Genomic DNA, 57,671 nt, shown 5'->3' on the forward strand with positions numbered 1-57,671 from the left:
TGGTCCGCTTTACGCTTATCCCCGGCCAGCATTACGACACGGTCGGGGTGGCGCCTCTCCTTGAACCGGCTGATTTTGGGGGACTTCTTGCCGACAAGGCGTTCGATGTCCACTGGATCGTGGACACCATACGCGCACAAGGGGCCTGCGTGGTCATTCCCCAGCGTCGGAACCGCCTCGACAGGCGACCCTTCGATGGAGCCCTGTTCAAGGCGCGCCATCTCATCGAGAACTTCTTCTGCAAGCTCAAGGAGTTCAAGCGCATCGCCATGCGAAGCGACAAGACCGACAGATCATTCGCAGCGATGATTTATCTCACCGCCGCAATCATCAATTCGCGTTAATTCCCAACAGACCCCAAAAAACTTCCTTATGATTACAGGATATTTTCCAGCGGGACCTATAAGGACTGAAGTTCAAACAGCCCGCGATAGATCCCGCCCTCACGCGTCATTAGGGCGTCGTGGGGGCCATCCTCGCACACCTGTCCGTGGCGGAAGACGATAATGCGGTCCAGTCCCATCACGGTGGACAGGCGGTGGGCGATGACCAGCACGGTGCGTCCGGCCATCAGCCGCTCCATCGCCTGCTGGACCAGTGTTTCAGACTGCGAATCAAGGCTGGATGTCGCCTCGTCCATGATGACGATGCGGGCATGGCTTAAAAACGCGCGGGCAATGGCGATGCGCTGGCGTTCCCCACCCGACAGCTTGACGCCGCGCTCGCCCACCATGGTGGCGTAACCGCGCGGCAGGCGGGCAATGAAGTCCGCCGCGTTGGCCTGCCGGGCCGCATGTTCGATTTCCGCCAGCGTGGCATCCGGCCGGCCATAGGCAATGTTTTCCGCCAGCGAACGGTGGAACAGCAATGGCTCCTGCGGCACGATGGCGATCTGCCCGCGCAGGCTGGACTGCGTGACAGTGGCGATATCCGTCCCGTCAATCATGATCCGTCCCCCCTGCACATCATACAGGCGCTGCAACAGCCGCGTCAGCGTGGTCTTGCCCGAACCCGACGGGCCGACAAGGGCCACCTTGCTGCCCGGCGCGATATCAAGGTTCAGGTCATCAAACAGCACCCTGCCATGCTGTCGTTCATAACCAAAGCGCACATGCTCGAAACGGATATGGCCCTGCGTCACCCGCAATGCCGCGGCGCCAGGGTGGTCGGCCACCGCGGGCTGCGTATGGAACAGGGTGACCAGTTCCTCCATTTCATTGACCGAACGCTGCACGACCGAGATCTGCTGGCCGATATCACGCAGATAGCCCTGGATCACGAACATCATCGTCAGCACATAGGCCACATCCCCCGGCCCCGCGCGGCCATGCATCCATAACAGCGCCACCCCCGCGATCAGCACCATGCGCATGATGAGGGCGGCAAGGTTCTGCAGATTGGCGCTGTCCGTCCCGCGCAGCCATGACCGCACCGTGCGCTGCCGCCAGCGGCCCGCCACCCATGCCAGCCGCGCATCCTCCCGCGATTCCGCGCCACATGCCTTCACCACCGCGTTGCATGTCACCGCATCGGACAGGGTCGCGCCCATGCGCGTGTCCCACGCATTCGCCAGGCGCGCGGAAGGCGCGACATAACGCAGCGTCAGCATGACCGACAGCGCCACCAGCGCTGCCGATCCCACCGCCAGCACCAGCCCCATCAGCGGCCAGTGAAACGCCAGCACGGCAGTCGTGGCGCACAGCACGATTCCCTCCGGCACCAGCATGAGAAGCAGCGTGTCCCCCAGCGTATCGACCGCCCCCATCCCGCGCGTGATGCGCCGCACGGTTGACCCGGCAAAGTTGGAAGCATGCCACTCACTGGAAAACCGCTGTACGCGGGCGAACACTTCCGTCACGATGCCGGTCATGACGCGCGATGTCAGGTGGGTAATGCCGATATAGGCCGTACGCCGCGCAATGATGCCGCCCGATCCCAGCACGGTCAGGCCGATCACATCCCATATGGCGCGGTGGACCGCCGTCCGACCCGCCGGATGGGACACGTCATTGACCAGCCAGCCCGCCACCAGCGGCATCATCACATCCGCCACGGTGGCCGCGGCGATCCCCGCCAGCGTCCACGCCAGAAAGCCGGGATGCGCGCGCCACCTGCGCCAGACAAAGCCCAGCACCGCGGAAAACTCATGTCGTCCCGATGCCGGGCGGGAGAAAAAGGATGCCATTGCCACCACGCCATGATGCAGGGAACCATGCGGCCATGCGTTCAGGGCACATGTACCACCGGGGCCGGAACGACTACCCTTCGCGGTTGCCATGCGCAAGGACAATGACCCCGCCGGATGGCGGGATGATTTACACTGCACCCCGCAACGCCGCACAATGTCCGACGATCCACCGCCTGCGATTACCAGATGACAACAGCCAAGACCCCGAAGAAACCCGCGCGTCGCGCCATGACGCTGGCGGAAGTGCGCGCCTTCATCACCCAGCTGGCCGCCGCCAACCCGAATGCCGAAAGCGAACTGGATTTCGTGGACGACTATACCCTGCTGGTTGCCGTGGTACTGTCGGCGCAGGCGACCGATGCCTCGGTCAACAGGGCGACAAAAGCGCTGTTCCGTGACGCCCCCACGCCACAGGCCATGGTGGAACTGGGGGAGGAAAAGGTCGGCGCACATATCCGCACCATCGGGCTGTGGCGGACCAAGGCGCGCAATGTCGTGGCCCTGTCGCAGCAGCTGCTTGCACGTTTTGACGGCAAGGTGCCCTATGACCGCGCGGCCCTTGAATCCCTGCCCGGCGTGGGCCGCAAGACGGCGAATGTGGTGATGAACGTGGCGTTTGGCGACAGCACCATGGCGGTCGATACCCACATATTCCGCATTGGCAACCGCACGGGCCTGGCGCCGGGGACAACCCCGCGCGCGGTGGAAGACCAGCTTGTCCGCCGCATTCCCGCCGACATGCTGCGCCCCGCGCATCACTGGCTGATCCTGCACGGGCGCTATGTCTGCAAGGCCCGCAAGCCCGAATGCTGGCGTTGTCCCGCCTTTGACCCGTGCCAGTACCGCATGAAGGACGACCTGCGTGCGGTGGGGCCGGATAAGGCGGCGTCTTCTGAAGCTTTTTGAAAAAAGCTTCACCAAAAACTTTCTTAGACAGAACCTGCCATCCGCCGAGCGAGGACGATGGCCCGCGTGTGACAGATATCGTGACCGTACAATGTGGTGCGGTCACGACAGCAAACGATGCTATTCCGCCTGGGCCATGGGCAGGTCAGGCACGCCCACCCCACCGGGCCGCATGACCCATGGCCGTGCCCCGCGCTCCTGCCGGTCAGACAGCGCCCTGATGCCGCCTGCACGGTCGGGATACAGGGCATAGGCCCCGTTGCGCCACATATCGAAACGCCCGATTACCATCACGCCGGGACATCCGCCCTGCCCCGACAGGTTCACAACCATGCGGGCGTCGCGGCATGACCTGCGACCCGGCCCCCGTGCGGAAAGCAGCAGCAGGATGTCCCCGTCCCGCTCCCGCACGCGACATGTGCCATCCCGGCAGGATAGCGGTCCCTGCCCCGCATCATCCGGCAGTACGCTGGCTTCCAGCCCCGTCACGCGCTGCCATTCCCGCAAAATGAACGGATCGGGGTGGCCGCCGGGACCGGTCAGCAGCACATGCCCGCTCACAACACCCGCCATGCGCGCATCCGACGACACCATCACCACCGGTTGCGCGCCCCACCATGGTGACAGCAGCGCCAGCGCAACCGGCACGGCCCCCAGCAGCCGACCCCGTCCACCCCACAGGCACAACCAGCACAACCCGGCAAAAAACAGCGCCAGCCCGCCATTGCCGATGGCCGGCACCCCAATACGCGCCACCGGCAGGCAGGCCACCTGCCGCGCCAGCCATGCCACCAATCCGATCCCCCACCCCATGGGAACCAGCGCCAGCTTTTCCCACCCCGGCGGCATCAGCACGAAGGACAGCAGCCCCCACGGCATGATCCATACCGACATGAGCGGCACGGCCAGCAGGTTGGCCAGCACGAACCACGGCTGCACCGTGCCAAAATGCGCCATGCCGACCGGAATGCAGGCACTGCCCGCCAGCACGCTGGCCAGCAGGGGATGGGCAAGCCGCCCGCCTATCCTGCGCCACCACGCCACGTCGTGCTCCCATGCCGACAGGTACGGACGCAGCGCGTCGAAACCGGCAATCAGCGCCATGACCGCCGCAGCCGACATCTGCAATGGCAGTTCGGCCACGTTTTCGGCGTTGAGGCACAGCAGGGCGGTCACGGCCACCGCCAGCGCCCGCATCGACACCACACGCCTGCCCACCATTAGCGCCACGACCGCAAGCCCCGCCATGAACAGGCTGCGCTGCGCCGGCAGGTGCGCGCCGGTAATGATGACATATCCCCCGCCGGCCAGCAGCGCGCAGACCGCCGCGATCTGCCGGCATGGCCAGAACAGCGCCGCGCGTTCGGACAGCGCCAGCCCCATGCGCACCCCCGCCATGACCAGTCCCATGACAATGGCAAGGTGCAGCCCGGCAACAGCCAGCAGGTGGGCCAGCCCCGCATCGGCAAAGGCGTCCCGCACGCCGGGTGCAATCGCCCCGTCCGCCCCCGCCAGCACGGTTGCCGCGATATCGCCGCGCACGCCCGGCAGGGCCGCGCGAATCCGCACGGCCACGGTCTGGCGCAGGCTGGCGATGCGGGCAGACAGGCCGGAGGGAGCATGGCCATGCCGGCATGTCACGTCATCCAGCGCGCGCGCATTCCCCGCACGCCCGTCAAACCATGCCCGGCGCTGGGCATCATAGCCCCCCGGCAGAGCGGGAAAGGCAGGGGGCGAAAGCATGACGCGCGCCAGCAGCGTATCACCGGGCGCGGGGACACACACGTCATCGGGCCGCAGCCGCAGCACCAGCACACGGCGCAGCGGTGGCATGCCGGTATTGATGCCATCAAGGAAGCGGACATCCGCCAGACGCACGCGCCATGTCGGCGTGCCATCGCGCAGGACCTGCGCGTCCGCATCCAGCACACGCCCCGTCAGATGCACCGCCCGGCGGGGCAGGTCGGGAAAGGGCGGCATGTGATGCGCCTGCACCCAGGCCACCAGCGCTCCCGCCGCAAATGCCCCCAGCACGCCGCAGCCGATGCGCACCGGCAGCCCCGTCCCCCATACCAGCCGCGCGGTGACGCACCCCGCAACCACCGCGGCGCCCCCCCATGCCCAGATGATCGATGGTTCCCATGACAACGTGAAATACAGCGCCATACCCGCCGCCAGCAGGACAGGCAGCCACAGCACGAACCGGGCATGCTGCCCCCACAGCCATGCACCGACACCCACACACATGCGTGACAGCCCCGCCCGGATGCGGTCGATATTCTGGCGCGGCAGGACAACCCCCGTCATGATCTGCACCCGTGCTGGCGGCCATGCCCATGCGTGGCCGGAATGCACACCCTAACGGCCCGGATGGCACACAGGCCAGACTGCCCCCTGTCAGCAGGGCGAAAACATGCTAAAGAACCGGCTCATGACTGTCCGTACCCGCTTCGCTCCCAGCCCCACCGGCCTGCTGCATATCGGCAACGCCCGTGCCGCCCTTTTCAATTTCCTCTATGCCCGCCACCACGGCGGCCAGTTCCTGCTCAGGATCGAGGATACCGACCGAGAACGCTCGACCCAGCAGGCGGTCGATGTGCTGTTCGACGGGCTGGCGTGGATGGATATCCACCCGGATGAAAAGCCGGTGTTCCAGTCCACACGTCAGGCACGCCATACCGAAGTGGCGCATGAACTGCTGGAAAAGGGTCTGGCCTACCGCTGCTACTGCACGGCAGATGAACTGAAGGAAATGCGCGAGAAGGCGATGGCCGAGGGCCGTCCCCCCCGCTACAACGGCATGTGGCGCGACCGCGATCCGTCCGAAGCCCCCGCCAACACCCCCTATACCATCCGCATCAAGGCCCCGCGTGAGGGTGAGACCACCATCCATGATCTGGTGCAGGGCGACGTGCGCGTGGCCAATGCCGAACTGGATGACATGATCATCCTGCGTGCCGATGGCACCCCGGTTTACCAGCTGGCCGTGGTGGTGGATGACCATGACATGGACATCACCCATGTCATCCGGGGCGATGACCACCTGACCAACACCTTCCGCCAGGCCATGATCTACCGCGCCATGGGCTGGGACCTGCCGCATTTCGCCCACCTGCCGCTGATCCACGGGCCGGACGGCGCCAAGCTGTCGAAGCGGCACGGCGCGCAGTCCGTGGTCGAATTCCGTGACATGGGCTACCTGCCCGAAGCGCTGGACAACTACCTGCTGCGCCTTGGCTGGGGCCATGGCGATGCCGAGATCCTGTCGCGCGAAGAACAGATCAGGCTGTTCGACCTTGACGGCGTGGGCCGTTCGCCCTCGCGCATGGATTACGCCAAGCTGCTGTACATCAACGGCGTATGGCTGCGTCAGGCCGATGACACGCGCCTGACCAATGACGTGATGGAACGCCTGGGCAAGATGGAAGGCGTTGATACTTCCGACGCCACGCGGGCAAAGGTACTGTCCCTTATGCCGGGGCTGAAGGAACGCGCGAAGACGCTGGTGGAACTGGCTGACAATGCCGCCTTCCTTGGCCGTTCGCTGCCGCTGTCGTTCAATGCGAAGGCTGAAAAGCTGCTGACGCCGGAAAACCGCGTCATGCTGGGCAGGCTGGCCGAAGCCCTGAAGGCGACCGGGCCGTTTACCAAAGAAAACATCGACGCGACCCTGCGCCAGTTTGCCGAAACGCATGAGATGAAGCTGGGCAAGGTGGCGCAGCCGCTGCGCGCAGCCGTGACCGGCAGCACCATGTCGCCCGGCATTGATGACACGCTGGCGGCCCTTGGCCGTGACGAAGTGCTGGCGCGCATCAACGCGGTTGCCGCCCATGAGTGAGCGCGGCAGCCATGGCAGCAATGTCTTCCTGACCCGGCCCGCGCGCCACCTGCTGGGGGTGCAGGGCATGCATCCCGGCCGGATCACGCCCATCCTTGATCTGGCGGAGCATTACGCCCTGCTCAACCGGTCGCGCAAAACCCCGCGCGACCTGCTGCGCGGCCGCACGCTGATCAACCTGTTTTTCGAGGACAGCACCCGTACCCGCACCTCGTTCGAGCTTGCGGGCAAGCGGCTGGGCGCGGATGTGGTGAACATGACGGTCGCCAGTTCCTCGGTCAACAAGGGGGAAACTCTGCTGGATACGGCAGCCACCCTGAACGCCATGCATACCGACCTGCTGGTGGTGCGTCATTCGCAGTCCGGCGCCCCTGCCCTGCTGGCGCAGAAGGTGCAGGCCAGCGTGGTCAATGCCGGTGACGGCACGCATGAACACCCGACACAGGCACTGCTGGACGCCCTGACCATCCGCCGGCACTTCGGCATGTTCGAAGGGCTGACCATCGCCATATGCGGGGATGTGAGCCATAGCCGTGTCGCACGCTCCAACATCCACCTGCTGACCGCCATGGGCTGCCAGGTGCGCGTGGTGGGGCCGCCGACACTGGTGCCTGGCGCGATCGGGGCGCTGGGGGTCAGCATCCACCACACGATGGAAGACGGGCTGCGCGGGGTGGACGTGGTGATGATGCTGCGTGTGCAGCGCGAGCGCATGAAGGGCACGCAGGTACCCAGCGCGCGCGAGTATTTCCGTTTCTACGGGCTGGATAACAGGCGTCTGGCGCTGGCGAAGCCGCATGCGCTGGTCATGCATCCCGGCCCGATGAACCGGGGCGTGGAAATCGACAGCCGTGTTGCCGATTCCGACCAGAGCGTGATCCGCGAACAGGTGGAAATGGGGGTTGCCGTGCGCATGGCGGTTCTGGACATCCTTGCGCGTGGGGGAGATGGCGCATGAAGCCGGTCCTGTTTGAAAACGTCCGCCTGATCGATCCCGCCAGCGGCCTTGACCGCCCCGGCCGCCTGCTGGTGCGCGACGGGGTGATTGCCGGCACCGACCTGCCGCAGGCCGAAGGCGCACCGGAAGGGGCCGATATCATTGACGGCGGCGGCCAGCTTGTCCTGTGTCCCGGCCTGGTGGACATGCGGGTGACAATTGGCGAACCCGGCTATGAATACCGTGAAACGGTACTGTCCGCCGCAAGGGCGGCAGTGACCGGTGGCATCACCACCATCGCCGTGCTGCCCAATACCAGCCCGACCATCGACAACCCCGCCCTTGCGCGCCTGCTGCGCGCGCGCGGCGTGGAAACGGGCATGATCGACATCCTGCCCTATGGCGCGCTGACACGGGAATGCGCGGGCACGGAAATGGCGGAAATCGGCCTGCTGGCCGAAGCGGGCGCCATTGCCTTTACCGATGGTCCCCATGCCATTGCCGACAGCCGGACCATGCGGCAGATGCTGACCTACGCGCGGGGCTTCGACGCGCTGATCGTCCAGCATCCCGAAGACCCGTCACTGTCGCGCGGCGGGTGCGCGACCGATGGCGAACTGGCGACCCGCCTTGGCCTGCCGGGCATCCCGGCGGCGGCCGAGGCCATCCTGATCGCGCGCGACCTCCGCCTTGCGCGCATGACGGGCGGGCGGCTGCATTTCGGCCATGTCTCCACCGCCGAGGGGCTGGACCTGATCCGCACGGCCAAGGCCGATGGCGTCAGGGTGACATGCGATACCGCGCCGCCCTATTTCGACCTGAATGAAACCGTGATCGGGGACTTCCGCACCTATGCCAAGCTGTCGCCACCGCTGCGCGCGGAAGCGGACCGGCAGGCCGTGTGCGCGGCACTGGCCGATGGCACGATCGACGCCATCGCATCCGACCACATGCCGTGCGACGCGGATGACAAGCGCCAGCCCTTTGCCGTGGCGTCCGCCGGGGGAACGGGACTGTGCACGCTGCTGGCCGTAACCCTGGCGCAGGTGCATGCAGGCAATATCGGCATGATGGACGCCCTGGGCCTGCTGACCCATCGCCCTGCCGCCGTGCTGCGCAGCGGGGCCGGAACGCTGGCCGCTGGCAGTCCCGCCGACCTGTGCCTGTTCAACCCCGATACGGGGTGGATCGTGCGGGCGGGCGAACTGCCGGGCAAGGCCCAGAATACGCCCTTTGACGGCCGCGCGCTGGAAGGCCACGTGCTGGGCACGTGGAAGAACGGACGACGCGTCTTCGGGGCCACCGCCGCATGATATACGGCATCCCCACCTATGACATGCCGCTCATGGCGGCGGTTGCGTTCCTGTCCTACCTGATCGGCAGCATTCCCTTCGGGCTGGTGCTGACGGCGCTGTCGGGCAATGGGGACATCCGCAAGATCGGGTCGGGCAATATCGGGGCCACCAACGTGCTGCGCACCGGGCGCAAGGGACTGGCGGCGGGCACGCTGGCGCTGGATGGCACGAAGGGGGCATTCGCGGTTTTCTGCGCTTTCGTGCTGTGCCCGTTCCATACACTGGCCGCCGAATCCCTTGCCGCCATCTTTGCCGTGGCGGGGCACTGCTTTCCCGTGTGGCTGAAATTCCGTGGTGGCAAGGGGGTCGCGACCGGGCTGGGCTGCATACTGGCGCTGATGCCGGGCGTCGGGCTGTGCTGCTGTGCGTTGTGGCTGATTTTTGCCAAGGTCACGCGCATTTCATCCGCGGGCGCGATCATTGCCTTTGCTGCCCTGCCGCTGCTCATGATCCGGCCGGGACGGATCGACTTTTCCTCCCCCGCCTATGTCGCGGGCTGCCTGATCGCGGCGATGATCCTGATCCGCCATCATGCCAACATCACCCGCCTGCTCAAGGGCACGGAACCAAGGATCGGCCAGAAAAGCGCATGAGCGTGCCCGATGCCGCCACGGTGCTGGCCTGCCTGCGGCTGGCGCGAACGGATGGCATCGGCCCGGTCAGCTACCGCCGCCTGGTCCGCACGCATGGCAGCGTGCATGCGGCGGTCGACATGCTTGAACGCGGGGCCACCCGCATAAGCCGCAGCGTGGGGCCGATATGCCCACGTGATGACGCGCTGCGCGAAATCGACCGCCTGCAGGCCATGGGCGCGCACCTGCTGGTGCATGGGCAGCCCGGCTATCCCCCCCTGCTGGGTCGCCTGCATGACGCGCCGCCGGTCTTGGGCGTTCTGGGTGATCCGGCACTGCTGGCGAATCGCATGGTGGGCATCGTGGGTGGGCGCAATGCGTCCTCGGGCGGGGTCCGCATGGCGGAAAGCCTTGCCGCCCTGCTGGCCGCCCAGGGCGTGGACACCGTATCGGGGCTGGCGCGCGGGATCGACGCCGCCGCCCATCGCGGCGCGATGACGGCTGGCCGCACGGTGGCGGCCATTGCGGGGGGACTGGACTGTCCCTATCCGCCTGAACATGCCGCCCTGCAGGACCAGATCGCACGCACTGGCGCGGTTGTGACCGAAGCCCCGCCGGGCACCGTGCCACAGGCGCGGCATTTCCCGCGCCGCAACCGGCTGATTGCGGGTCTGGGGCTGGGTTGCGTCGTGATCGAGGCGGCACTGCGTTCAGGCAGCCTGATTACCGCACGCATGGCGCTGGAGTATGACCGCACCATATTCGCCGTGCCCGGATCGCCACTGGACCCGCGCTGCCAAGGCAGCAACGACCTGTTGCGCCAGGGCGCGGTGCTGACGGAAAACGAACGTGATATCTTGCGTGAACTTCCTGAATTCATGGAAGAAACCACGTTGTTCCCCCTGCAGGCGCCGCCGTCTTCTTCCGCGGCGCATGGTCCTGTCCCGCGCCATGAATCCCGGCCACGGGCAATGCCCGCGCCGCCGCCTGCCCCACCACCAGCGGGGACGGGCGACCTGCATGAAATGATAGAGGGTTTTCTATCTTTCACACCATCGCCTGTTGACGATCTCGTACGGCGCTGCCAGTTCTCGACAGCAGCAGTCCTGACCGTCCTGTCGGAAATGGAGATTGCGGGCACGATCGAATTCCTTGCGGGGGATATGGTCGTGCGGCGTCCACCCCCTGCCTGACAGCCGGGATTATACAAGGTTTTAGAATCGTGATCCGGAGACAGAATGACTGACGTCGTGGTGGTCGAATCGCCAGCCAAGGCGAAAACGATCAATAAGTATCTGGGTGATAACTACACGGTTCTTGCCTCGTTCGGGCATGTACGTGACCTGCCGCCCAAGGATGGCAGCGTCAGGCCCGACGAAGGTTTTGCCATGGTATGGGAAACCGACGAGCGCGGCAGCCGCCAGATCGCGGCCATTGCCAAGGCGCTGCGTGGGGCAAAGCATCTCTACCTCGCCACTGACCCCGACCGTGAGGGCGAGGCCATTTCATGGCACGTACGCGCGATCCTGGAGGAAAAGAACCTCCTCAAGGGGATCGACGTGCAGCGCGTCACCTTCAATGAAATTACCAAAAGCGCCATCAAGACCGCGATGGCGCACCCGCGCGGGCTGGATTTCCCGCTGATCGAGGCATATCTCGCCCGCCGCGCGCTGGACTACCTCGTGGGGTTCACGCTGTCGCCGGTGCTGTGGCGCAAGCTGCCCGGATCACGCAGCGCAGGCCGCGTGCAGTCGGTCGCCCTGCGCCTGATCTGTGAGCGCGAGGCGGAGATCGAGGTCTTCAAGCCACGCGAATACTGGTCGGTCATCGCCCGCATGACCACGCCGGGCGGGGCCGCATTCTCCGCCCGGCTGACCCATCTGGACGGGCGCAAGCTGGACCAGTTCGACCTGAACAACGAAGCCCGCGCCATGGACGCCAAGGCGGCGGTGGAAGCTGGCGACTTCAGCGTTGAAAAGGTCGAGCGCCGCAAGGTCCGCCGCAACCCGCCGCCGCCCTTCACCACGTCGACCATGCAGCAGGAAGCGTCGCGCAAGCTGGGCATGGGCGCGCAGGTGGCCATGCGCACGGCCCAGCAGCTGTATGAAGGCATTGATATCGGTGGCGAGACGGTCGGCCTGATCACCTACATGCGAACCGACGGCGTGCAGATGGCGGGCGAGGCCATCGCCGCCATCCGTGGCCATATCGGCCACAGCTTTGGCGAACGGTACGTGCCCGAAAAGGCGCGCATCTATTCCACCAAGGCCAAGAACGCGCAGGAAGCACATGAAGCCATCCGCCCGACCGACGTGCGCCGCACGCCCGCGGACATGGCGCGCTACCTCTCGCCTGAACAGAAGAAGCTGTATGACCTGGTGTGGAAGCGCTCGGTCGCCAGCCAGATGCAGTCGGCCGAACTCGATCAGGTCGCGGTCGATATCGTGGACCGCCAGCAGCGCGTCACCCTGCGCGCCACCGGTTCCATGATTGCATTCGACGGTTTCCTGCGCCTGTACAGCGAAGGCCGTGACGATTCCCCCGCCAGGGCCGACGACGATCAGGACCGCATGCTGCCCGCCATGAAGGAACGCGACGCCATCGGGCGGGGCGAGGTCACGGCGGAACAGCATTTCACCCAGCCGCCGCCGCGTTATTCGGAAGCATCGCTGGTGAAGAAGATGGAGGAAATCGGCATTGGCCGTCCCTCCACCTACGCCTCCATCCTGACCGTGCTGCGTGACCGTAACTACGTGCAACTGGAAAACCGGCGATTCGTGCCCGAGGATCGCGGGCGGCTGGTCACGGCTTTCCTCACCTCCTTCTTTGAACGCTATGTCGATACGCAGTTCACGGCGGGGCTGGAGGAACAGCTTGACGATATATCCGGCGGGCGCGCCAACTGGCGTGATGTCATGTCCGCGTTCTGGTCCGATTTCTCCCACGCGGTGGACCAGACGAAGGATCTGAAAATTTCCGACGTCATCACGGCGCTGGATGCGGACCTGGCCCCCTACTTCTTCCCGCAGCGCGAGGACGGGCAGGACCCGCGCGTCTGCACCGCCTGCGGCACGGGGCGCCTGGGTCTGAAGCTGGGGCGGTATGGCGCGTTCATTGGCTGTTCCAACTATCCCACGTGCCAGTACACCCGCAAGCTGGTGGTTGACCCCTCCAAGGAAGGCGAGGACGCGGCGGCGCTGAAGGATGGCATGCGCGTGCTGGGCACCGGGCCGACGGAGGAGGAAGTTACCGTGCGCCGTGGTCCGTGGGGCCTGTATGTGCAGCAGGGCGAGCCCGACCCCGAGGACAAGAAGGCCAAGCCGAAGCGCGCCACCATCCCGCGCGGGCTGGATGGCGACAAGATCACGCTGGAACAGGCCGTGGGCCTGCTGTCCCTGCCGCGCATCGTTGGCATCCATCCCGAACTGGGTGAACCGATCGAGGCCGGACTGGGCCGCTTCGGGCCATATGTGAAAATGGGCGCGGTATACGGGTCGCTGGACAAGGATGATGATGTCCTGACCGTGGGCCTGAACCGCGCGGTGGATGCGCTGGCGAAGAAGCTGGCTTCCATCCGCACTATTGGCCCCCACCCCAAGGATGGCGAGCCGGTCATGGTGCGCAAGGGCCGCTTTGGCCCCTATGTGCAGCATGGTTCGATCGTGGCCACCGCGCCGCGTGGGCAGGACATGAATGATGTCACCATGGACGAGGCGCTGACGCTGCTGACCGAAAAGGGCAAGCCGCTGAAGGCCAAGGGCAAGAAGGCGACCACCACCCGCAAGCCCGCCGCCCGCAAGACCAAGGCCAAGACGACCGAGGGGGCGGAAGGCACGGAAGACGCGAAGCCCGCCCCGAAGAAAAAGGCGGCCCCGCGCAAGGCAGCGACCAAAACGGCCGCCAGGACGACCACGCGCAAGACCACGACCCGCAAGAAGGCCACCCCGGCCAAGACAGAAAGCGAGACTGACTGATCATGAAACGGCAGCGTCCAGCAACTTCCGAGGTGCCGGACCCCCTGCCCACGGGCACGCCACAGGTCCGTGCGGGTGGCCTGCCGGATCGTGAACAGCTTCGCGCGTTTATCGAAAACGCAACCGGGCGGATCGGCAAGCGCGAGATCAGCCGGGAATTCGGTCTGGGCCCGGAACACAAACAGGCCCTGCGCCAGATGCTGCGCGACATGGCGCTGGATGGCACGCTGGCGCCCGCGGGCGCGCGGCGGTTCCGCGTTTCGGACCGGTTGCCCGAATCCATGGTCGTGCAGGTGACCGGCACGGATTCGGATGGCGACCCCATTGCACGTCCCGTGCAGTGGGATGGGGAAGGCAGCGCGCCGGTCGTGTTCATGCACCCTGAACTGCGTGGCCGGGCCGCCTTGGCACCGGGTGAACGCGTGGTCGCCCGCCTGCGCCGTATCGGGCCGGGTAAATACGAAGGCCGCACGCTGCGTCGCCTGACCGATGCGCCGATGCAGGTCGTGGGCCTGTTCCGCACCCTGGATGCGACCGACCCCATGGCGTCCGCGCCCGCCCGCTACCGCCCGGCGGGCACCCTGACCCCTGCTGACCGGCGGGCAAAGGCGCAATGGGTCATTCCCATGGGTGAGGACGCGGATACCCCGGATAACGAAATCGTCATCGCCACCCCCCTGCCCCAGTCCGGGCCGGGGCTGCATCCCGCGCGGATCATCGAACGCCTTGGCCCGCAGGGGGACGCCCGGACCATAAGCATGATCGCGGTGGCCATGCTGGGAATTCCGCATGTCTTCCCATCTGAGGCACTGGCGCAGGCCAAGGCCGCCCGTGGCGTGACGGCGCAGGGCCGCACCGACCTGCGCGACATGCCGCTGGTCACCATTGATGGCGCGGATGCACGCGATTTTGATGATGCAGTCTATGCCGAACCCGATGGCGACGGGTTCCGCATGACCGTCGCCATCGCCGATGTCGCATGGTACGTGCGCCCCAACAGCGCTCTGGACCGCGAGGCCCGCCTGCGGGGCAATTCGGTCTATTTCCCCGACCGGGTGATTCCCATGCTGCCCGAGGACCTGTCCAACGGGTGGTGTTCGCTGCGACCGGGGGAAGACCGGGGCTGCATTTTCGTCAACATGGATGTGGCTGCTGACGGCGCCATCAGCAACGCCCGATTCGGCCGCGGCATCATGCGCAGCGCCGCCCGCCTGACCTATGAACAGGTGCAGGCCGCGCGTGATGGCGCGCCGGATGAGATCATCGCCGGCCTGCCCGACGGCCTGCTGGACAGCCTGTTCGGGGCATGGCGGTGCCTGTCCGCGGCACGGGCGCTGCGCGGCACGCTGGACCTTGAACTGCCCGAACGGCTGGTGCGTCTGGGTGATCACGGGCAGATCGCGGCCATCCAGCCGCGCATACGCCTCGACAGTCACCGTCTGGTCGAGGAATTCATGATCGCGGCCAATGTCGCCGCCGCCCGCTGCCTGGAGGGACGGCACCTGCCGTGCCTGTACCGGATCCACGCGCCGCCGACACCCGAACGGCTGGAAAGCCTGCGCCGCACACTGGATACGATGGGACTGAAGCTGCCGCCGGTGGGCAGCCTGCGCGCCGCCGACCTTGACCATGTGTTGCGTCAGGTGCGCAATACGGACCAGGCTGGACTGGTGAACGAACTGATCCTGCGCGCGCAGAATCAGGCGGAATACAGCCCCGAACCGGTCGGGCATTTCGGCCTGTCCCTTGCGGCCTATGCCCATTTCACCAGCCCGATCCGCCGTTATGCCGACCTGTTGACCCACCGCGCCCTGCTGGTGGCCATCGGTCTGGAATCCGGTCCCGCCCCCAGCCATGATGAACTGGAGGAAGCCGGGCTTGCCATAACCCGCACCGAACGCCGCGCGGCGCAGGCCGAACGCGAAACGCTGGAACGCTACGCCGCCACATGGCTGCAGGCCCGCGTGGGCACGGTCATGGACGCGCATGTATCCAGCCTGTCGCGATTCGGCATTTTCACCGTACTGGATGCAACCGGCACCTCCGCGCTGCTGCCCATGTCTGCCCTGCCGGAAGATCAATGGCATCATGACGAAAAAACGCAGACATTGGGCGGACGCGATACGACCATGGTATTCCGCCCCGGTCAGGCCCTGCGCGTACGGATAGAAGAAGCATGCGCCATCCGGGGGACAGTCCTGCTGGCACTGCCCGACACCCCGCCCAGCCACCGCAGGCGGCGGACATGAAACGCTGCCGGTTTCCGGTCATCATCCTGCTCCCCCAGTCCAGGGGGCGGGAGAACATGGGCATGTGGCGTCGCCGCATCTCCACGCTTGGGCATATCCCGCGGGACACCATCGTCCTGCTGCTTGTCATCGTCCGGCTGACCACGGCCGCCTGCGCCGATGACATGCCCACGACCCCGCGCACCCCCACGCCCCAGCCACCCATGCATGAAGACAGCGTGGACACGATCGAGGGCGCCAGCATGGACCTCGGGGTCATTTCCTCGGTCATTCAGGCGAGTCTGTCATTCCTGCAGCCCCGTACGCTGGACAGCCATGAAATCCGTGACTTCGCGCTATGGGGCCTGAACGGGCTGAGCGCGCTGGACCCGTCGCTGAGCATCGAGGAACAGCACGGCTTCCTGCAACTGGCTGCAACGCAGAAAACCGTCCTCGCCCTGCCCGTGCCTACGGCGGACGACGTGCCGGGATGGAGTGCGGCCATCACCCGCATACTGGATGTGGCATGGCACAATTCCCCCGCCATGCGCAGCACGGGACAGGATGGGGTGCTGCAGGGATTCTTTGATGAACTGTTCAACCACCTTGACCCGTATTCACGCTACGTCCCGCCGGGGGCGGCCGTATCGGACCGCAGCACCCGCACCGGGGGCGAGGGCACGGCAGGCCTGACGCTGGGGGTGGACCATCACGCCATCATCATCACCGCCGTCAACGCGAATGGCCCCGCATGGCCTACCACCCTTGCGGCGGGGCAGATCGTGCGCGCGATCAATGGACGACCGACCGAGTCCCGCAGCCTTGAGACCGTGACCTCGTGGCTCAACGGTCCCAATGGCAGCCTTGTGCGCATCATGGTGGAGTCGAAGGGACGGCGGAGCACGGTCACGCTGCACCGGGCCTCCACCCCGCCCGAAACCGTATTCGCCTATACCAGCGGCAAGCATGTCGTCCTGCATATCACCGCCTTTTCCGCCAACACGGCGGAGGAAATGAGCCAGTATCTGGACGAAGCCATGAACGTGCCCGGCATTTCGGGCCTGATCATCGACCTGCGCGGCAACAGGGGCGGCGTGCTGCAGCAAGCGGTCACGACATCGGCCCTGATGCTGGACCACGGCGTGGCGGCCATAACACAGGGTCGTGACCCGCAGGCCAACCACGTCTGGGCCGTGCAGGGGGGCGACATGACCAACGGACTGCCCATCATCATCCTGGTCGATGGCCGGACCGCCAGCGCCGCCGAGATACTGGCCGCCGCCCTGGCGGACCAGAAGCGCGGCGTGGTCATAGGCAGCGCCACGCTGGGCAAGGGACTGGTCCAGACCATCGGGCAGATGCCCAACGGGGCGGAACTGTTCGTGACATGGAGTCGCGTGCTGGCGCCGCTGGGCTGGCCGCTGCAGGGACTTGGCGTCATGCCGCAGGTCTGCACCAGTCTTGGGGAAAGCGAACTGGAACGCCAGTTGCAGGACCTGGCCGAAGGATCGGCCGACAGCCGGGAATGGATCGCGGCCGCCCGCCAGATCCGCTATCCCGTGGACCTGGCACGCATCCTGACCATTCGCAAGGCCTGTCCCGCCGCGATCGGCACCGATGGTGACCTTGATGCCGCCCATTCCCTGCTGGACAACCCGGTCGAATATCATGCCGCCCTGGCCACCATACCCGAAGATGGGGCGACACCCGCCGGTGGCGGCTAGGCCACAGCCATGCGGGAAACCGTGCTATTCCTGCATACCTCCCGCTGTTTTTCTGCATTACCGGAGAAGTCCATCCCAATGGAAGAAGCACGTCTGAAAACCGGCATCTGGGTCAAGGCAATGCTGCGTCAGGCTGGGCAAAAGGGAAATCCGGGCATGGTGCTGCACCATGGTGATGACGACGCGGGGGGCGTTCTGGTCGTGCTGCTGGGGCGGGGGGGACAGATGTCCGTGCTGGCCCGGACCCGCACCCCCGATGGACGGCAGGCATGGTTCCGCGCTACAGGGGATGCGGCTATAGATCAGGCCAGCGTGGATGCCTATGTTACAAGGCAGATGGAACGGGACCCGGATTTATGGGTTCTTGAATTCGAGACACCGGACCTGACGCCACCGTTTGAAGCAAAGTTGATATGAAAGACGTGTTTCCACAGGTTTGAAAAAATAGTGAAACCGGACCAGACAGGGGTGTGGCATCTTGCACACAGTCAGGTGCGCCAGTTTGCGCGGCGGCCCAAAGCAGCCGATAAGGTGGCGGCAATGGATTGTCAGGGCTGGTTTCTTTCAGCAAAAGAATGCTGATGCTGATCATTCCAGGGAATAGGGCACGTACACCCGACCGGGCCGACATGCCGGAACAGGCCCGTCGAAGGGAGAAGAAGAGTATGAATCTGCGGGACGGATTGCTTGCAGGGTCTTTATTGGCTGCCTCGGTTACCCTGGGATCCGTACTGGTCTCCGCCCCGGTATTCGCCCAGCCTGTCCAGGGCCTGTATATTTCAGGCGCTGGCGGTGCGAGCTTCAACCAGGGACAGGTCATACGTCATTCCTCCGCGCGTGATGAATTCAAGACAGGGGGCACGGGCATCGGCAGCCTTGGCTGGGGCCTGGGCAACGGCTTCCGTGTCGAACTCGAAGGCTTCTACCGCAGCAACGACATGAAGACGGTCGGCGGCAACGCCGCCTATAATGCCCGTGCGGATGGCCGGCAGCAGACATCGGGGCTCATGGCCAATGCCCTGTTTGACCTTGATATCGGCAAAAGCTGGCTGTTCCCGTATTTCGGCGCGGGTATCGGTTACGGCTGGCAGAACATGAACAGCACCATTACCGGCAACGTAGGTGGGCAGAACTACAGCCAGCACGTTGGGGGCACATACGGCAACTTCGCCTATCAGGGCATTTTCGGCCTGTCCTTCCCCATGCCGTTTGCCGTGGGCCTTTCGGCTACGGCGGAATACCGGTTCTGGACCATGCTTGGGCCGCAGTCGCATCATTCCATTGTCAGCGGCAGTTCCGCGGCCCTGTCGGCCATGAACAGCGACTACGGCTTCCGCAATGGCAACCGTGACAGCCGGACCGATTTCAACCATTCGCTGATGCTGGGACTGCGGTACGAGTTCAATCCCGCCCCGCCACCGCCACCAGCACCCACTGCAGTCGCCGCACCGGCACCGGCGGAAAACCGGACCTACATGGTGTTTTTTGACTGGGACCGCAGTGACCTGACCGACCGTGCCCGTTCCATCGTGGCGGTGGCTGCACAGGCATCGACAAATACCCAGACCACCCGGATCGAGGTCAACGGCTATACCGACAATTCGGCAAGCCATCCCGGCCCGCAGGGTGAAAAATATAATCAGGCGCTGTCGCTCAGGCGGGCGCAGGTCATCAAGGCGGAACTGGTGCGCGACGGTGTGCCGGGGCCAGCCATTGACATCCATGGTTATGGCGACAGCAACCCGCTGGTCCAGACCGCAGCCAACACGCGCGAAGCCCAGAATCGCCGTGTCGAGATCATCCTGCACTGATCCCGTCACATTCGAACTGATGATGGAAAAGAAAAAAGCGGCACCCGTCAGGGTAGCCGCTTTTTCCATATGCGCAGGCCGTCAGCCCATGCTGGTGGGCCGGATCAGACCAGCCCGGTAAAGAGTGACGTGGACAGGTAGCGTTCGGCAAAGGACGGCGCGATGGTCACGATGGTCTTTCCCGCGTTTTCCGGCTGTCCCGCCAGTTGTACGGCCGCATGCAGTGCAGCACCCGAGGAAATGCCCACTGGCACCCCATCCAGCCGCGCGCACCGGCGGGCCGCTGCGATGGCCTCACGCTCCGATACGGGAATCACCCCATCAAGGGCCGCAAGGTCCAGTGTCCGGGGGCAGAATCCCGGCCCGATGCCCTGAATGCCATGCGGCCCCGGTTCGTCACCGTTCAGGATGGCGCTTTCCATCGGTTCGACACCAAAGACCTGCAGGCTTTTCTTGCGCGGCTTCAGGCCATGGGCGATGCCACTGGCCGTGCCGCCCGTACCCAGCCCGGCCACCACGATATCGACCTCGCCCGCTGTATCGGTCCAGATTTCCTCTGCCGTGGTCGCGGCGTGGACGGCGGGATTGGCCGGGTTGTCAAACTGGCGCGGCATCCACGCATTTGGTGTCTTTTCAAGGATTTCCTCGGCACGCGCGATGGCGCCCGCCATGCCCAGGCGCGACGGCGTCAGTTCCAGCTGCGCATTAAGCAGGCGCAGCATCTTGCGCCGTTCGATGGAAGCCCCTTCGGGCATGGTAACAATCAGGCGATATCCCCGGGCGGCAGCGACGAACGCCAGTGAAATACCCGTATTGCCCGAAGTCGGCTCCACCAGCGTGGTCTTGCCCGGATGGATTTCACCACGGCTTTCCGCATCCTCGACCATGGCCGCGCCGATACGGTCCTTGACCGAGCCGAGTGGATTGAAAAATTCCAGCTTCATCAACACCCGCGCCTTCAATCCGTCCTCACGGGTCAGATGCGGCAGCGCCACCAGTGGCGTTCCCCCCACGGTATCGACAATGGAGTCGTAGACCCTGCCACGAGGTGCTGCAAAACCATACGTGCGATCTGGCGGGGTGGTCTTTTTCATTCGTTATCACTCCTTGTTGCGGAAATGGCCTATTCACGCATACAGTCTGTACATAATCCACCATCCTCCTTAACAGAAGCGTGGATCAATCGGGGGATAGCTGGTAAATGAAGCGGGCAGGTTTCCAAATCCATTCAAAGCGAGGCTGAACGATATGCTGCTCCGGCGGGACAGGACCATGATCGCAATCCTGATCATGCTTGATGTGGCGTTTCACGCGGGGCGCAACGGCACCATCAGTGCGGCCGACATTGCCGAACGCGCGGGTCTGGCCCGACGGGGGATCGAACCGCTGCTGCAGACCCTGTCGCGTTCGGGCCTGCTGGAAAGCGTGCGCGGGCCACGCGGCGGCTACCGGCTGGGGCGGCCCCGGCGCGATATCCTGCTGTCGGATATCCTGTCTGTCATCACGGCGGAAGACAATACGGATGATGGTCCGATCGGCGGGCTGTTCCAGAAGGTGGTCGAACCCTGCTGGCAGGAATTCGACACCATGCTGGATGAGGAATGCCGCAAGATCAGTCTGGATGACCTGGTGCGCCGGGCCGAACACGCCGGCATGCGCCGCCCGCTGCCCGAACCCATCACCTTTTCCATCTGACACGGACCGGGATACGCAATGATGCGTGTCCCGACCCGGTCAGGGCCGGGATACGGCCTTATCTTACGGCTGGGGCCGTGACATTGGCCGTCACGTCCATGTATTCACGCGGCTGCTTTTCGCCCGTAATCAGCACGACGCGGAACTTGTCCTCGCCGGAATAGGCGGTGTTGGGCGTGTACGTCACATAAGTGTGATCGTTGTAGTTGTAGATGAACGCCTTGCCATGCTCAGGTGCGGGAGACACGCCGAACGAGGCATAGGGATGACCGGCGGAAGCACGCGTCTCGATCGCGCAGTACCCGTCATCGCTCCGTACCTGCATGCTGGCGGTCTTCGTGTCCTTGCCCGCGGCGGTGGGGCCGGTCACCTGACACTGGCCAGATGCCTTCATGTAATTGTAGGGATTGGGGGTTCCGCCGATACCACCAAGGTTCACGGCCGGTTTGTTGTCACATCCGGCGAGCAGAATGCCCGTCGTCATCATGATTGCAGACAGTCGCAGTCGCACTCGTCAGCTCCGCTGTATTTGATACATACCCGTTATCAGGACAGTTTCGCCCGCGCCGTCCCGTAACGGTCTGGATCGGCACAACGGCTAACCGCTTTGGCATATGCTCTAGAGCAACGCACCCCGGCGGGAAAGACCCGTTGGTCCTTTTACGCAAGCGGACAAGCCCTGCCCGTGTGGCATACCCGCCCCCGGGGGCGCTGTCATCCCACGCGGGCATCATAACGCATCTTTTTGAACACGGGTTGATATCCCTCCCTTTTGGCGACTGCCGGTTTGCGCTATAGACCTGATCCGGATTTCATTCCTGCCGGAATATGCGGGGTCCGTGCATTCCCCGTTGGCAACTGCCCCAATATCTGGAGAACCCGTCCTGATGTCCATGTCGATCTGGCGCGCTGGCGCTGCTGCCCTTGCCCTCCTGGGGCTGGTTAATGGTGGGCAGGCACTGGCTGCCGGCCCCTGCTCACCCTCCCCCGCGCATGAGGCGTTTGATGTGCAGGGCCTGAAAAGCGAGTTGATGGTGACCGCCCTGTCATGCGGCGCGCAGGACAAATACAACAGCTTTATCATGAAATTCCGCACCAAGCTGGCCGCCGAGGAGCATGTCCTCAACAGCTATTTCAACAGTACCTACGGCCGCAATTCACAGCGCCAGCATGATGACTACATCACGCAGCTTGCCAATGTGCAGTCCGAACGTGGCCTGAAGTCCGGCACCGCCTTCTGCCAGCAGCGCATGTCCATGTTCGAGGAAGTGCAGGTACTCGACAGTTCCGCCGACCTGTCCAACTATGCCCAGGCGAAGGACATCCTCCAGCCTGCGTCCTACCTGACCTGCACGGCGCCCAACCGCCCGGCCGCAAGCACGCGCAGCCGCACCCCGGCCCGCCGCACGGTCCGCAGCTAGGCTGTCGCCCCGTCACGGGCGCATGAAGAAAAATATGGCCGGACCCGTGTCCGGCCTTTTTCATGCCCGCAAGTGCAGGCATAGTGCAGGGCCTTACGGCTTGACAGGACGCGATCTGACGGAACAAAAGAACGCTTCATGAACGACGATCTTTTCTCCGCACCCGCAGGCCCCGCAAAGCCCACCCGACGCAAGGTTTCCGCTGCACCCATGCCTGATAACGCCAAAAACGGCCCCGATACCTATGACGCCAGCGCCATTGAAGTGCTGGAGGGGCTGGAACCCGTGCGCCGCCGTCCGGGCATGTATATCGGCGGCACGGATGAAACGGCGTACCATCACCTTGCCTCCGAAATCCTTGACAACGCGATGGATGAGGCAGTGGCCGGCCACGCCACCACCATTGACGTGACGCTGGAAGCCGGGGACTGCCTGACCATACGCGATAACGGGCGCGGCATTCCGGTGGACCCGCACCCGCGTTTTCCCGACCGTTCGGCGCTGGAAGTCATCCTGACCACGCTGCATGCGGGCGGCAAGTTTTCGGGCAAGGCCTACGCCACGTCGGGCGGCCTGCATGGCGTGGGATCGTCGGTGGTCAATGCGCTGGCGTCGCGCATGGAGGTCGAGATCGCGCGTGACCGTGAACTGTGGCGGCAGGTCTATGAACGCGGCCACCCGCTGAGCGGTGTTGAAAAGATCGGTCCGGTCAACAACCGGCGCGGCACGCAGATCCGCTTCACTCCCGACCCGGAGATTTTCGGGCGGCTGCATTTCTCACCCATGCGGCTGTACCGGCTATGCCGGTCAAAGGCGTTCCTGTTCCGTGGCGTGACCATCCGCTGGTCATGCGATCCGTCCCTTATCAGGAATGATGACGTCCCGGCGGAAGCGGTCCTGCACTTCCCCGGCGGACTGGCCGACAGCCTGCGTGATGAACTGGGTGACAAGGCCGCCCTGCTGACCGACCTATGGTCGGGGGACGCGGATCTGCCGACCGGCCCCGGCGGGGCGGATACGGGCCGCATGGAATGGGCCATCGCCTTTCTGGAACAGGGCACGGCTGCCCTTGCATCCTACTGCAACACCATTCCAACGCCCAATGGCGGCACGCATGAGACAGGCTTTCGCAACGCGCTGCTCAAGGGCCTGCGCAACTGGGGCGAACAGCGCGCCAACAAGCGCGCGGCCAGCATCAATGCCGATGATATCCTTGGCTGCATCGCCGCCAAGCTGTCGGTCTTCATCCGCGACCCGCAGTTCCAGGGCCAGACCAAGGAAAAGCTGACCAGCAGCGAGGCCAGCAAGCTGGTTGAAACGGCACTGCGTGACCGGTTCGACCACTGGCTGGCGGGGAACCCGCAACAGGCGGACAACCTGCTGGCCTTTGTCGTCGAACGCGCCGAGGAACGCCTGCGCCGCAAGGAACAGAAGGAAACCCCGCGCAAAAGCGCGACCCGCCGCCTGCGCCTGCCGGGCAAGCTGACGGACTGCACGCGTGAAAACGCAGCTGAAACCGAGATTTTCCTGGTGGAAGGCGACTCGGCCGGCGGGTCCGCCAAGCAGGCCCGCAACCGTGAAACGCAGGCCGTCCTGCCGCTGCGTGGCAAGATCCTGAACGTTGCCAGCGCCTCGACCGAAAAGCTGCGGGGCAATCAGGAACTGCGTGACCTGGTGGAGGCGCTGGGCTGCGGCATGGGCGAGCGCTTTGACGCGACCAGGCTGCGTTATGGCCGCATCATCATCATGACCGACGCGGACGTGGACGGGGCGCATATCGCCTCGCTGCTCATGACGTTCTTCTATCGTGAACTGCCCGGCCTGATCCGGGGGGGACACCTGTATCTGGCCCAGCCGCCGCTGTACCGCCTGACAGAGGGCGGCAAGAGCGTCTACGCGATGGATGACGCCGACCGTGAGCGGAAGATGAAGAAGGACTTCAAGCCCAACAGCAAGGTCGAGGTCTCACGCTTCAAGGGACTGGGTGAAATGCCACCGGGTGACCTGAAACAGACCACCATGGACCCCAGGCACCGCACCCTGCTGAAGGTCATCACCCAGCCCGAGGACAGGGCGCTGACGCTGGAGCGGGTGGAACACCTGATGGGCCGAAAGGCGGAACTGCGCTTTCGCTTCATTCAGGAACATGCCCGTCAGGTCGATAACCTCGACGTCTGAACCATCTTCAGCGGAAAAGGCCCGGTTACCTGCAACAGGGTAACCGGGCCTTTTTCATAAGAAGTTTCTGGGGACGCGTTTTTTCAGAAAGCTCGGGAAACGCCGCCTTCTTGAAAAAAGGCGGCACCCCAAAACGTTTAACCTGCTGTTGTCAGGTGCGTAACCTGCTGCGGGTCCACCGTAGCGACAGTCGTCATTGGATGCAGCAGGCTGGTCACGGCCGGATCAAACACCCGCAGGAACGATCCCGGATGCACCCCCATCCAGATCGTCACCACCGCCAGCGGCACCAGCACGGCCAGTTCCTGTCCCGTCAGGTCACGCAGCAGGGCGACCACGCCCCCCCGGTCCGCCCCGAACAGCACCCGTCGATACAACACCAGCATATAGACCGCGCCAAGGATCATGCTGCTCCCGCCAAGGAACGCCAGCCAGAACGACACATGCAGCGCACCGACCATGACCAGGAATTCACCCACGAACGCGCCCGTGCCCGGCAGGCCGATATTGGCCATGACAAACAGCATGGCCAGCGTGGCCAGGACCGGCATTTTATGCGCAACCCCTGAAAACGCGCTGATGTCACGGGTTTCAGCCCGCCACGACACGGTGGAGACACAGAAGAACAGCGCCGCAATCACGATGCCATGCGACAGCATCTGGAAAATCGCACCATCGATTCCCTCTGGCGTCATGGTGAACAGCCCGATGGCGATTACCCCCATGTGCGAGAACGAGGAATAGGCAATCACCCGCTTCATGTCCGTCTGCGCCAGCGCGATCATCGCGGCGTAGATCACCGCAATCACACCCAGCGTCAGCACCACCGGCGCGAACATCCGTGCGGCATCGGGAAACATCATCACGCCAAAGCGCAGCAGGCCATACGCCCCTGCCTTGGACAGCACGCCCGACAGCATGACGGACGCGGGTGTCGGGGCCTCGGTATAGGCATCGGGCAGCCACGCATGCAGCGGAAACAACGGCAGCTTGACGCCAAAGGCGATGATGAAGCCCGCCAGCAGCCAGCACTGCATGGCATGGCCGAATCCATGATGCTGCAACGCCACGATATCGGTCGTGCCAGCGGCGTTCCACATGGCCAGCAGCGCCAGCAGCATGAACAGCGACCCGCCAAAGGTGAACAGGAAGAACTGCAGCGAGGCCCACACCCGCTTCGGGCCGCCCCATACCACGATCATGAGGCTGGCGGGCAGCAGCGTCGCTTCGTAAAACAGGTAGAACAGCACCAGATCAAGCGCCGAAAACAGCCCGATCAGCGTTGTTTCCAGCACCAGCATGGCAATCATGTAATCCCGCACCCGTCCCGTCACCTGCCGCCAGCCACCGATGATGGAAAGCGGGGTCAGGAACGCGGACAGCAGCACGAACATGAGACTGATGCCATCAAGCCCGGCATGGTAGGAAATGCCGGCGCTACTGGCCCACCCCAGCTGCTGTTCGAACTGGATGCCGGGCCGGGCGGGGTCGAATTCGGCCCACATGATCACAGCCAGCGCAAGGACGATGCCACTGGTCCACAGCGCCACCCATCGGGCGGCGGTCTCGACCGTCTGGGTCGTGCCGCGCGTCAGCAATATGGCCAAAGCCCCGGCAAGGGGCAGATACGTTACAAGGGACAGCAGGATCGGATGCACATTCGGTCTCACATCATCCATGGATAATGGCTGACCCTAGGGGCGTTGCGCCCCTGGAATCCAGTAAGCGCCCGCTCACATTATGCAGAGGCCACGCCCCGTTTTCCATTCGGCCATGCCATCACGGGCATGCGCACGCATGGGTCCGCTCGACGTCACCTGCGGCCGAACATCCGCTCCAGATCAGCTTTTTCCAGCTTCAGCCATGTCGGCCGACCGTGTGAACAGGTGCCCGAACGGGGGGTGCGTTCCATGTCCCGCAGCAGGGCGTTCATTTCCTCGTGTGTCAGCTTCCGGCCCGCCCGTACGCTGCCATGGCAGGCCATGCGCGCGATGATCGCGTCCATGCGCGCATCCAGCGCATCAGCCTGCGCGGGGCTGGCCAGATCGTCGGCTTCCAGTTCTTCCGCCAGGTCACGCAGCATGCCCACGGGATCTTCCTTGCCCAGAAGGGCAGGCATGGTCCGCACCAGAACGGCCGTGCCGCCAAAGGGTTCGATCTCGATTCCCAGCCGGCCCAGCGCAACACTGAATGACAGCAGGACCGCCACCTGCCGCGCGGGCAGGTCCACCACCTCGGGCAACAGCAGGCGCTGGGCGCGGATTTCACCGCCCAGATACTGCTGGCGCAGGATTTCGTGGGTCAGGCGTTCATGGGCCGCATGCTGATCCACCAGCACCAGCGCGCCATCCGCCGTCTGCGATACGATATAGGTGCCCAGCACCTGCGCCACCGCCGCACCCAGCGGATGATCGATGGCGGGCGTCATGTCGGCTGCAGGCTGTTCTGGCCCTTCCGGCACGACCTTGCGGGCGGCAGGCAGGGCGGACAGCGGCAGTGTCGATTCGGCAAAACCCGTCGGCAGGCCCGGATCAGCCGCTCCGGACGCACCAATGGGGGCAGCCAGACGGGTGGAAAGCCCTGTCGCATCGGCGCTGCGTTCAGGTGGATACCAGATCCGCGCGGGCGATGGCCCACGCGACTGCAACAGATCGGGCCTGACCCCGGCCACCCCGGCCCCTGTGCCCAGCGCGCGCCCCAGCGAACCGATCACCAGCGCCCGCACAGCCGCCGAATCGGCATAACGCAGTTCCGTCTTGGCCGGATGCACGTTCACGTCCACCTGTTCGGGCGGGATTTCCAGCGACAGCGCCACGACGGCATGCCGCCCGTGTTCCATGACATTGCGATAGGCCACCCGCACCGCCGTGCGCAGGACCGGGTCCACCACCGGACGGCCATTGACCATCAGCATCTGCCCGTTGGCCGTGGCGCGATGCACGGATGGCGCGCAGATGAAACCGCTCAGTTTCAGGTCACCGCGCTGCCCTTCCACCGGCAGCAGGCCATCAGCGTGGCCCGACTCCAGAATGGCGGCAACGCGGGCGGCCATGTCCTGCACCGGCAGGTCAAGGATCAGGCGCTGGTCGAATTCCAGCCGGAAGGCCACATGCGGGGCGGACAGGGCCAGACGGCGCACGACGTTTTCGGCATGGCTGGATTCGACACGCGGGCTTTTGAGGAATTTGCGCCGCGCGGGTGTTGCGAAGAACATGTCTTCCACCAGCACGCGCGTGCCGGGCGACCCGGCGCAGGGCTCGACCTCCCCCACCACGCCGCCTTCCACACGGATCGCCCATGCCGAATCGCTGTCACGCAGCCGGGACATGACCGTAAGCCGTGCGGCCGCCCCGATTGAGGGCAGGGCCTCCCCCCGAAAACCAAGCGTGGAAATACGCACCAGCGTCTCGTCACGCAGCTTGGACGTACAATGCCGCTCCACCGCAAGCCGCAGGTCGCCAGGCGACATGCCGCAGCCATCATCCGTGACCTCGATCCGGTCCATGCCGCCACGGTCCAGACGGATCTGGATCCGGCGCGCACCGGAATCGATGGCGTTTTCCACCAGTTCCTTCAGGGCCGCGGCGGGACGTTCAATCACCTCGCCCGCGGCGATGCGGTTGACGACCTGCTCCGACAGGCGACGGATGACCGGCTGGCCATTACCAGAAGACATGTTCATACCACGGACCGGATTTCACGCATCTGGCCACATGCCGCGCACCCGCCGGGGGCACGGTCAGGCCGTTTTATTTTTTGGGACCGCTGACGGTCGGGGTCGCACCCTGCGTCAGGTTGCGCCCAAGGGCCGAATCCTCACGCAGGCGGGCATTCTCCGCCTTGCCGTTCACAAGGTTACCGGCTCCGCCGCCATGCCAGAACATCAGCTTGTCAACAAAACTGGTGTCGGCGCGACCCATTTCGCCCTTGTCCTCCGCATTGGAGGCAACCTGCGCTTCACCCACCAGCGCGGTCTGGCCTGCGCTGTCGGTACCATCAGCGCCCTGCAGCGCCACATTGGGGGACAGCGTTTCCAGCGCCTGCATGCGCGGGTTGGTATCCTGCGCGCGCTGGATGGCGTTGCTGTTGGGCGCGCCCAGTTCATCGGACGGCGGCATGGACAGCGGCGCACGGGTCGTGACCGTGTATTCGTCCGGCAGGCTCCGCTCCAGCCCGAAGGCGCGCGAAACATCGGCACCGGTGCAGCCCGACAACAGGAAGCCGCCCGAGACAAGCATTGCACAGGAAAGGGGTCTGAAAGCAGAAATCGCCATATCTCGCCTATTACCGTTAGTGGAACGGTTCGGCAAGCATGTGCAGGCCGCGCCTCCCCTAGTTTGCATCGCGATTACGCATATTGTCGATAATCAGGATCGCAACACCGCAATCAATCATGGCGTCGGCGATATTGAACACCGGCCATGACCAGCCAAAGGCATGGGCGTCAATGAAATCAACCACCGCGCCAAAGCGCAACCGGTCAATGACATTGCCGATCGCCCCGCCCATGATCATGCCCAGCGCAACCGCCACCCACCGGCGCGGCGTGCGCGCAAGCCATACCGACAGGCCCGCCACGATCGCCAGCGCCGCGACGGAAAAGATGATGCGCCCGGCGGCCCCGGCACCACCCAGCATGCCGAACGTGATGGCATGGTTCCATACCATCGTCAGGTTCAGCACCGGCAGCAACGGCACGCTTTCACGCGCGGGCAGGTCATAGATATCAAGTATCCAGAACTTGCTGGCCTGGTCGGCCGCCAGCGCGCCCAGCAGGCACGCGCCGCCCAGAACACGGTTGTTCATGAAGGTTACGCCCCGTCCCGCACCACATCGACACAGCGCAGGCACAGTTCGGGGTGGGCCTTGTCCTGTCCCACTTCCTCCAGCACCTTCCAGCAGCGCGCGCATTTATGCCCCGTCGCGACACTGATGGTGGGAATGCCATGCGGCACGCCTTCCTGCGCCCCGTCCTCGCCCAGGTAGATCGAGCCGGCACCCGCGATGATGCTCACATCCGCCTGCGAGACGATGGTCAGTTCCGCCCAGTCCACGCCGTCAAACCGTGCGGCTTCCGCTTCCGACAACGGCAGGTCGAGCGCCGCCTGCAGCGATGACTTGACCATGCCGTCACGACGCGCGGTCTCGATTTCGGTCGTAATCACCCGGCGCACCGCGCGCAGCATGACCCAGCGGTCCCCCAGTTCCGGATCATGCCACTGCGTCGGCAGTTCAGGGAACGGCTGCAGGTGGATGCTTTCGGCATTGCCGGGGCGGGCCAGCCATGCCTCCTCCGCCGTGAAGACCAGCACGGGGGCCAGCCATGCGCACAGACAGCGGTGCAACTGGTCCAGCACGGTGCGCGCCGCGCGGCGCTTCAGGCTGGATGCGCCATCACAGTAGATGGTGTCCTTGCGCACGTCGAAATAGAAGGCCGACAGGTCGGCGGCGCAGAAGCCATGCAGCGCGGGATAGACACCCACCCATTCATGCGTTTCCACCGCGCGGGCCACGAGGCTGCCCAGTTCGGACATGCGGTGCAGGACCCAGCGTTCAAGTTCGGGCAGTTCCCCGAACGGCACGCGCTCGGCTTCGGTAAAGCCGTCCAACGCGCCCAGCAGCCAGCGCAGCGTATTGCGCAGGCGGCGGTAGAGTTCACCCTGCTGCTTGAGGATTTCCTTGCCGATGCGCAGGTCATCATTCGTGTCGGAGTTCATGACCCACAGGCGCAGGATATCGGCCCCGAGGCTGTCATTCACGTCCTGTGGCGCGATGACGTTGCCCAGTGACTTGGACATCTTGCGGCCCTGCTCATCCAGCACGAATCCGTTGGTGACCAGCGCCTTGTAGGGGGCGACGCCACGGGTGCCGACACTTTCCAGCAGCGACGACTGGAACCAGCCACGATGCTGGTCGGACCCCTCCAGGTACAGGTCGGCGGGGAATGGCATGTCGCCATGACCCAGCACGAAGGCATGGGTCGATCCACTTTCGAACCACACATCGACGATATCGAACACCTGTTCGTAATCGTCGGGGTTGCGGCCTTCACCAAGGAAACGCGCGGCGGGGGAACTGTACCACGCATCGGCCCCTTCCGCGCGGAAGGCGGTGACGATGCGCTCCATCACCGCGGCGTCGCGCAGGACCTCGCCCGTGCGCTTTTCCACGAACACGGCAATCGGCACGCCCCAGGCGCGCTGGCGGCTTATGCACCAGTCGGGGCGGCCCGCCACCATGGATGTCAGGCGGTTGCGTGACTGCGCGGGCACGAACGTCACCTTTTCCAGCGCCGTCAGCGCGCGTTCACGCAGGTGGCCTTCGCCATCCATGCTGATGAACCACTGCGGGGTGGCGCGATAGATGATCGGCGCGCGCGAACGCCATGAATGGGGATAGGAATGGACCAGCACGGCCCGCGCCACCAGGCCACACGGCGCCGTGCCCGCCGCCACGGCGCGCTGCATGGCTTCCAGCAGGGCCTGGCACACCGGTTCGGCCGCCTTGAACACATGGCCACCGGCAAATAGCGGCACCCAGTCGGCATACCGGCCATCCCCCAGCACCATTTCGGTGATTTCCAGCCCGTAGGCACGGCCAAGGTTGAAGTCGTCCTCGCCATGGGCGGGGGCAGTGTGGACCAGGCCCGTGCCCGCTTCGGTCGTGACATGCGCGCCGGGCAGCAGCGGCACGTCGAAATCATAACCCTCCCCCCGCAGCGGGTGGGCGCAGATGGCGCCTTCCAGCGCGCTGCCAGGCAGGGTGTAGAGTACGTGGTGGGCGGTGATGTCCGCTGCCTCGCAGAAGGGTACGATCAGGTCCTCGGCCACCAGCACGCGGGCGTCGGGTTCCAGCGTCGCATTGTCGCCCACGCCATCGACACGCACCACGGCATAGGTGATGTCGGGGCCATAGGCGATGGCACGGTTGGCGGGAATGGTCCACGGCGTGGTGGTCCAGATCACCGCCGCCACGTCCTGCAGCGCCTTTGCCGGCGTGGGATCGGTCACGAAGGGGAAGGCCACGTGGATGGCGGTGGATTCGTGGTCGCGGTATTCGATCTCGGCTTCGGCCAGCGCGGTCTTTTCAACCGGGCTCCACATGACCGGGCGCAGGCCACGGTACAGCAGGCCGTTGAGCAGGAATTTGCCGATTTCCCCCGCGATGGCCGCCTCGGACGAAAAATCCATGGTGGCGTAGCGGTTGGCCCATTCCGCCTGCACGCCCAGGCGGCGGAACTCGGCCGCCTGGATATCCAGCCATTTCTGGGCATAGGCGCGGCATTCGGCGCGGAACTGCAGGACCGGCACGCTGTCCTTGTCCTGCCCGCGCTTGCGATATTCTTCCTCGATCTTCCATTCGATCGGCAGGCCATGACAGTCCCAGCCCGGCACGTAATGGATACCGTATCCCGACATGCGGTGAGCGCGGTTGATCACGTCCTTGAGGATCTTGTTCAGCGCGTGGCCGATATGCAGGTGCCCGTTGGCATAGGGCGGGCCATCATGCAGCATGAACACGTCACGCCCGCGCGCCTGTTCAAACAGGCGGTCATCGAGCTTCTCGCTCTCCCACCCTGCCAGAATCTCCGGCTCCCGCCTGGGCAGGTTGCCCCGCATGGGAAAGGAAGTGGTCGGCAGGAAGACCGTCTCCCGGTAGAGATCCTGTGGTTTTGACTCGGACATGGCCTGTTCTGTTCTTCTGGCAAGGGGAAGTGCATGCATGACCGGCGGCCACCATGCAGGGCAACCTTATGGGGACGCGGGCGGCACGGGGTCAAGTTCTGGCGGTTACGGGCGCGAATTCATGGGTGGACAGGTACGCCATCGCCTGCGTGCAATCGCGCGCGATCTGTTCCTTCAGCGCATCCAGACCGTCAAACCGGCGTTCAGCACGCAGCAGGGTATGCAGCGCCACCGACAGGGTCTGGCCATACAGGTCACCTGAAAAGCCCAGCAGGTGGACTTCTAGCCGGCTTTCCTGCCCGTCATTGATGGTTGGCCTGCGCCCGATATTGGCCACGCCGGGATAGACGCCGCCATCGGCCATGCGCACGCTGACGGCATACACCCCGCGCGCGGGTTCCAGATGGCGGCCCAGCGCGATGTTGGCGGTGGGGAAGCCCAGCAGGCGGCCACGCTTGTCCCCATGCTGGACCACGCCACGAATCGACCACGGGCGGCCCAGTTCCTCCGCCGCGCGTTCGGGGTAGCCATCCTGCAGCAGCCTGCGGATCCGGCTGGATGAATACGGACCCAGCGCATCGGACAGCGGTGGCACCACGCTCAGGCCGATACCCAGTTCGGCGGTCCGTTCAGTCAGGAAGGCGACATTGCCCCGCCTGCGGTGGCCAAAGGCGAAATCCATGCCGCAGGCGACATGATGCAGCCCCAGCCCTTCATGCAGGACGCGGGTGACGAAATCCTCGGCGCTCATGGCGCTGAATTCACGGTCGAACGCGATCTGGAACACATGCTGGACACCAAGTGCGGACAGCGCGGCAAAGCGTTCCTGCGACAGTGTCAGGCGAAAGGGCGGGTCCTGCGGGCGGAAAAGTTCACGCGGGTGCGGCTCAAACGTCACGACGGCCAGTTTGCGGTCAGGCCGGGCCGTGTGCAGGGCCTGTATCAGGTGGGCATGGCCCAGATGCACGCCATCGAAATTGCCCAGCGCCGCCACGGCCCCCCGCGCGGTATCGGGAATATCGCGCCAGTCGGTATGCAGATGCGCCTTCATGCCTGCACCGCGCGGGGCAGGCCGAACCGCGCGGCGACCTCATCCAGCGTCGCGGCGACGGGATGCGTGGTCCCGGGCTGCGTGCCATCCTGCGGACGTACGATCTGGCAGGTGCGCAGGCCCGCTTCCGCCGCCGCATCCAGTTCGGCCACCACATCGGACAGGAACAGCACATCGCCCGGCTGCCACTGCGCGTCCTGCACGATGCTGGTATAGCTCCGCGCCTCGCGCTTGCTGCCCATCTGCAGGTCGTAGAAGCCGACGAACACGCTGCTCAGGTCACCATCGGTCGTATGCCCATAGATCAGCTTCTGTGCCGCGACCGAACCGGATGAATAGACCGCCAGCGCCAGTCCCGCCGCCGCCCAGCAGCGCAGCGCAGGCGTCACGTCCGGGTACAGCGTGGCCTTCAGCACGCCATCGGCATAACCCTGCGCCCAGACCATGCCCTGCAGCGCCTTCAGGGGCGCGACCTTCGCATCGGCATCCATCCATGCCTCCAGCTGGCGCAGGGGCGGCACACCGGGGGCAAGGCGGGCGATTTCTTCCACCTGCGCGCGCACGGCCGGATCATCCGCCTTCGTGCGCAGCAATGCGGGCAGCGCCTTGCGGGCATAGGGGAACAATATGTCATGGACGAAGGAAACCGGTATGGTCGTTCCCTCAATATCCAGCAGCACCGCACGTACTGGCGGCTGCGTGGCCTGGGTCACGTTCTCATCTCCCTCAGTGCGGGTCAGGCTTCAACGGGGAAGCGGGCCGCGATGTCACTGCCTGTATATTGCGCGATCCACCCGTCCGGGTTGGTGAAGACGCGAAGGGTCACGAAATCCGGTGTCTCCCCGCCATCAAACCAGTGGGGAATGCCGGCAGGCACCGAAATCCGGTCGCCCGCCGTGCAGCGCACGTCATACACGCGCCCGCCCACATGCAGGATGAAATCCCCCTGCCCGTGAACAAAGAAACGGACCTCGTCCTCGCTATGGACGTGTTCGGACAGGTATTTGCCGCGCGCCTGCGCCCAGCCCTGCGTCTCGGGGCCGACACGCAGCACATCGGCCGAACCCGCACCCGTCTCGCCCATCAACTGGTCAAGATAGGGACGGTAGGCGTCCAGCACCTCGGCTTCGGGCGCGGTGCGCGGGGGGACGACGGGACTGTCCCAGCGTTCAAAACGCACGTTGATCGCCGAAAGCTCGGATGCGATCCGCTTCGGGTCGGTCAGGTAGATGATGGGCGTGCCGGGATTGTTGTCGGCATAGACGTTCAGGCTGCTCATCGGAGCTTCCTTTCTTCCAGTTCGCAGGCCAGCAGGAATTCCAGCCCTTCCAGCCGGGCCAGCGCGGCATCCATGTCCGCCCCCCACGCATACACCCCGTGGCCACGGATGATGTAGCCCGCGCACATGCCATCCAGATGGGGCGCCACGACACCGGACAGGCGGGCAATGTCCTGGTCATTGTCGAATATGGGCACGCGCACCCGTGCGGCGTGGGTATTCTGGCCCGCAAATACTTTCTGGACTTCGTAATTTTCCAGTACCAGTGCATCCCCCCCCAGCCGCGACAGCACGGTGGAGGCGACGGAATGACCATGCAGCACCGCGCCCGCCCGCGGGTCATGGGCATAGATCTGGCAATGCAGCAGGGTTTCCGCACTGGGCCGGTCGCCCGTGGTCAGGGGCCTGCCCGCCGCATCGACGCATATGACCCCGTCCGTCCCCAGCAGCCCCTTGTGGCCGCCAGACCGCGTGATGGCCAGGTTGCCATCGGGCAGGCGGATGCTGATATTGCCCGCCGTAGCGGGTACCCAGCCGAAACGGTCCATGCGCCGCCCTGCCGCAATGATCTGTTCCACCGCGCGGCAGTACGCTCCGGCCGGAAACACTGCTTTGTCCATTACGCCGCCCATCCACGCGCCACCGGCGCGCGGTCCATCATCATTTCACGTTGTTGGTCGAATGCTGCGGTGCTTCGGTAAAGGAGGCGTCCTTTTCCTTGCCCGGTCCCTGGATATGGCCGGTCGGCACCGGTTCCTCCGGGGTGTCATCCGCCATGTTCTTCTTGAACGACTTGATCCCGCGCGCCATGTCACCCATGAGCGAACTGATCTTCCCACCGCCGCCAAACAGTACCAGCACCACCGCCAGCACGATCAGCCAATGTCCCCAGCTCAAGCTACCCATCGCATCCCTCGATCCGCGTCCATGACGCAAAATACCGTATTGTCCATCCGCCATCCCATATGGCGGCGGCCTGCCCTTCCCCGCCTATGTGAGGGGAGAGCCGGTGATATGCAAGCACCCCCACCGCCCCCGGTCAGCCTGCCGGCAGGATAAACCCGTAAGCAGGATAGACGGTTTTGCCCATGTCGTGAATGGGGGACCACCAGACCTTTACCCGCGACCAGTCGTTACGGGCCGATACGTCGATCACCGGCTCACCCCGGCCAATGCGTCCGGGCACCCAGTTGGCCTGATCCACCAGCACCTCACGCGGGTTGCGCACCGAACGCACGACGGATACGTGCCCGTCGGGCAGGCGGCCCGTGGCGCGGAACACCAGCACGGCCCCCGCTCTGGGCGCATGGGTGCGTGGATAATGGCCCTGCGCCTGTCCCCACCATGACGCGGCGGCGCCACTAAGCTGTACATGCGTGACCTGCCGTGCATAGGGGGCGCACTGCACCGCCCCGTGCCAGCCATGCCCGCTGCCTCCCCCGGCACAGGCCGCAAGCGACAGCAGGCCGCCCACCGCCATGATCCGCGCTGATACGCACTTCATGCCATCCTCATGCGCATGATCCTGTCCTCCGCCTCACCCAGTTCCATGTCCAGCGCCCTGCGCGCCGTATCATGGGTAAAACCCGCCCGCGCCATGGCGTCCATTGCACGGCGGTAGCGCCTGTCCACCTCGGCCCCGTCCGCATCGGGGCGCACGAAAGGGCCGGCACGCCGCTTGCGGGCAAAGACAAGGGCCGCAGCCAGTTCGGTTTCCTGCCCTTCCCCATCACGGGGACCAAGGGCTTCCTCCACCGCGTGGCTTACCGTGGCCTCATCCACGCCGCGCGCGCCCAGATGGGCGGCGACCATGCGGCGCGAGCGACCCGCGCGGGCAAGGGAACGGGCGCGGAATTCGGAAAAGCGGGCGTCATCCACCGCGCCCAGCCCCTCCATATCGGTCACGATACCGGCAATGGCACCGCGCGCAGGCTGCACGGCGCGGGCCGCGTCATCTTCATCCATGCCGCTGCTGACCGCGCGCCGCACCCAGCGGTCGATATGACGGGCCAGCATCCGTTCCACACCCGCGTGGGTCGCGGAAAAACGTGCAAGATAGGCCAGCGCCACGGCCCGCAGCCCGGCTGCATCCGGCACGGTGGCAAGCGGTCGGGGGGCGGAACGGGAAGGACGGGCGACCATGTTCCCTACTGTGCCACAGCCATGCGGCCGCGCCCATCATTATGCACGGATGTATGGCTGCCATGGCCATGGCGGGGGCGGAAATGGCGCGAAGGTTGCATTTCACACAGGCGGGCCATATTCTTCCTCCTTTCCGGACTGACATACGGAGACAGGACGGCGCGTTGGATCGCCACCCCCGTTAGTAGCCGGAGAAATCGGAAAACGGAATATGCCCACCCCCATGGCGGTGGGCCGTTTTCGTTTCTGAATCCCGATCCTTTTTCTTTGACCTGAAATCACAAGGCTGTTCCATGATTTCCGCCCTGATGCCGAATTACAATCGCGCCGACCTCGCCTTCGAGCGCGGCGAAGGTGCCTGGCTGTACACGGTGGACGGGCGACGATTCCTCGATTTCGGGTCCGGCATCGCCACCTCCTCGGTCGGGCACAACAACCCGCATCTTGTCGGCGCCATTACACAGCAGGCGCAGCGCGTGATGCATGTGTCCAACCTGTACCGCGTGCCGCAGGCCGAGCTTCTGGCGCAGCGGCTGGTGGCCAACAGCTTTGCCGACAGCGCCTTCTTCTGCAATTCCGGCGCGGAAGCCAACGAAGGCATGATCAAGATGATCCGCCGCGCGCAGGCCAAGTCCGGCCACCCCGAACGCACGCGCATCATCTGCTTCAACGGCGCGTTCCACGGGCGCACGCTGGCGACGCTGTCGGCCACGGGCAATCCCAAATACCTCGATGGGTTCGGCCCACGGGTGGAGGGATTCGACCATGTGCCGCTCAACAACATGAACGCCGTGCGTGACGCCATCGGGGCGGAGACGGCGGGCATCATGATCGAGCCGGTGCAGGGCGAAAGTGGCATCCATGTCGCCACCCCGCGCTTCATGCGCGAACTGCGCGCGGTGTGTGACGAATTCGGCCTGTTCCTTGGCGTGGATGAAGTCCAGTGCGGCATGGGTCGCACGGGCCGCCTGTTCGCGTATGAATGGTCCGATATCACGCCTGACATCCTGTCCACCGCGAAGGGCATTGCCGGCGGCTTTCCCATGGGCGCGGTGCTGACCACCGAAACCATCGCCAGGCACATGACGCCCGGCAGCCACGGCACGACCTTTGGCGGCAGCCCGCTGGCCTGCGCCGCCGCGAATGCGGTGCTGGACATCCTGCTTGCCCCCGGCTTCCTTGAAGGGGTACGCGCACGGGCGGCCCAGCTGGATGCGGGTATCGACCAGCTATGCGCGACCTATCCGGATGTCTTTGCCAGCCGTCGCGGGCTGGGGCTGCTGATCGGCCTGAAGTGCAAGGCCGATGTGGCGCTGGTGCAGAATGCCGCCATCCATGAAGGCATGCTGAGTGTCACGGCGGGCGACAACGTGCTGCGCATGCTGCCGCCCCTGACCGTGACCGAGGCCGACTGCGCCAATGCCCTGTCCATGCTGGACCGCGCGGCCCAGCGGGTACGCGCCCATGTCGCCGCCGCCAGGCCGGAGAACGTGGCATGAACGCGCTGCATAACCCCACCCACGTGACCCCGCGCCATTTCCTTGACCTGCGTGACCTTGATCCCGCGACCCTGCGCGCGATCCTGGATGTCGCGGCCGGGATCAAGCGCATGCAGCACCATCGCGCCCGCCCGCTACACCCGGCCCTGCCGGTGCATGGGCGCGCGCTTGGCCTCATGCTGTCCAAGCCGTCCACGCGCACCCGCGTCTCGTTCGAAGTGGGGATGCAGCAGCTGGGCGGGAACGTGATCCTGCTCTCCCCCGCCGACATGCAGCTGGGCCGGGGGGAAAGCATTGCCGATACCGCCCGCGTGCTGTCGCGTTTTGTTGACGCCATCGTGCTGCGCACCGGAAAGACGGAAAACCTGCGCCAGCTTGCCCGGTGGAGCAGCGTTCCCGTCATCAACGGCCTGACGCCGGATTCGCACCCGGTGCAGATCATGGCCGACATCATGACGTTCGAGGAACATCGCGGACCGATCAGGGGACGCACGCTGGCATGGGTGGGCGATGGCAACAATGTCGCCACGTCCTTTATCGAGGCAGCGGCCCTGTTCGGCTTCCACCTGCGCCTGGCGACCCCCGCGACCCACGCGCCATCGGTCGCCGCCGTGGCGTGGGCGCGCGAACATGGGGCGGACATCACGGTCACGACCGATCCCGTGGCGGCCGTCAGGGGGGCGGATGCGGTCATTACCGATACATGGGTCAGCATGTCCGACAAGGAATCGGCACAGCGCATCAGCGCATTCGAGCCATACCGTGTCAATGCGGCCCTGATGGCCCATGCGGCGCCCGATGCCCTTTTCCTGCACTGCCTGCCTGCCCATATCGGGGAAGAGGTGACGGAAGACGTGTTTGAAGGCCCGCATTCCGTCGTGTTCGACGAGGCCGAAAATCGCCTGCATGCGCAGAAGGGCATCCTTGTCTGGGCGCTGTGTGGCGAAAACTGGCAGCAATATGGAAAGGAACCCACGGCATGACCGGACCGGCCGAACAGCCCGCCCTGCCCTCCGCCACTGAAGATACGCCGGAAGTCCCCGGCTGGGCGGAAAAAAGCGTGCGCGATATCTTTGCCGCCCTGCCCGTCCTTGACACCCGCATTGACGCGGTGCGAGACGCCTATCTGGACTGCATTGCCGGCGCGGGCCGCACGGAAGACCTGGATATGGAACATGACCGCTGCCGCCAGCGCGCCATGACCACGCTGGAGGCGGACGGGCTGCTGCCGTCCGGCCAGCTGAAGGACCTCGACCAGCGCCTCGCCGCGCTGGAGGCGGACATTACCGCCAATCTCTGATGACCCACACCCCCGGCAACGGGGGCCGTGATGCTGCGGGTTTCTGCCATGACTACCAATAATCCCTCCCCCGCCTTTCTGGACGCCAGCCGCCCCGACACGCCCGACCTGGTCGTGCCGCAGGGTGTCGTGCCGTTCTATCTGGACCACCGGCCAGTGCGCGGTCGTCTTGTGCGTCCCGGCGTGCTGACCGACACGCTGCTGACCCGCCATGACAACCCCGATGCCGTGCTGCGGCTGGCGGGGGAAGCGCTGGCGCTGGTGGCGGCCTTTGCATCTTCGCTGAAGTTCAAGGGATCGTTTTCCCTGCAGGCCAAGGGCGATGGCCCGGTCAGCCTGCTGCTGGCCGACTGCACCGATTCCGGCGCGCTGCGTTTCCATGCCCGTTCGGATGACGAACAGGTGGCCGAACTGCTGAAAACCACGCCCAACCCGACCGCAAGCCAGCTGCTGGGCAAGGGTTACATTGCCTTCAGCGTCGATCAGGGGCCTGACACCGACATTCATCAGGGCATTGTCGAGATGAATGGCGAAAGCCTGTCGGAAATGGCCGCGCATTACTTCGCCACCAGCGAACAGCATGCCTGCTGGGTCAGGCTGTTCTGTGAGAAAACGCCCGCAGGCTGGCGTTCGGGCGCGCTGGTGATGGAAAAGATCGCCATGGATGGCGGCGTGGACAATGACATCACGACCGAAGACGGCGACGATGCGTGGGAAACCGCCGTCACGCTGGCCACGACACTGACGGCGCGCGAGGTGCTGGATGACAGTCTTTCATCGGGGGACCTGCTGTACCGCCTGTTCCATGCCGAAGGGCTGATCGCGGGCCAGCCGCGCGCGCTGGCGTTTGGCTGCCGCTGTTCGCGCGCGCGCCTGTCGGGCATTCTGGAAACCTTCCCGCTGGATGACCTGGACCACATGGCGCAGGATGGCACGATCACCATGAACTGCTCGTTCTGCAACCACAGCTTCCACTTCCAGCGTGACGAGATCGGCGGCAAGGCGGCCTGATAGCGCCTGCCCCTGTTCCACCAGCGCGTACCATGGCACGCTTGCAGGCCTGATCTGACCTAACGCGCCGCGCGCGCATGCTGTTACCGGGATACAATCCATGCGACCGAACCGTTCGACGCTTTTTGCCCCTGCCCTGCGCCGCAGCCTGCGCGCAGCATTTGTGGCCAGCCTGCCGTTCATGACGCTGCCATTATGCGATCATGCCTACAGCCGCAGCCATCATAATGACGCCCCCACCACGTTCGAGGGACCGCAATATGGTGACGCCCAGCCGCTGAACCTGAATGTCGCGTCCATATCAATCGTGGACCGGGGGCAGCCGGGGCTGGTGCCGGGCGACCTGTCAGGCCGCGCGCCCAACCCGCCCGACCAGCTTCTCAAGCAGATGGCGCATGACCGGCTGATTGCCGCCGGCAGCGGGGGCGAAGGCGTTTTCACCATCGACCGGGCCTCCATCCTGCATGAGCCGGGCGGCATACTGGATGGGCAGCTGAACGTGCATCTGGACGTGACCTCGGCCGATGGCCGTCGCACGGGCTATGCCGTGGCCCAGGTGACCCGGTCCTATGATCCGAAGCGCAAGCACGGTAACAGCGACACGCCGGAAAACCTGAATACCCTCACCAACATGATGCTGGTGGACATGAGCCGGGAACTGGAAAACCAGATCCGCAACAATCTGGGCAACTGGCTGGTCACCGGACAGGGACAGGTGCCCAGCGGCATCGTCGCGCAGCCACTGGACGGGAGCGAGGAACCACAGCCCGCCCCCACCACACAGGCCACACCCGCCCCGGACACCAGTACCATGACCATTGGCGGTGGACCGACCGACCTCCCGGCCGCAGCGCCTTCCACGCCCGCCCCGGCACCGGCGGCCCCCAGACCCGCGAATGAGGGACCGGACGCCATCTTCCCCAGCGGCTATCCATCCGATGACGGGGACAGCGCGACACCGGCGGCCACGCCGCAACTGCGTTCCCCCCCGCCGGGAAACCTGACGCTGCCGGGCAGCGCCAACTGATCTTTCCGCCCCCCTGTCCTGGGGGAGTATTTGAAAATAAAGGTTTTCGGGTGCCGCCTTTTTTAAAAAGCGGCATTCTTTCGAAGCTTTTTGAAAAAGGCTTCACCAAAAACTTTTGTGCTTATTTTCCTTCTGGCGCGGTCATGCGCAGGACAAGGCCGGGGGTCAGGATTTCCGGCAGGATCACCTCCGCCCCATGGGCCGGGTAATAGGCATAGAACGGCACGCCATCGCGCCCATGCTCATGCAGGAAGGCAGTAATGGCTGCATCCCGCAGGGTCCAGTCCCCCTTCATGTAAACGATCCCGCGCCGGGCGAAGGCATCCTGCACCGCACGGGTGGACAGGGCCACGCGTTCATTGACCAGGCATGAAATGCACCATGCCGCCGTCATGTCCACAAAGACCGGACGGCCCTGCCGCCGCAGTTCCGCCAGACGGGTGGGGGAGAAAGCGGAACTGCCATCCATCACCCGGTCGGTGCCCCGGCTGCGGTCATGCACGCTGGCGGGCGGCAGCACGCCGCCGCCAACAAACGCCACCAGCAGGGTCAGGATCGCAATGGCACGATACAGTCCCGCGCGACCTTCCATGGCGTCACGCAGGTCCATCATGCTGGCCCGGCGCAGGCACCAGCATCCCACCAGCACCAGCACCAGCCCCGCCGCCAGCAGGCCCAGCGCATCCATGCAGCCTTCCAGCTTCGCCACCCATGCCAGCCACACGCATGTGCCCAGCACTGGCAGGGCCAGCAGGTTACGCACGGTTTCCATCCACCGGCCCGGCTGTGGCAGCCAGCCCAAAAGCCCCGGCATGCACGCCAGCAGCAGGTATGGGGCGGCAAGCCCGCACCCAAGCGCCACGAAAACCAGCAGCCCCACCACCGGCGGGGCGGCCAGCGCGCCTGCCACCGCCGCCCCCATGAACGGCGCAGTGCAGGGCGAGGCAAGGACAACCGCCAGCACCCCGGTCAGAAAGTCACCCGCATGCGCGGGCAGCCCATCCCCCAGCCCCATCAACCGTAGGCCGATGGTAAAGAAACCCAGCAGATTCAGGGCAACGGCGAACAGCAGCAGGCAGATCGCGATGACAAAGCCGGTGGACTGGAACTGGAACCCCCATCCCGCCTGCTGGCCCGCCACGCGCAGGGCGGCAATCGCCCCCCCCAGCACAACGAACGATCCGACCACACCCGCCGTATAGGCCCCGGCCCCGGCAAGGGCCGCCCTGCGTTCGCCACGCGCCATGCGTTCCAGCGACAGCACCTTCATCGCCAGCACTGGAAAGACACAGGGCATGAGATTCAGGATCATTCCCCCTACAAACGCCATGCCAACCAGCCATCCGACATGCACGACCCCGCCGGGCGGGGCTGCCACGGATGGCGGTGCCAGCACGCGCACATCCCCCAACGCTGGCCGGACCGACAGCCCGCGTTCCCGCCCCATGGGATCACGCAGCACCACGATACCGGACAGGCCCGCCCCGTCATGGAAAACCGGCCCCGGTTTCAGCACCAGTTGCACGACCCCGTCGCCCACCGTCACACCCTGCGGCGCGTCCTGATCGATCGCGCCCGCCACTTCGGGCATGAACCACGCATCCTTCACCGCATCCGGTGACAGGCCACGCCCCTCGAGTTGCAGGACCCCGGCGGACGAAACACGCGCCGCAAAGGGGGAGGCAACCGGCCTGTCGGCGGCAGCACGCGCGAAGGCTGCGGCCTCGACCGATGGCTGTGCCTCGCCCCGTGGCAGGGTCAGGCTGAAGCTGCCATTTTCAGGCACGCAGACTTCGGCACAGACCAGCCACTCCGCCCTGGCGTTCAGTGTGACCGGGCCGTCTCCCGCCCCCGCCACCGGGATCAGCGTAACCGGCAGCAGCACATCACCGGTATAGGCATAGGAGGTCAGCGGCCCGTCATGCAGCACGCGCGGCGTGGGCCATTCGATGGTGCCGGCCTGCCCGGTCGCCCCGCCTTCTGCCGTGACAGCCAGCGTCGGCGCATCCCCCGCATCACCGGGGTTGAGCCAGTAGGTATGCCACCCCGGCGCAAGCCGCAGGCGCAGCCCCACATGCAGGGGCCTGCCGGGCATGTACGCATCGTCATCCGTGACCAGGGTTACGGTGGCGCGGGGGGAAATCACGGCGTCGCTCTGCGCGGCGCGGGCCGGGGGCAGGACGGTCACCAGCATGCACAGGATGGACATAAGCCACAGGAAGGGCACCGGCATTACTCCGCCAGAACAGGATGAAGGAAAAACGCGCCCGTGTACCATGCCAAGGATTGCCCCACCACCATGCCGGACGCCATAAGATCAGGATATGGCCTTAGACCCGACCTTGCAAAACCGCCTCGACACCCTTCTGTCCGAAAACGGCAACGCACTGCCTGTCGCCGCTGCCCTGCCACTGCTGCAGGCCGCGCTGGCGCGCACGTCCAACGCCGTCCTGGTCGCGCCACCCGGTGCGGGCAAGACCACGCTGGTCCCGCTGACGCTGCTGGACGCGCCGTGGCGTGGGGACGGGCGGATCGTGATGCTGGAACCCCGCAGGCTGGCCACCCGCGCGGCCGCCATGCGCATGTCAGGGCTTATGGGCGAACAGCCGGGCGGGCTGGTGGGCTACCGCACCCGGCTTGATGGCGCGACATCGGAACGCACGCGCATCGAGGTGATTACCGAAGGGCTGCTGGTGCGCCGCCTGCTGTCCGACCCCACGCTGGATGGGGTGGCGTGCGTGATTTTTGACGAAATCCACGAACGTTCGGTCGATGCGGATGCCGCCCTTGCCTTCTGTCTCGACCTGCAACGCAGCCTGCGGCCTGAACTACGGCTGGTCGCCATGTCCGCCACCATGGATGGCGCGGCGCTGGCGCAGCGCATGCATGCCGAACTGGTGGAAAGCGAAGGCCGGATGTTTCCCGTGGAGATCCGCCACGCCACCCGCGACCTGGTCCACCGCCGCGACCTGCCCGACGCCATGGCCGCCGCCATCCGTAGCGCCGTGGCGCAGGACCCCGGCGATGTGCTGGCCTTCCTGCCCGGTGTGGCCGAAATCCACCGCACGCGTGGCCTGCTGGACGGAATCGCGGCGGATGTCCTGCCGCTCTATGGTGAACTGCCCCCTGCCGAGCAGGATCGCGCCCTTACCCCCCACCCCGACGGACGCAGGCGGGTGATCCTGTCCACCTCCATTGCCGAAACCTCCCTGACCGTGCCGGGCGTGCGCATTGTGGTTGACGGTGGCTTTCGCCGCGTGCCCCGGCTGGATGTCGGCACGGGGCTTACGCGACTCGACACGGTGCGGATTTCGCGTGCGGCGGCCAACCAGCGCGCGGGCCGCGCGGGGCGTGTCGCCCCCGGCATCGCCATACGGTTGTGGACGGAAATGACCGCGCGCGCCATGCCGCCACATGACCAGCCGGAAATGATGGAGGCCGAACTGACCGGCCTGCGTCTGGATACGGCGGCGTGGCAGGACGCGATGGGCACGGCGCCCGCCGACCTGCCCTTTCCCGACACGCCCCCCAATGGCGCGTTCGAAGCTGGGCGCAGCCTGCTGCAGGCACTGGGCGCGCTGGATGATGACGCCCGCATCACGCGCGAGGGCACGCGCATGGCCGCCCTTGGCGCGCATCCCCGCCTTGCCGCCATGATGCTGGCCGCCCGCACCCCTGCCGAGCGGGCCATGGCCGCCGACATCGCCGCCCTGCTGGAGGAACGCGACCCGCTGCGTCCCCGCCGTCCCGCCGGTGGTAGCCGGGGCGCGCCGCCAGCGGCCCCTGCGGATATCCGCCTGCGTCTGGACCTGCTGGCCGGTGGCGACCACCCCGATGCCGACCGCGCGGCGCTGTCACGTATCCGCCATGCCGCCCGGCAGTATCGCAGGCGGCTGGGGCTGGGGCGTGACATTCCCGCCAGCGGCGATCCTGCCGCCCTGATTGCCGCCGCCTTCCCCGACCGGGTGGCGCAGTCCCGTGGGGATGCCGGGTCGTTCCGCCTGGCCGGTGGCGGCAGCGCGCGCCTGTCCAAAACGGATGAACTTGCGCGGTGCAGCCTGCTGGCGGTGGCGGGCATGCATGTGCGCAAGGCGGCCGAAATCTGCCTGGCCGCCCCGCTGGACCGCGACGCGCTGCCCGACAGCCTGCTGGCGCGGGCGCGTGAACAGGTTGAAACCACGCTGGATACCACGACGGGCAACGTGCTGGCCCGGCGCAGGCTGCGGCTGGGCAACCTTGTGCTGCGGGACCGCACGGTCACCGCCAGTCCTGACGAGGTCTGCGCCCTGCTGTGCGCACAGGCGGCACAGAACCTGGCCGCGACATTTACATGGCATGACGCCTGCCGGCAGTTGCAGGCCCGCGTGGACCTGGCGCGCACCCGGCTGGACCGTCCGGACCTGCCCGACCTGTCGGATGAGGCGCTGGCCCGGACCACCGAAAGCTGGCTGGCCCCATGGCTTGCGGGGGTGAACCGCCTGTCGGCGCTGGCGGAAATGGACCTGCTGGCCATGCTGCGCGCCACGATGGACCACGCCGCGCTGAAATGGCTGGACCGCATGCTGCCTACCAATCTGGACCTGCCGGGCGGGCGGGCCGCGATCGACTACCTGCAGCCCGTGCCGGTGGCGGCGGCACGGGCGCAGACCTTCTATGGCGTGACACGGACGCCCACCATTGCCGATGACCGGGTGGACCTGCGGATCGCCCTGCTGTCCCCGGCTGGCAGGCCACAGGCCATCACCGCCGACCTGGCCGGTTTCTGGGCCGGGTCATGGGCGGACATGCGCCGTGACATGCGCGGCCGTTACCCCCGCCATGACTGGCCTGAAAACCCCGCCACGGCCAGCCCCCCACCGCCACGCCCGCGGCGCACGCCATAAAACTGCGGACATTCGCGCCGATGATGCCATGCAGCCATGGCATTGCCGCTTTTTTCAGATAACATGCATGACTATGAACCCTCCTTCGCCCCGCCCTGCATGAAACGGATTGCCATGGCCCGCTGCCCGGCTTCCGGGCTGATACCGATGCTGCTGCTGGGCATGGCCGCCATCGGGGGCGCCATAATGGACGCCCGCGCGCAGGACAATGCGACGTCATCCGCCACGCCGCCGAACCCCTCCCTGTTCGCCCCGCCCGTGCCGCCGGTGGTCTCGACCGGGCCACTGACCTTCGCCCCGCTGGTGCGCCAGGTGGGACCTGCCGTGGTCAATATCGCGGTGGCGCAGGACAGCCACACCACCACCAGCCGACAGCCCCTGCCCCCCAGCGTCAAGGGCACGCCGTTTGAACACAAATTCCGCGAGCGCATGCGCGCCCATGGCGAGGAAATGCTGGGCGCGGGTTCGGGCTTCCTGATCGACCCCAGCGGCGTGATCGTGACCAACGCGCACGTGGTGGGGGGTGCGGACCTGATTACCGTATCACTGGCCGATGGCACGGAATTCCCGGCCCACCTGGTTGGCAGCGATGACCTGACGGATATCGCGGTCATCCAGATCCATGCGCCCCACCCCATGCCCTTCGTGCCATGGGGGGACAGCCGGCTGGTCAATATCGGGGACTGGATCATGGCGGCGGGCAACCCGTTCGGACTGGGGTCATCCGTGACCGCTGGCATCGTGTCGGCCCGCGGCCGCGATATCGGCACCAGCCCGTTTGATGATTTTTTCCAGATCGACGCCCCGATCAACCCCGGCAATTCGGGTGGCCCGTCCTTCAACCTTGGCGGTCAGGTGGTGGCGGTGAACACGGCCATTGTCTCCCCCACTGGCGGGTCGGTGGGCATCGGATTTGGCCTGCCGTCGGAAATCGTGGCACCTATCGTGGAAGAACTGCGCCATAATGGCCATATCGACCGGGGGTGGCTGGGTGTTACACTGACGGACGGGTCGGGACATGACGGCGTGCAGATTGTCGGCATCGACCGCAATGGACCGGCCATGAAGGCGCACCTGCATATAGGGGATGTCATTACCGCCGTGAACGACGAACCGATCGATACGTCACGCATGCTGATCCGCTCGATCGCGGCGAAACGGCCCCAATCAACCGTGGTGCTGCATATCCGTCGCCACCACGAGGCGCTGAGCCTGCCAGCCTGCGTCGGCCACCGCCCCGACGAAGACATGGACGACTGACTGACCCCGCCCCAAACGACGTGAGGCAACGTGCATATTCTTGTTGTTGAAGATGACCCCACCGTCCGCAACTTCGTGGCCAAGGGCCTGAAGGAAGCCGGGCACCTGGTCGAACTGACCGATAACGGCAAGGACGGCCTGTTCATGGCCGTGAGCGAGAAGTTCGACCTGATCATACTCGACCGCATGCTGCCCGGCGGCATTGACGGCGTGCGCCTGCTGGAAACCATCCGCGCGCAGAACAACACGACCCCCGTGCTGCTGCTGTCGGCGCTGGCGGACGTGGACGACCGCGTGCAGGGCCTGAAGGCGGGCGGCGACGATTATGTCACCAAGCCCTTCGCCTTCAGCGAACTGCTGGCCCGTGTCGAGGCCCTGGGCCGCCGTGGCCGCACGGAAACCGCGCCCCAGACCAAGCTGGAACTGGCCGATCTTGAAATCGACCTGCTGTCGCGCACGGTGCGTCGCGCGGGCCAGAAGATCGACCTGCAGCCACGCGAATTCCGCCTGCTGGAATACCTGACCCGCCATGCGGGGCAGGTCGTGACGCGCACCATGCTGCTGGAAGGCGTGTGGGACTATCATTTCGACCCGCAGACCAACGTGATCGACGTGCATGTCTCACGCCTGCGCCAGAAGGTGGACAAGCCTTTCGGGACCCCGCTGATCCACACCATCCGCAACGCGGGATACATGCTGCGTGCCGAATAGGCGCCATCCCTGCCTGTGGGCGGGATGCTGATGCCCGGCGGCTTTCCCCGCGCCATGCCCCGCCCGTCACGCTGGCGGGCGTGGCGGTCGGCCAGCCTGCGTTTTTCGCTGGCGTATGGCATGATGTTCGCCCTGTCCTCCATCCTGTTCATGTCCTTCATGTGGTGGGGGACGATCGGGTTTCTGGAACGCCAGGTCGAAACCGCCATCAATGCCGACGCCCATGCCCTGGCCGAACGGTGGATGATGGGGGGGCTGCCCACGCTGGCCCTGACCATCGAGGACAGGCTTGAACAGAACCTGGATGACGATGCGATCTACCTCGTCATCGACCCGCAGGGGAATTACCTGACGGGCAATGTCTCGGCATGGCCTGTGAAGGTGCAGTACACGGACCGCTGGTATTCCCTGCCCGATACGCGGGCGGGACTGCGCGGCATGGCGGAACTGCATGCCTACCGCTTGCCCGGTACGGAACAGAGCCATACGGCGGGACAGCTGGACAGTGGCTACCGCCTGCTGGTGGGGCGCGACGTGCGCGCGCGGGGCATCCTGCGCCACCTGCTGACCGATTCGCTGTTATGGGCATGGGTGATGGTCACGCTGCTGGCTGTCAGCGGCGCGGTGCTGGTGCATGGCATTTTCCGCCGCATGGTCAAGACCGTGGCCCGGACCACATCCGCCATCGCCCATGGCGACCTGAGCCGCCGCATGCCGCTGGTGGGCAATGGTGATGAAATGGATCAGGTGGCCGAAGCCATCAACGAAATGCTGGACCGGATCGTGCGCCTGATGGATGGCGTGCGGCAGGTGTCCAATTCCATCGCCCATGACCTGCGCACCCCCATCGCCCGTGCGCGCACCCAGCTTGAGGACGCGGCCCTGCACGCGAAATCGGATGCGGAACTGCGCGATGCGATCGAACGCGCGGTCGGCAACCTGGACAATGTGACCGCCGTGTTCGAGGCCCTGCTGCGCATTGCCCAGATCGAGGCCGGGGCCCGCCGCTCCGCCTTCATGACGTTTGACCTGGTACCGGTCCTGCGCGATGTGGCCGACCTGTATGAAGCCGTGGCGGAAGACCATGACATCCGGCTTGCGCTGGACCTGCCCGGCAGCCTCAGCTTCTACGGTGACCGTTCGCTGATCCAGCAGGCCGTGGCCAACATGCTGGACAACGCCATCAAATTCTCACCGGCCGGTGGCACCGTCCACCTGCGCGCGCAGGTGCGCGAACTCGCGCCCGGCCGCATTGTCGGCCCGACGGGCGAAGGCATGCTGGACCTGTGTGTCAGTGATGAGGGCGTTGGCATGAGCGAGGCGGACATGGCGCGCGCGACGGAGCGTTTTTTCCGTGCGGAAAAGGCACGCAACACCCCCGGTTCGGGGCTGGGACTGTCCATGGTCCGGGCCATCGTGCAGTTGCACGGGGGGCGGATGCACCTTTCTGCGCATAATCCGGGGCTGACGGTTTCGCTGGCGCTGCCGATCGCAGCCTGCGCGATTTCAGGCAATGAGGAAGATTTTCCATCTCCCCAACACATATCAGGCATGACGGAAAGATCACCTTTCCCCCATCAGCATGACATGAACAGTAGCGTAAAGTAACGTCATGAACATGCACCCCGCCATGGCGCCAGCCATCGTCGTGATGAGTTTCTGCCTGTGTGGCGCAGCCCCGGTCGGGGCCGGCACCGGGGCGGAGGTCGTCACCACACGGGATGGACCGGACAAGCCCGTGATCATTACCAGTGACACCAAGGCCTACTGCAACCGGCTGCTGAACATTATCGACGCCTATGGTCCCGCCCTGCCGCAGGATGTGGACAGCCTGCGCACGCAGGGGGAAGACATGTGCCGCGAAGGGCGAATCCGTTCAGGCATCGTGCGGCTGCGTCGTGCGTTGGTCGAACTGAAGGAGACCACGCACTCATGACTTTTTCCCTGTTCAAGATCCCTGCCCGCCACAGCCTGCGCATCATCCTGCCCGGCATGCTGGCGGCGGCGGCACTGCACCCGGCAGGTAGCATGGCCCAGACCCAGCCCGCGAACGCGGCGAAGCCCGATACAACCGAACTGGAACTGTCGGCATCGGGCACGGTGCAGGCCCAGCCGGATGAACTGACCGCCACCTTCCTGGCTGAAGCACGGGCCGATACGGCCGCCAGCGCACAGGCGCAGGTCAATGCGCTGGTGGGCAAGGTCACGGCGGCCAGCGCCCATGTGACGGGACTGACCCTGAATGCCGAGTCGTATTTCGTGCATCATGACGACGGCGACCCACGCCAGAACCGCAAGCCGCAATGGGTGGCGCGCCAGAGCGTCCGCCTGACCGCCAGCGATGGCAAGGTACTGCTGCCGCTGGTGGGCCAGTTGCAGGCCGACAACCTGGCCCTGACGCGGCTGGACTGGTCCCTTTCACGCGAAAAGCGGATGGAACTGACCCGCAGGGCCGAAACGCTGGCCCTGCAGGACATGCAGCAGCGCGCACAGGCCGCAGCATCCACGCTGAAGCTGAATATCGCCTCCATCCGCAGCGTGACGCTGGAAGACCAGAACATGCCGCGCCCGATGCCCATGATGATGATGGCCCGCGCCGCCAGCATGGACATGCCCGCACCGGAAGCCCCGACCGGCATGCAGGATGTCACGGCAACCGTCCGCGCCACGCTGATCCTGAAGCCCGCTGGGTAAAAGCCCGTAAACAGGAAAAATTTTCTGGCGAAGCTTTTTTCAGAAAGCTTTGAAGAACGCCGCCTTTTTTGAAAAAAGGCGGCACCCAGAAACTTTTTATATTAACGGGTTACCGGGCCGGGTCTTCCTACCCTCTCCCATAAACGCCACGCGTGACAGCCGGGAACGGACAAGGGACGTAATCTGCCCCCTGCGCCTGTTTTTCCATGTGCAAGAACAGACGAAAAAGGCCCGAAGGGACAATCCCACCGGGCCTTTTTCATGATGCAGACAGTGACACCGCGCTTAACGCGGGGCCAGCACCATGATCATCTGGCGGTTTTCAAGCTTGGGCATATGCTCAACCTTGGCGACCTCATCCATTTCCGCGCGGATACGCTCCAGCACCTTTACACCCAGATCCTGATGCGCCATTTCACGGCCACGGAAGCGAAGGGTCACCTTCACCTTGTCACCTTCGCCGATGAAGGTCTTCATCGCGCGCATCTTCACCTGATAGTCATTTTCATCAATGTTCGGACGAACCTTGACTTCCTTGATTTCAATGACTTTCTGCTTCTTGCGCGCTTCGTTGCGCTTCTTCTGCTGTTCGTACTTGAACTTCCCGTAATCGAGAACCTTCGCCACGGGGGGCTCGGCGTTCGGGCTGATTTCCAGAAGGTCAAGGCCAACAGAATAGGCACGGGCCAGCGCATCACGCGTGGACATGATGCCCAGCATCTCGCCTTCTTCGTCGATCAGACGGACCTGCGGTACGCGGATCTCTTCATTGACACGGGGGCCCTCTCGATTTGGCGGAGTGGGCATCGGGGGTCTGGCTATGGTCAGCTCCTGTGACTGTTTCATTCAAACGGCAGATAAGGCCATCCCGCATACCCGCGTGATCATGGCTGACACCATGGAAAACACGCAGGCAGGGCATGACCTTACATTATGGAAAGATATGTGACGCAAAGACGCGCCCCAGATCAAGTACTGTCTTGTCCCGTACCTGCGAAAACAGCCATGCAATCGCGGCACGGAACCAGATGGATCAGCCGCGTGCCCTGCGGATATCGGGTGGCAGGGCTTCATATGCAAGGGCGGACACCGCTTCCTCCAGCGGCAGGACTTCCTGCGCCTTGCCGCCAAGGCGGCGCAGGGCGACGGTGTTTTCCTCCGCTTCCTTGCGGCCGACGACCAGAATGACCGGCACGCGCGCAAGGCTGTGTTCGCGAATCTTGGCGTTGATCTTCTCGTTGCGCAGGTCGGCTTCCACCACCAGCCCCGCCTTGCGCAGGCTGTCGGTCACATATTGGGCATAATCCGCCGCATCGGTCACGATGGACGCCACCACCACCTGCACCGGCGCCAGCCATAGCGGGAAACGGCCGGCATGCTGTTCGATCAGGATGCCAAGGAATCGCTCGAACGATCCCAGAATCGCCCGGTGCAGCATGACGGGACGATGGCGCGCGCTGTCCTCGCCAACATAGGATGCATCCAGCCGTTCGGGCAGCACGTAATCGACCTGCAGCGTGCCGCACTGCCAGTCACGGCCAATGGCGTCACGCAGCACGAATTCCAGCTTGGGGCCATAGAACGCGCCCTCGCCCGGGTTGTGTTCATACGTGACACCCGCCATGTCACACGCGACCTTCAGCGCGTTTTCCGCACGGTCCCATGTCGCATCATCGCCGGCGCGCTGTTCGGGGCGATCGGCGAATTTCACGCGGAAATGCTCGAAGCCGAGGTCCTGATACACATCCGCCAGCATCCGCACGAAACGCGCGGTTTCATCAGCAATCTGGTCTTCGGTGCAGAAGATATGCGCATCATCCTGCGTGAAGCCACGCACACGCATGATGCCATGCAGCGCACCGGATGGCTCGTAGCGGTGGCACGCGCCGAATTCCGCCATGCGCAGCGGCAGTTCACGATACGAGCGCAGGCCATGGCGGAAAATCTGCACATGACACGGGCAGTTCATCGGCTTCAGGGCGAGGGTCTTGTCCTCATCCTCGACGGTGGCGATGAACATGTGCTCGCGGTACTTGTCCCAGTGGCCGGAGGCTTCCCACAGGGCACGGTCAACAAGCTGCGGCGTGCGCACTTCCTGATAACCGTTATTGTTCTGCGCGCGACGCATGTAGTCCTGCAGCACCGAATACAGCCGCCAGCCCTTGGGGTGCCAGAAGATCTGGCCCACGGCTTCTTCCTGAATGTGGAACAGGTCCATCTCGCGGCCAATGCGGCGGTGGTCGCGGCGCTCGGCTTCCTCAAGCTGGTGCAGGTGCGCCTCAAGTTCCTTGCGGTCGCGCCATGCCGTGCCATAGATGCGCGTCAGCATGGGGTTGCGATGGTCGCCGCGCCAGTACGCACCCGCCACCTTCATCAGCTTGAAGGCATTGCCGACATCGGCCGTGCCACGCAGGTGTGGCCCACGGCACAGGTCCAGCCACTCCCCCTGGCGGTAGATCGAGATTTCCTCGTCTTCGGGCAGGTCACGGATCAGTTCGGCCTTGAAGCGCTCGCCCCTGTCTTCGAAAAACGCGATGGCCTTCTCACGCGGCCATGTCTCCCGCACGAAGGGTTCGTTCGCGGCCACGATTTCGCCCATGCGCTTTTCAATTGCGGCGAAATCCTCCGGCTTGAACGGTTCGTTGCGATAGAAATCATAATAGAACCCGTTTTCAATCGACGGGCCGATCGTGACCTGGGTTCCGGGAAACAGCGACTGCACCGCTTCGGCCAGCACATGGGCGGCGTCATGGCGGATCATTTCCAGCGCCTCGGGATCCTTGCGCGTCACGAAGCGGATGCTGGCGTCATGGTCGATCTCGCGACCGATATCCATAAGCTTGCCATCCACTTCCATGGCAAGGGCGGCGCGGGCCAGTCTGGCCCCGATGGACTGCGCCACGGTAGTGCCCGTCACTGCCCCGTCAAAGCGGCGAACGGATCCGTCAGGCAGGGTTATGGCAGGCATGGTTTCATTGCTCCGGTATGAAGATATTCCGCTGTAATGGCGTCAGGCGAGCGTCGCCGCAACCCTGTCAACGCGCAGAGTGGCCAGATCACGCACATAAATGACCCGCACCTGCCCCACCGGCGCGGTCAGCGCGGGGTTGCTGTCGGCTGAAAACAGCACGGTGCAGGGCACGCCAAGCGCTGCGGCAAGGTGCATGGGGCCGGTGTCATTGCCCACGGCGCAGGCCGCCCGCGCCATCACGCCCCCCAGTTCCGGCAGCGATGTCCGCCCCGTCAGGTCAACGGCAGCGGGACAGGTGTCGCGGATGACGGCGGCCAGCGCCCTTTCCCCCCTGCCGCCCACGATGACGGGCAGCAGGCCGCGCGCATGCATTCGTCGCGCAAGGGCGGCATAGCGTTCCACCGGCCAGCGCTTGGCCGGGCGATGTGCCGCGGCACCTGGCACCAGCACGCCATAGGGCGCGGGCAGGACAGGGCCACCACGCGCCAGCCATGACAGGTCGGGCACCGGCAGGCTGTCGATTCCCGCACGGCGCAACTGGTCACGCTGGCGCGCGCGGGTATGCATGGCGCGCCGCTGCGGACTGTCATGCACCGCCTGCGCCCCGCGCCCGATTCCCGACCAGGCCGTCATGCCCGAGAGATGAAAATAACGTGTGCTGCGACCTGATGTCTGCAGGTCATAGATGAAGTCATATGACCGCAGCAGCCGACGCAGCGCCATGACCGCGCGCAGGTCATGCCATGGCGGCCTGCGATCGACATGCACATGGTCGAACCACGGCGCATGGCGGGCAAGATCGGCAAAGGGGGGCTGCGTCAACAGGTCCACCACGTCATGCGGATGATGGGCGCGAATGGCCGCGAACGGCGCGAAGGACTGAATGAAATCGCCCAGCGCACCCAGCCGGATCACCAGAATACGGGCCATGGGGTCAGGGTGCCTCGGGGTCGGTTTCAAGCAGCGACAGGTCCTGCCGCGCCAGATCGGCCTCATCCGAATCCGGGGCCAGGGTCACGACGTCCTGCCAGTCGGCGCGCGCCTGCGCCATCTGCCCTTCACGCTGGTACAGGATACCGCGTTCCAGCAGCGCCGCCCCATTGCGGGGCATGTCCTTCAGGGCCGCGTTGATGTCGGTCATGGCCTGCCCGATCCGTCCCATCCGCCGCCATGCGGCCGCGCGCGCGACCAGCGCCTCATCCCGTTCCGCCGGGACGGATGGCAGGGGGGTAAGGGTGTCGATCGCGCGCTGCGGCTGGTCCAGTTCCACCGCGACCCGCGCATAGACCAGGCGCAGCGGCACATCGCCCGGTTCCAGCGTCAGGCCATAGGCCGCGCTGTCGAATGCCTGTTTCGGGCTGTCATCCGCCTGCCATGCCCGCGCCGCCTGCTCGGCCACGGCCGCGCGGCGACGCAGCGACTGCGGGGTATCGGGCTGCGTGCCCGCATGGGCAGGGGCCGGGTCCCCCACGGGCCAGCCGGGCACATGCGCCAGACGGTCCAGCGATGCCGCCGCCGTCGCCACGTCCCCCAGTTCGATGCGTGCCAGGGCTTCGCACTGCTCGGCCTCCAGCCCGCCACCATGGCCCAGCCAGTCCTCGGCATAATCACGCGCGCCGTCGGGATCATCGGACACGGTGGCGGTGCAGTGGGCGAAACTCCATGCCTCATCATGCCCGGGCCCGTCATGCTCCGGCACGGCGGAAACCGCAGGTAACGGGGCGCCCCCTGGCGCATCCGCCGCCCGGACGCAGCCATTCCCGGCCATATTGACCACCACCACGATACCAGCGGCCATGACGCCCCGGCGCCCCACCCGCACCCAACGGGCGGCCCGAAACGGCGCACCGGCGGGACGTACGGAATATCCACCAGACGGAAAAAGGGGGGAGACGGACAGGCACGTAAAGACTCTCATTACCGCATTCGTCGGCCCGCCCGCCAAGAAGGTCAAGGGCCAGCCCCCCATTCGCCGCCGACCCGTGCAGTCCCGATACGATCATGATATGGGGAAGGGTGATGCAAACCGTTACCGACCGACCTGTCATCCTGCAGGCCCTGCCAGCCCTCGAATCCGGTGGGATCGAACATGGCACGCTGGAAATGGCGCGTGCCATCGTCCAGGCTGGCGGCACGGCCATCGTGGCCAGTGCGGGCGGGCGCCTGGTCCCGCGCCTGAAATACATCGGGGCCATTCCGGTCGAGATGGACCTGAAGGCCAAGAACCCCCTTTCCATCATGCGCAACGCGAGCCGCCTGCGCCATGTCATTGAGGAATTCGGCGTCAACCTGGTGCATGCACGTTCACGGGCGCCGGCATGGGCGGCGTCCCTTGCATGCAGGCGGCTCAGGATACCGCTGGTCACGACATGGCATGGCGTGCATGCCGCAAACATGCCGGGGAAACGGTGGTACAACAGCGTTCTGGCCTCCGGCACGCGGGTCATTGCCATAAGCCGCTACATCGAAAACCGCCTGCGTGAGGAATACAAGGTGGGGGACGACCGCCTGCGCCTGATCCCGCGCGGGGCGGACATGATACGTTTTGACCCGCAGGGCGTGCGCGGCAACCGGGTGCAGAACCTGATCAACCTGTGGGACATACCCGACGGCGCCACCGTCATCATGCTGCCCGCGCGCGTCACCCCGTGGAAGGGGCATGCGCTGCTGATCGAGGCCCTGGCGCGGGTGAATGAAACCGCGGGCTTCAACGGGGACTGGGTGTGCATTTTCGTGGGTGAGGCGAACGAGAAGCTGGGCCGCGAACTCGTCACCCTTGCCCGGCGCAGGGGAATCGCGACACACCTGCGTTTTGCCGGCCACTGCGCGGACATGCCGGCCGCCCTGATGCTGGCGGACATGGTGGTTGTTCCCTCGCTGCGGCCCGAACCCTTTGGCCGCGTGGTGGTGGAGGCACAGGCAATGGGCCGCCCCGTTATCGTGGCGGGCCACGGCGCCGCACTGGAAACGGTGGACGACGGCGTGACGGGCTTCGTGTTCCCGCCCGATGACGCGCAGGCGCTGGCGGCATGCATGCGCCAGGTCGCCACCATGACACCCGAGGAACGCACCCGCCTGGCCTGGCACGCGCGCGAGAATGTGTGCGCGCATTATTCAACACAGGCGATGCAGTACGCGACCCTGTCCGTATATGATGAACTGCTGCACACGCAGCTGGCGAATACCTTCTACCATGCCGCCATGGCGGACATGGGCTGGGGTGATGAAGTCCTGCCACAGGCGGGCTAGCGGCGCGGACGCGGCAATTGTCCCATATCGGATGCAGGATTGCCTTGATCTGCCTCATGGCGCCCCAAAAAGGCGGGGTGAG

48 protein-coding genes are annotated in these 57,671 nt (G+C 65.2%); 27 read left to right on the plus strand and 21 right to left on the minus strand.

Annotated features, from left to right (window positions below; all coding sequences use genetic code 11):
- Positions 1-344 (plus strand): IS5/IS1182 family transposase (locus GEU01_RS03570; protein ID WP_019084970.1); only part of this gene is annotated, 344 nt, incomplete at its 5' end.
- Positions 345-400: 56 nt separating this feature from the next.
- Here GEU01_RS03570 and GEU01_RS03575 read toward each other — a convergent pair.
- Positions 401-2,278, minus strand: a complete 1,878-nt coding sequence (locus tag GEU01_RS03575) for an ABC transporter ATP-binding protein (RefSeq protein ID WP_019084971.1) — start codon at positions 2,276-2,278, stop codon at positions 401-403.
- Positions 2,279-2,374: 96 nt separating this feature from the next.
- Here GEU01_RS03575 and nth point away from each other — a divergent pair, with 96 nt between their 5' ends.
- Positions 2,375-3,094: an endonuclease III gene (nth, locus tag GEU01_RS03580; protein ID WP_019084972.1), complete on the plus strand. Its 720-nt coding sequence runs from the start codon at positions 2,375-2,377 to the stop codon at positions 3,092-3,094.
- Between the two features lie 120 nt (positions 3,095-3,214).
- Here nth and GEU01_RS03585 read toward each other — a convergent pair whose 3' ends face one another.
- The gene (locus tag GEU01_RS03585) at positions 3,215-5,410 is read right to left on the minus strand and encodes a ComEC/Rec2 family competence protein (RefSeq protein WP_019084973.1); all 2,196 of its coding nucleotides are present in this window, start codon (positions 5,408-5,410) and stop codon (positions 3,215-3,217) included.
- 115 nt (positions 5,411-5,525) lie between these two features.
- Here GEU01_RS03585 and gltX point away from each other — a divergent pair, with 115 nt between their 5' ends.
- The 10 genes from gltX to GEU01_RS03635 all read left to right on the plus strand — a co-directional run bounded on the left by gltX (position 5,526) and on the right by GEU01_RS03635 (position 19,533).
- The gene (gene gltX, locus GEU01_RS03590; RefSeq protein ID WP_010508174.1) at positions 5,526-6,932 is read left to right on the plus strand and encodes a glutamate--tRNA ligase; all 1,407 of its coding nucleotides are present in this window, start codon (positions 5,526-5,528) and stop codon (positions 6,930-6,932) included.
- Complete coding sequence (locus GEU01_RS03595) at positions 6,925-7,890, plus strand: aspartate carbamoyltransferase catalytic subunit (RefSeq protein WP_010508173.1); 966 nt, start codon at positions 6,925-6,927, stop codon at positions 7,888-7,890. The genes gltX and GEU01_RS03595 overlap by 8 nt, the downstream gene beginning before the upstream one ends.
- Complete coding sequence (locus GEU01_RS03600) at positions 7,887-9,182, plus strand: dihydroorotase (RefSeq protein WP_019084974.1); 1,296 nt, start codon at positions 7,887-7,889, stop codon at positions 9,180-9,182. The genes GEU01_RS03595 and GEU01_RS03600 overlap by 4 nt, the downstream gene beginning before the upstream one ends.
- Positions 9,179-9,817 (plus strand): glycerol-3-phosphate 1-O-acyltransferase PlsY, encoded by a 639-nt coding sequence (plsY, locus tag GEU01_RS03605; RefSeq protein WP_019084975.1) that lies wholly within the window; start codon positions 9,179-9,181, stop codon positions 9,815-9,817. Before GEU01_RS03600 ends, plsY begins: the two co-directional genes overlap by 4 nt.
- Entirely contained in the window at positions 9,814-10,989 is a 1,176-nt protein-coding gene (gene dprA, locus GEU01_RS03610) for a DNA-processing protein DprA (RefSeq protein ID WP_019084976.1), read from the plus strand. Before plsY ends, dprA begins: the two co-directional genes overlap by 4 nt.
- A gap of 45 nt (positions 10,990-11,034) precedes the next feature.
- On the plus strand, positions 11,035-13,770 hold the full coding sequence (gene topA, locus GEU01_RS03615; protein ID WP_019084977.1) for a type I DNA topoisomerase: 2,736 nt from the start codon (positions 11,035-11,037) through the stop codon (positions 13,768-13,770).
- Between the two features lie 2 nt (positions 13,771-13,772).
- Positions 13,773-16,019: a ribonuclease R family protein gene (locus GEU01_RS03620; RefSeq protein WP_026018472.1), complete on the plus strand. Its 2,247-nt coding sequence runs from the start codon at positions 13,773-13,775 to the stop codon at positions 16,017-16,019.
- Complete coding sequence (locus tag GEU01_RS03625; RefSeq protein WP_019084979.1) at positions 16,016-17,722, plus strand: S41 family peptidase; 1,707 nt, start codon at positions 16,016-16,018, stop codon at positions 17,720-17,722. The genes GEU01_RS03620 and GEU01_RS03625 overlap by 4 nt, the downstream gene beginning before the upstream one ends.
- A 78-nt stretch (positions 17,723-17,800) precedes the next feature.
- On the plus strand, positions 17,801-18,139 hold the full coding sequence (locus GEU01_RS03630; protein ID WP_019084980.1) for a DUF1491 family protein: 339 nt from the start codon (positions 17,801-17,803) through the stop codon (positions 18,137-18,139).
- 248 nt (positions 18,140-18,387) lie between these two features.
- Complete coding sequence (locus tag GEU01_RS03635) at positions 18,388-19,533, plus strand: OmpA family protein (protein ID WP_026018473.1); 1,146 nt, start codon at positions 18,388-18,390, stop codon at positions 19,531-19,533.
- Positions 19,534-19,637: 104 nt separating this feature from the next.
- Here GEU01_RS03635 and cysK read toward each other — a convergent pair whose 3' ends face one another.
- Complete coding sequence (cysK, locus tag GEU01_RS03640) at positions 19,638-20,627, minus strand: cysteine synthase A (RefSeq protein ID WP_010508163.1); 990 nt, start codon at positions 20,625-20,627, stop codon at positions 19,638-19,640.
- Between the two features lie 154 nt (positions 20,628-20,781).
- Here cysK and GEU01_RS03645 point away from each other — a divergent pair, with 154 nt between their 5' ends.
- On the plus strand, positions 20,782-21,228 hold the full coding sequence (locus GEU01_RS03645) for an RrF2 family transcriptional regulator (RefSeq protein WP_026018474.1): 447 nt from the start codon (positions 20,782-20,784) through the stop codon (positions 21,226-21,228).
- Between the two features lie 58 nt (positions 21,229-21,286).
- Here the strand turns inward: GEU01_RS03645 and GEU01_RS03650 are convergent, their stop codons facing one another.
- On the minus strand, positions 21,287-21,715 hold the full coding sequence (locus tag GEU01_RS03650) for a hypothetical protein (protein ID WP_019084982.1): 429 nt from the start codon (positions 21,713-21,715) through the stop codon (positions 21,287-21,289).
- A 400-nt stretch (positions 21,716-22,115) separates the two neighbouring features.
- Between GEU01_RS03650 and GEU01_RS03655 the strand changes: the two genes are divergently transcribed.
- A complete protein-coding gene (locus GEU01_RS03655) occupies positions 22,116-22,649 on the plus strand; it encodes a hypothetical protein (protein ID WP_010508159.1) in 534 nt (177 codons plus the stop codon).
- A 138-nt stretch (positions 22,650-22,787) separates the two neighbouring features.
- On the plus strand, positions 22,788-24,827 hold the full coding sequence (gene parE, locus GEU01_RS03660; RefSeq protein ID WP_019084984.1) for a DNA topoisomerase IV subunit B: 2,040 nt from the start codon (positions 22,788-22,790) through the stop codon (positions 24,825-24,827).
- Between the two features lie 137 nt (positions 24,828-24,964).
- Here parE and GEU01_RS03665 read toward each other — a convergent pair whose 3' ends face one another.
- The 12 genes from GEU01_RS03665 to GEU01_RS03720 form a co-directional block, all read right to left on the minus strand.
- Positions 24,965-26,506 (minus strand): NADH-quinone oxidoreductase subunit M, encoded by a 1,542-nt coding sequence (locus GEU01_RS03665; protein ID WP_019084985.1) that lies wholly within the window; start codon positions 26,504-26,506, stop codon positions 24,965-24,967.
- 134 nt (positions 26,507-26,640) lie between these two features.
- Positions 26,641-28,509, minus strand: coding sequence for a DNA mismatch repair endonuclease MutL (gene mutL, locus GEU01_RS03670; protein WP_019084986.1), 1,869 nt, complete (start codon positions 28,507-28,509; stop codon positions 26,641-26,643).
- A 67-nt stretch (positions 28,510-28,576) separates the two neighbouring features.
- Positions 28,577-29,065: a DUF3035 domain-containing protein gene (locus GEU01_RS03675; RefSeq protein WP_019084987.1), complete on the minus strand. Its 489-nt coding sequence runs from the start codon at positions 29,063-29,065 to the stop codon at positions 28,577-28,579.
- A 94-nt stretch (positions 29,066-29,159) separates the two neighbouring features.
- The gene (lspA, locus tag GEU01_RS03680; RefSeq protein ID WP_010508154.1) at positions 29,160-29,633 is read right to left on the minus strand and encodes a signal peptidase II; all 474 of its coding nucleotides are present in this window, start codon (positions 29,631-29,633) and stop codon (positions 29,160-29,162) included.
- Between the two features lie 5 nt (positions 29,634-29,638).
- Entirely contained in the window at positions 29,639-32,512 is a 2,874-nt protein-coding gene (gene ileS / locus GEU01_RS03685; protein WP_019084988.1) for an isoleucine--tRNA ligase, read from the minus strand.
- 91 nt (positions 32,513-32,603) lie between these two features.
- Complete coding sequence (locus GEU01_RS03690; RefSeq protein WP_019084989.1) at positions 32,604-33,563, minus strand: bifunctional riboflavin kinase/FAD synthetase; 960 nt, start codon at positions 33,561-33,563, stop codon at positions 32,604-32,606.
- A complete protein-coding gene (gene mtnC / locus GEU01_RS03695) occupies positions 33,560-34,276 on the minus strand; it encodes an acireductone synthase (protein ID WP_010508149.1) in 717 nt (238 codons plus the stop codon). The genes GEU01_RS03690 and mtnC overlap by 4 nt, the downstream gene beginning before the upstream one ends.
- Positions 34,277-34,299: 23 nt before the next feature.
- Entirely contained in the window at positions 34,300-34,842 is a 543-nt protein-coding gene (locus GEU01_RS03700) for a 1,2-dihydroxy-3-keto-5-methylthiopentene dioxygenase (protein WP_019084990.1), read from the minus strand.
- Complete coding sequence (locus GEU01_RS03705; RefSeq protein WP_010508147.1) at positions 34,839-35,462, minus strand: methylthioribulose 1-phosphate dehydratase; 624 nt, start codon at positions 35,460-35,462, stop codon at positions 34,839-34,841. Before GEU01_RS03705 ends, GEU01_RS03700 begins: the two co-directional genes overlap by 4 nt.
- Before the next feature lie 40 nt (positions 35,463-35,502).
- Positions 35,503-35,748 (minus strand): twin-arginine translocase TatA/TatE family subunit, encoded by a 246-nt coding sequence (locus GEU01_RS03710; RefSeq protein ID WP_026018475.1) that lies wholly within the window; start codon positions 35,746-35,748, stop codon positions 35,503-35,505.
- A gap of 133 nt (positions 35,749-35,881) precedes the next feature.
- The gene (locus tag GEU01_RS03715; protein ID WP_019084992.1) at positions 35,882-36,346 is read right to left on the minus strand and encodes a CHAP domain-containing protein; all 465 of its coding nucleotides are present in this window, start codon (positions 36,344-36,346) and stop codon (positions 35,882-35,884) included.
- Positions 36,343-36,984 carry a regulatory protein RecX gene (locus GEU01_RS03720; protein WP_019084993.1) on the minus strand — a complete coding sequence of 214 codons (642 nt, stop codon included), beginning with the start codon at positions 36,982-36,984 and terminating at the stop codon, positions 36,343-36,345. Before GEU01_RS03720 ends, GEU01_RS03715 begins: the two co-directional genes overlap by 4 nt.
- Before the next feature lie 293 nt (positions 36,985-37,277).
- Here GEU01_RS03720 and GEU01_RS03730 point away from each other — a divergent pair, with 293 nt between their 5' ends.
- The 5 genes from GEU01_RS03730 to GEU01_RS03750 all read left to right on the plus strand — a co-directional run bounded on the left by GEU01_RS03730 (position 37,278) and on the right by GEU01_RS03750 (position 41,821).
- Positions 37,278-38,483, plus strand: coding sequence for an aspartate aminotransferase family protein (locus GEU01_RS03730; protein WP_019084995.1), 1,206 nt, complete (start codon positions 37,278-37,280; stop codon positions 38,481-38,483).
- A complete protein-coding gene (gene argF / locus GEU01_RS03735) occupies positions 38,480-39,466 on the plus strand; it encodes an ornithine carbamoyltransferase (protein ID WP_019084996.1) in 987 nt (328 codons plus the stop codon). Before GEU01_RS03730 ends, argF begins: the two co-directional genes overlap by 4 nt.
- Positions 39,463-39,783 (plus strand): hypothetical protein, encoded by a 321-nt coding sequence (locus GEU01_RS03740; protein ID WP_019084997.1) that lies wholly within the window; start codon positions 39,463-39,465, stop codon positions 39,781-39,783. Before argF ends, GEU01_RS03740 begins: the two co-directional genes overlap by 4 nt.
- Positions 39,784-39,813: 30 nt before the next feature.
- Entirely contained in the window at positions 39,814-40,794 is a 981-nt protein-coding gene (gene hslO, locus GEU01_RS03745) for an Hsp33 family molecular chaperone HslO (protein ID WP_019084998.1), read from the plus strand.
- 100 nt (positions 40,795-40,894) lie between these two features.
- A complete protein-coding gene (locus GEU01_RS03750) occupies positions 40,895-41,821 on the plus strand; it encodes a hypothetical protein (protein ID WP_019084999.1) in 927 nt (308 codons plus the stop codon).
- 121 nt (positions 41,822-41,942) lie between these two features.
- Here GEU01_RS03750 and GEU01_RS03755 read toward each other — a convergent pair whose 3' ends face one another.
- A complete protein-coding gene (locus GEU01_RS03755) occupies positions 41,943-44,054 on the minus strand; it encodes a protein-disulfide reductase DsbD family protein (RefSeq protein ID WP_019085000.1) in 2,112 nt (703 codons plus the stop codon).
- 109 nt (positions 44,055-44,163) lie between these two features.
- Between GEU01_RS03755 and hrpB the strand changes: the two genes are divergently transcribed.
- Genes hrpB through GEU01_RS03790 form a run of 6 tightly spaced genes read left to right on the plus strand, consistent with a single transcriptional unit; the run spans position 44,164 to position 51,369 of the window.
- Positions 44,164-46,704 carry an ATP-dependent helicase HrpB gene (gene hrpB, locus GEU01_RS03765; protein WP_019085001.1) on the plus strand — a complete coding sequence of 847 codons (2,541 nt, stop codon included), beginning with the start codon at positions 44,164-44,166 and terminating at the stop codon, positions 46,702-46,704.
- 36 nt (positions 46,705-46,740) lie between these two features.
- The gene (locus GEU01_RS03770; RefSeq protein ID WP_019085002.1) at positions 46,741-47,964 is read left to right on the plus strand and encodes a S1C family serine protease; all 1,224 of its coding nucleotides are present in this window, start codon (positions 46,741-46,743) and stop codon (positions 47,962-47,964) included.
- Positions 47,965-47,994: 30 nt separating this feature from the next.
- Positions 47,995-48,675 carry a response regulator gene (locus tag GEU01_RS03775; protein WP_010508133.1) on the plus strand — a complete coding sequence of 227 codons (681 nt, stop codon included), beginning with the start codon at positions 47,995-47,997 and terminating at the stop codon, positions 48,673-48,675.
- 30 nt (positions 48,676-48,705) lie between these two features.
- Complete coding sequence (locus GEU01_RS03780; protein ID WP_010508132.1) at positions 48,706-50,283, plus strand: sensor histidine kinase; 1,578 nt, start codon at positions 48,706-48,708, stop codon at positions 50,281-50,283.
- Positions 50,284-50,287: 4 nt separating this feature from the next.
- Positions 50,288-50,611, plus strand: coding sequence for a hypothetical protein (locus GEU01_RS03785; RefSeq protein WP_010508130.1), 324 nt, complete (start codon positions 50,288-50,290; stop codon positions 50,609-50,611).
- Positions 50,608-51,369, plus strand: coding sequence for an SIMPL domain-containing protein (locus GEU01_RS03790; RefSeq protein ID WP_019085004.1), 762 nt, complete (start codon positions 50,608-50,610; stop codon positions 51,367-51,369). Before GEU01_RS03785 ends, GEU01_RS03790 begins: the two co-directional genes overlap by 4 nt.
- Positions 51,370-51,654: 285 nt before the next feature.
- Here the strand turns inward: GEU01_RS03790 and infC are convergent, their stop codons facing one another.
- The 4 genes from infC to GEU01_RS03815 form a co-directional block, all read right to left on the minus strand.
- Entirely contained in the window at positions 51,655-52,176 is a 522-nt protein-coding gene (infC, locus tag GEU01_RS03795) for a translation initiation factor IF-3 (RefSeq protein ID WP_010508127.1), read from the minus strand.
- Positions 52,177-52,402: 226 nt separating this feature from the next.
- Positions 52,403-54,337 (minus strand): threonine--tRNA ligase, encoded by a 1,935-nt coding sequence (thrS, locus tag GEU01_RS03805; RefSeq protein WP_019085005.1) that lies wholly within the window; start codon positions 54,335-54,337, stop codon positions 52,403-52,405.
- 42 nt (positions 54,338-54,379) lie between these two features.
- On the minus strand, positions 54,380-55,270 hold the full coding sequence (locus GEU01_RS03810; protein ID WP_019085006.1) for a glycosyltransferase family 9 protein: 891 nt from the start codon (positions 55,268-55,270) through the stop codon (positions 54,380-54,382).
- Positions 55,271-55,274: 4 nt separating this feature from the next.
- A complete protein-coding gene (locus GEU01_RS03815) occupies positions 55,275-56,258 on the minus strand; it encodes a tetratricopeptide repeat protein (protein ID WP_232272394.1) in 984 nt (327 codons plus the stop codon).
- Between the two features lie 101 nt (positions 56,259-56,359).
- On the opposite strand from GEU01_RS03815, the gene GEU01_RS03820 reads away from it, so the two are divergent.
- On the plus strand, positions 56,360-57,589 hold the full coding sequence (locus GEU01_RS03820; protein ID WP_019085007.1) for a glycosyltransferase family 4 protein: 1,230 nt from the start codon (positions 56,360-56,362) through the stop codon (positions 57,587-57,589).
- Positions 57,590-57,671 lie beyond the last annotated feature (82 nt).

The organism is Komagataeibacter europaeus LMG 18890 (assembly GCF_000285295.1).
Classification (GTDB): domain Bacteria; phylum Pseudomonadota; class Alphaproteobacteria; order Acetobacterales; family Acetobacteraceae; genus Komagataeibacter; species Komagataeibacter europaeus.

What these genes read in the sequence shown, in the direction of transcription:
- GEU01_RS03575 (WP_019084971.1), bottom strand. Translation starts at nt 2,278, where the DNA reads ATGGCAACCGCGAAGGGTAGTCGTTCCGGCCCCGGTGGTACATGTGCC.
- nth (WP_019084972.1), top strand. Translation starts at nt 2,375, where the DNA reads ATGACAACAGCCAAGACCCCGAAGAAACCCGCGCGTCGCGCCATGACG.
- gltX (WP_010508174.1), top strand. Translation starts at nt 5,526, where the DNA reads ATGACTGTCCGTACCCGCTTCGCTCCCAGCCCCACCGGCCTGCTGCAT.
- GEU01_RS03595 (WP_010508173.1), top strand. Translation starts at nt 6,925, where the DNA reads ATGAGTGAGCGCGGCAGCCATGGCAGCAATGTCTTCCTGACCCGGCCC.
- GEU01_RS03600 (WP_019084974.1), top strand. Translation starts at nt 7,887, where the DNA reads ATGAAGCCGGTCCTGTTTGAAAACGTCCGCCTGATCGATCCCGCCAGC.
- plsY (WP_019084975.1), top strand. Translation starts at nt 9,179, where the DNA reads ATGATATACGGCATCCCCACCTATGACATGCCGCTCATGGCGGCGGTT.
- dprA (WP_019084976.1), top strand. Translation starts at nt 9,814, where the DNA reads ATGAGCGTGCCCGATGCCGCCACGGTGCTGGCCTGCCTGCGGCTGGCG.
- topA (WP_019084977.1), top strand. Translation starts at nt 11,035, where the DNA reads ATGACTGACGTCGTGGTGGTCGAATCGCCAGCCAAGGCGAAAACGATC.
- GEU01_RS03620 (WP_026018472.1), top strand. Translation starts at nt 13,773, where the DNA reads ATGAAACGGCAGCGTCCAGCAACTTCCGAGGTGCCGGACCCCCTGCCC.
- GEU01_RS03625 (WP_019084979.1), top strand. Translation starts at nt 16,016, where the DNA reads ATGAAACGCTGCCGGTTTCCGGTCATCATCCTGCTCCCCCAGTCCAGG.
- GEU01_RS03630 (WP_019084980.1), top strand. Translation starts at nt 17,801, where the DNA reads ATGGAAGAAGCACGTCTGAAAACCGGCATCTGGGTCAAGGCAATGCTG.
- GEU01_RS03635 (WP_026018473.1), top strand. Translation starts at nt 18,388, where the DNA reads ATGAATCTGCGGGACGGATTGCTTGCAGGGTCTTTATTGGCTGCCTCG.
- cysK (WP_010508163.1), bottom strand. Translation starts at nt 20,627, where the DNA reads ATGAAAAAGACCACCCCGCCAGATCGCACGTATGGTTTTGCAGCACCT.
- GEU01_RS03645 (WP_026018474.1), top strand. Translation starts at nt 20,782, where the DNA reads ATGCTGCTCCGGCGGGACAGGACCATGATCGCAATCCTGATCATGCTT.
- GEU01_RS03650 (WP_019084982.1), bottom strand. Translation starts at nt 21,715, where the DNA reads ATGATGACGACGGGCATTCTGCTCGCCGGATGTGACAACAAACCGGCC.
- GEU01_RS03655 (WP_010508159.1), top strand. Translation starts at nt 22,116, where the DNA reads ATGTCCATGTCGATCTGGCGCGCTGGCGCTGCTGCCCTTGCCCTCCTG.
- parE (WP_019084984.1), top strand. Translation starts at nt 22,788, where the DNA reads ATGAACGACGATCTTTTCTCCGCACCCGCAGGCCCCGCAAAGCCCACC.
- GEU01_RS03665 (WP_019084985.1), bottom strand. Translation starts at nt 26,506, where the DNA reads ATGGATGATGTGAGACCGAATGTGCATCCGATCCTGCTGTCCCTTGTA.
- mutL (WP_019084986.1), bottom strand. Translation starts at nt 28,509, where the DNA reads ATGAACATGTCTTCTGGTAATGGCCAGCCGGTCATCCGTCGCCTGTCG.
- GEU01_RS03675 (WP_019084987.1), bottom strand. Translation starts at nt 29,065, where the DNA reads ATGCTTGTCTCGGGCGGCTTCCTGTTGTCGGGCTGCACCGGTGCCGAT.
- lspA (WP_010508154.1), bottom strand. Translation starts at nt 29,633, where the DNA reads ATGAACAACCGTGTTCTGGGCGGCGCGTGCCTGCTGGGCGCGCTGGCG.
- ileS (WP_019084988.1), bottom strand. Translation starts at nt 32,512, where the DNA reads ATGTCCGAGTCAAAACCACAGGATCTCTACCGGGAGACGGTCTTCCTG.
- GEU01_RS03690 (WP_019084989.1), bottom strand. Translation starts at nt 33,563, where the DNA reads ATGAAGGCGCATCTGCATACCGACTGGCGCGATATTCCCGATACCGCG.
- GEU01_RS03700 (WP_019084990.1), bottom strand. Translation starts at nt 34,842, where the DNA reads ATGAGCAGCCTGAACGTCTATGCCGACAACAATCCCGGCACGCCCATC.
- GEU01_RS03705 (WP_010508147.1), bottom strand. Translation starts at nt 35,462, where the DNA reads ATGGACAAAGCAGTGTTTCCGGCCGGAGCGTACTGCCGCGCGGTGGAA.
- GEU01_RS03710 (WP_026018475.1), bottom strand. Translation starts at nt 35,748, where the DNA reads ATGGGTAGCTTGAGCTGGGGACATTGGCTGATCGTGCTGGCGGTGGTG.
- GEU01_RS03715 (WP_019084992.1), bottom strand. Translation starts at nt 36,346, where the DNA reads ATGAAGTGCGTATCAGCGCGGATCATGGCGGTGGGCGGCCTGCTGTCG.
- GEU01_RS03720 (WP_019084993.1), bottom strand. Translation starts at nt 36,984, where the DNA reads ATGGTCGCCCGTCCTTCCCGTTCCGCCCCCCGACCGCTTGCCACCGTG.
- GEU01_RS03730 (WP_019084995.1), top strand. Translation starts at nt 37,278, where the DNA reads ATGATTTCCGCCCTGATGCCGAATTACAATCGCGCCGACCTCGCCTTC.
- argF (WP_019084996.1), top strand. Translation starts at nt 38,480, where the DNA reads ATGAACGCGCTGCATAACCCCACCCACGTGACCCCGCGCCATTTCCTT.
- GEU01_RS03740 (WP_019084997.1), top strand. Translation starts at nt 39,463, where the DNA reads ATGACCGGACCGGCCGAACAGCCCGCCCTGCCCTCCGCCACTGAAGAT.
- hslO (WP_019084998.1), top strand. Translation starts at nt 39,814, where the DNA reads ATGCTGCGGGTTTCTGCCATGACTACCAATAATCCCTCCCCCGCCTTT.
- GEU01_RS03750 (WP_019084999.1), top strand. Translation starts at nt 40,895, where the DNA reads ATGCGACCGAACCGTTCGACGCTTTTTGCCCCTGCCCTGCGCCGCAGC.
- GEU01_RS03755 (WP_019085000.1), bottom strand. Translation starts at nt 44,054, where the DNA reads ATGCCGGTGCCCTTCCTGTGGCTTATGTCCATCCTGTGCATGCTGGTG.
- GEU01_RS03770 (WP_019085002.1), top strand. Translation starts at nt 46,741, where the DNA reads ATGGCATTGCCGCTTTTTTCAGATAACATGCATGACTATGAACCCTCC.
- GEU01_RS03780 (WP_010508132.1), top strand. Translation starts at nt 48,706, where the DNA reads ATGCCCGGCGGCTTTCCCCGCGCCATGCCCCGCCCGTCACGCTGGCGG.
- GEU01_RS03785 (WP_010508130.1), top strand. Translation starts at nt 50,288, where the DNA reads ATGAACATGCACCCCGCCATGGCGCCAGCCATCGTCGTGATGAGTTTC.
- GEU01_RS03790 (WP_019085004.1), top strand. Translation starts at nt 50,608, where the DNA reads ATGACTTTTTCCCTGTTCAAGATCCCTGCCCGCCACAGCCTGCGCATC.
- infC (WP_010508127.1), bottom strand. Translation starts at nt 52,176, where the DNA reads ATGCCCACTCCGCCAAATCGAGAGGGCCCCCGTGTCAATGAAGAGATC.
- thrS (WP_019085005.1), bottom strand. Translation starts at nt 54,337, where the DNA reads ATGCCTGCCATAACCCTGCCTGACGGATCCGTTCGCCGCTTTGACGGG.
- GEU01_RS03810 (WP_019085006.1), bottom strand. Translation starts at nt 55,270, where the DNA reads ATGGCCCGTATTCTGGTGATCCGGCTGGGTGCGCTGGGCGATTTCATT.
- GEU01_RS03815 (WP_232272394.1), bottom strand. Translation starts at nt 56,258, where the DNA reads ATGAGAGTCTTTACGTGCCTGTCCGTCTCCCCCCTTTTTCCGTCTGGT.
- GEU01_RS03820 (WP_019085007.1), top strand. Translation starts at nt 56,360, where the DNA reads ATGCAAACCGTTACCGACCGACCTGTCATCCTGCAGGCCCTGCCAGCC.